Consider the following 50,282-nt stretch of genomic DNA (forward strand, 5'->3'; position numbering starts at 1 on the left):
AAACCCGGGGGGGGCGGCACTCGGGCGCCGCCCCCGCTCGCTTGCTGATGCTGGGTTCGGGATGGACAACGGGTGATGAGCGAGGGGAGATCCGTGTCGCTGCCGCGCCCGGCCCACCTGGCGAGGTGAGAAGATCCTTCAGCCCTGCGATCACCCGGGCGTATGCTGGCGCCGTGTGGCCGGGCCTCAGGATGACATCGGGCAGGGGATCGGGAAAGCGTTTACGTACTTTCGCACTTCGCACTTCGCACTTCGCACTTCGCACTTTCGCACTCACGCACCCTCAGCTCATCGACACCGCCTGGTCGAAGAAGCACACCGGCGCCGCCGCGGCGTCGCGCTGGGCGCGGCGCAGCGCCATGGTGGCCCGCACCAGCAGCTCCACCGGCTCCAGCGCCGCGTCGGAGAAGTCGTCCACCGCGAAGCACCCCACCCGGATCCCGAAGCGCGGCCCCACGCCGCCCTCCTCGCCCTCGCCCTCCAGCGCGGCGGCGTCGTGCACCAGGCGCCGCGCCAGGAGCAGCACCCCCCGCGGGTCCGTCTGCGGGGCGAGCACCGCGAACTCGGTCTGGCTGATGCGGCCCACCACGTCGCTCCTGCGCCCCGAGCGCGTCATCAGGCGCACCATCTGCCGGGTGAGGGCGTCATCGCCCGGCGCCGGCGCGCGCTCCTCGCCATGGGCCTCGTCGGGCGCCAGCACCGCGCACGCCAGGAGGGCGGGGTGGCGCACCGCCTCCAGCCCCATCTCGCGCACCCGCCGCAGCAGGCCGTGCACGCTGTAGAGCCCGGTGGAGAGGTCCAGCAGCCCCTCCTCGCGGGCGCGGTCGGCCTCCAGCTTGGCCTGCACCATCACTCCCAGCTTCAGGAGCAGCTCCTCGGCGTCCAGCGGCAGCGTCAGCACGTCCCACGCGCCGGCCCGCAGCGCCTCCAGCCGCTCGTCGCGCCGCTGCGGCGCCGCGGCGGTGACGAACACGGGGGTGGCGCCCCCCACCCGCGCCTCCTCGCGCAGCAGGCGGCAGAGCGCCGCGCCGCCCAGGCCGGGGAGGTCGGCCTTCACCAGCACCACGTCGGGCGACACGGTGCGCACCTGCTCGAGCGCGGCCCACGCCGAGGCGCAGCGCAGCACCGCGAACCCCGCCGGCGCCAGCACGCTCTCGAAGGCGCGCGCCGTCCACTCCTGGTCGTCGGCGATCAGCACCAGCGGCGGGCGGCGCGGGGGAACGAGGCGTCCGGGGTCGGCGGCGGGCGGGAAGACGGCGCCTGGGTCCAGGGTCACGGGAAGGGCGGTGAAGGGTGGCCGGACCGGGGGTGAGATGGACGGGCCTTCCGCAAACCTCATGCATTACGGGCGGGCGACCGCGACGTGCGGCAAGGGCGCCCGCGCGGCGGGGATCGCCGCGGGCGCGCCGGCGGCGGAGTGGCCGGGGCGCATCACCCGCGCGCCGCCGGGCGCGTCGGCTGTGGCGGCCCCGCAACAGGGCGGGTGCCTCGCGGGCTCGCCGGACGGCGCTTCCCGCGCGGCACCGATCTTTCCCTGCGGAGACGGCGACCCGCACGGAGGTGTGCCGATGCTCTGTTCCGCGTGCCGCGAGCTCCCGCCCGAGATCCGGCGCCACCCCGGCCCCGGCTCCCAGGCCGTTCCCCCGGGGCGGCTGCGCGCGCTGGTGTGCGAGCGCTGCGGCCGCATGGCGGGCTTCGCCGGCGAGCCGCCCAGCCTGCTCGACACCCTGATGCGCCTGGAGCGCGCCGGGCTGGGGGTGGCCGGGCCGCTGCTGGCCGCCCGCCGGCCGCACCCCGGGCCCGCCTGACCCTACTTCTCCACGCCTGCCCAACGAGGCGAACCATGCACGCTCTTTCCGCGTCCCGGGTGGCCCTGCTCCGCGGCGGCCTGCTGGCGGGGGCGCTCGCCCTCGGCCTGGCCGCCGTTCCCGCGCGCGCGCAGGAAGGGTCGCGGCTGCAGCCCACCCGCGCCGAGCTGCAGGCCCTGCTGGCTCGCTTCGAGGCGGCGGCCGCCGCGCCCTCCACGGCGGCCGAGGAGCGCGAGCACGCCCGCGGCGAGGCCGAGCTGATCCGCGCCCGCCTGCAGGGCGGCGACTTCCACCCGGGCGACCAGGTGGCGCTGGAGGTGGAGGGCGAGACGCAGCTCACCGACACCTTCACCGTGGCGCCCGGCCCCGTGCTGGAGCTTCCCACGGTGGGCGACGTGCCGCTGGCGGGCGTGCTGCGCTCCGAGCTGCAGCAGCACGTGCGCGCCCACCTGGCCCGCTACATCCGCGAGCCGGTGGTGCGTGCCCGGCCGCTGGTGCGCATCGCGGTGACGGGGCAGGTGCGCACCCCCGGCTACTTCACCGTCCCCGCCGGGTCGCTGATCTCCGACGTGCTGATGGCCGCCGGGGGGCCGCTCCCCACCGCCAGGCTGGCCGCCGCGCGCGTGGAGCGGGGCGACCGCCGCATCTGGGAGGGGAAGGCCATGCGCGACGCGCTGGCGCAGGGCTTCACCCTGGACCAGATGAGCCTGCGCGCCGGCGACCAGGTGCACGTCCCCGCCGAGAACGGGGGCCGCGCGGGAACGCTGCTGCGCGCCGCCACCGCCGTCCCCGCCGCGCTGCTCGCCGTCGTCGGCCTGCTCGGGGCGCTGTAGCGCGCGCTACGACCACGGGCGTGCCCGACGCACACGAAAAACGGAGAGGCAGAGCGACTTCTGCTTCTCCGTTCTAGTGTGCCGGTGATGGGAAGATCTGAAAAAGCCTCACACAGAGACACGGAGACACAGAGAACTGCAGGGATCGCCCGGTTTTCTCTGTGTCTCCGTGCCTCTGTGTGACTCAAATCTGTTCGCGATCCAGCATCATGCACGAAAGCAGCAGATTCGGCAGAGGAGTTTGGTGTCCTCTGCTGACTCTGCTGCTCTGCGTGAGACATTCAGCCGATCCAGGCGGACCCGGGTCAGTCCGTCGATGCGATCCGCTCGGCGCAGAAGTGCCCGCCGACCCCCTGGGCTTCCACGCCGCTCTCCCACCGCCCGGCGAAGCCCCGCTCCGAGAGCGCGGCCACCGAGAGCGCCAGGTGCGCCCCGTCGAAGCGCTGCGGCCCGCCCCCGTTCGCGTCGGCGCCGAAGCGCAGCGTGATCTCCCGCTGGCCCTCGGCGCCGCCGCGCCGCCACTCCACCACGAGCACCCCCGGGCGGGCCGGCGCGGCGGACGCGAGGTCGCCCGGCGCCACCGCCCCCACGCTGTCCAGCTCCAGCCGTGCGCTCCCGTACAGCGGGTAGCGCGCCCCCGGCGCCGCGGGCGCCGCCGCGGCATCGCCGCCGAACGGCTGCAGGCGCAGCCGCCCCGACACCGAGCTCCCGGCGCGCGCGCCCCGGGTGGCCGCCAGCGTGAGCCGGAACTCGCCCGCCAGCGCCTCGGCGCTCGCGCCGGCGGCGAGCGGGCCCTCCACGGGGTCGCAGGGGGGCGCCGCCGCGGCGGAGGGCCGGCAGGTGGCCGCGCCCCACGCCACCAGCGGGAGCACGGCCACGAAGGCGAGGCCGCCGAGCCGCCGCGTCGCCAGAGCCCGCTTCATCCCGGGCCCGTCAGCGGAGCCGGGTGAGCCGGGTGATGCGGCCGCGGCGGTCCAGCGAGTACCGCGGGCCCGTGTACTCGTCGTTGAGCAGGAGCAGCCCGCCCGAAGTGCCCTCGCGGTTGGCGCGGACCGACAGCGTGAGCGAGAACGGCTCCGCCGCGGCCACGTTCACGCTGTACCCCAGGTCCGCCAGCGAGCGCACCGTGAGCTGGCTCATCGGGTTGGCCACGCCCGAGTTGAGGAAGCCGGTCATCAGCTCGTTCGCGAGCACCGACTCGCGCCAGTGCGAGTTGGCCGTTCCCGCGCCGCCGGTGTTCTCCACCGGCACCTTCTGCCCGCCGGTGTACGTCGAGCCGCCGATGGCGTCGAACCCGGCGATCGCCTGCGGGCCGCTGAAGTAGGTGTCCGACGGGGCGCTGCCGGACGGGTTCTGCAGCAGGCCCAGCGGGGTCCAGAGCGACGAGCTGATCCCCAGCACGTGCCCCATCTCGTGGAGGATGACCGACCCGAACTGGCCCCCCGACTCCAGGCGGTCCATGTCCGCCGCGTCGAAGCGCATGAGGCCGATCACCGGCAGGCCGCCCGAGCGGCGGAAGCACCACCCGGCCGAGCCCAGCACCGCGCCGGGCCCGTCGATGTCCTGGATCCCGGCGAAGATGAGCAGGTCGTCGATGTCCAGGTTGAGGCTGGGCGAGGGGCCGCACGTGCCGGCCGCGACGTTCGCGGTCGCGTTCGGCAGGTCGCCGGTGATGACGGTGGCCCAGCGCGCGGCGGCGTTCTCGAAGGTGGCCCGCTGCGACGGGGTGAGCGGGGTGGTGATGCACAGCGTGATGGCGTAGCCGGCCCCGCCGCCGCCCGAGCACCCCACCGCGGTGAACACCACCGGGTTGGGGGTGACGCCCGCGGCGGTCACGCTGGCGCTCAGCAGGTTCGGCCCCGCCAGCGTGCCGAGCGTCCACGAGCCGACGGTGGCCACGCCGCTCGCGTCGGTGGTGGCCGTCGCGCCGGTGACGCTCCCGCCGCCCCCGGTGACGGTGAAGGTGACCGTGAGGCCGGCGACCGGGTTGCCGCCGCCGTCGCGCACCAGCAGCGCGGGGCGGACGGGCACGGCCGTGCCCGCCATGCCGGCCTGGTTGGTCCCCGCCGCCGCGGTGGCGGTGCCGCTCACCGGCGGCAGGCCGGTGGCCGCGAACGCCAGGGCGCCGATCGCGGTGCCGGGGAAGGTCACCGTGAGCGTGTTGGCGCCGGGGGTGGCGCCCAGCGTCCAGCTCCCCACCGTGGCCACCCCGTCGGGGCCGGTGCTGACGGTGGCCGCGGTCACGCTGCCGCCGCCCGTGGTCACCGTGAAGGTCACCGTGGCGCCCGCCACCGGGTTGCCGAACGCGTCGACCACGCGCACCGAGGGGCGGGTCGGCACCGCCGCGCCGGCCGCCCCCGTCTGGTTGTTGCCGGCGAAGATGGTGGCGCCGGCGGGCGGGCCGGCCACCGCGGTGGCGCTGAACTGCGCCTGGGCGGCGCTGTTCCCCGCCACGCTGGCGACCACCTGCTGCAGCGCGCTGGCGTCGGTCCCCATCGTCCAGGCGGCCGCCGCGGTCCCGTCGGCGCCCGTGGTCACCGTGGCCGGCGACACCGAGCCGCCGCCCGAGAACACCGTGAAGGTCACCTGCCGCCCCGCCACCGCGCCGCCCAGGCGGTCGAACACCCGCACGCGGGGCTGGATCGCCACCGGGGTGCCCACCGTCGCGGTCTGCCCGTTGCCGGCCACGACCTGGATGCCGGCCACCGTCTGCGACACCTGCACCGTGGTGCTGCCCTCGGCCGAGCCCGCCCGGGCGGTGACCTGCGCGTCGCCGCCGGCCGCGGCGGTCACCAGGGCGCTGTCGCCGCCGAGCGAGGTCACGGTGGCGGCGGCGGAGCCCGACGACCAGCTGAGGCTGGCGTTCGTCATAGGACGCCCCTTCTGGTCGAGCACCGCGGCCTTCACCACCCGGGTGGCGCCAATGGCGTCCAGCGTGAACGAGGGCGGCGTGACGTTCACCGTGGTCGGAGTGGGGGCGTCGCCGGGACCGTCTCCCGAGCACCCCCACAGGGCGAGTACGGCGGCGGCGTAAAGGACGGCTCTGCGCATGGGAGAGGGATTCCTCCTGGGGCGGCGGGCGCCCCGCAGGGAAAGATGGAAAGGCAGCCGTGGGCTGCCGGAGAGCACGAGGTGGGGCCGGGTGCCGGAACGAGCTTTCAGGTGGTGTGGACCGCGGTGTGGCCTGCCGAACGGGGTGATGCCGGAGAAAGCCGGGCTGGCGGCGAAGCCGCGCGGGCCCGGACGCGCGCGGCACCGGAAGGCCTGGTGCCGGAGACGTCGGGGCAACGCCCTAAGATGCTGGGAAAAATAGACGTTCCGGCGAAGTGGCGCAAGGTGTCCCCCCACCTCTGGGACACATTTGTTTCACGAGCGTTGCCGCCTCCGTCCCGGCGCCGTTGCTGCCCCCGCCGCGCCGCCGCTATTCTGTCGTGCGATTTCCGGCGAGCGGCATCGATCCGTGAGATCGGCCGTGCGGGTCTGCATGAAGGCGGACTTCGCGCGGATTCCTTCGCCGGCCCCGGCCGCTCCACCCGCGACTCCCACCGCCCACACCAGATGCGCATCGGCCACGGGTACGATTCCCACCGCTTCGCCGCGGGGCGCAGGCTCGTGCTGGGCGGCGTGGAGATCCCGGCGGAGCGGGGGCTGGAGGGGCACTCCGACGCCGACGCCGTGGCCCACGCCGTCACCGACGCGCTGCTGGGCGCGGCGGGGCTGGGCGACATCGGCCGGCACTTTCCGCCCACCGACGAGCAGTGGAGGGACGCCGATTCGATGCAGCTCCTGGCGCGTGTCGTGCGGCTGCTGGAGGGCCGCAACTACCAGGTGGTCAACGTGGACGTGACGGTGGTCACCGAGGCGCCGAAGGTGGGTCCGCACGTGGCCGCCATGCAGGAGCGCCTCTCGCAGGTGCTGGGGATCTCGCCGGGGCACATCTCCATCAAGGGGAAGTCGAACGAGGGGCTCGGCTGGATCGGGCGCGGCGAGGGGCTGGCCTGCTTCGCCGTGGCGCTGATCGACTCCCTGGAGGGGATCGACGCGGTCCACGCGCGCCACCGGCGCGACACGGGGGCGTGAGGGGAGGGATCCACCCCTGAAGGCGGGCAGTCGCACGACGGCGGGGCCCTCACCCGCCGCCTTAGAGCGGCAACCCTCTCCCAACTTCGGGAGAGGGTGGACTTTACGGGTGCGGAACGGGTGGTTTCGCAGGGGCGAGGCCTGCCTCGACCGGCGGAGGCCGGCCCCCGCGCAGGAGGCGGGGACCTGTGCACGGACCACCTCTGCACGGACTCGCAGGCTCGCCCCCACGACACCGGTCGCCGCGACGAAGCCCCGCGTGAGGGATGCGCGCCCGGCGCGCGCAGCCCGGCCCGGAGCGCAGCGGAGGGACACGCCCAAAACCGCAGTTCGCAGTTGCCGTCCAGGACGGCTTTGGTTCACCGGATACGAGGAGGACGGGTGGGAGGGCTGATCGACTCGCTGCTGCAGTGGATGCAGGGGCTCCCGCCCGCGCTCGTCTACCTGGTGGTCGGCGTCTTCGCGGCGCTGGAGAACATCTTCCCGCCCGTGCCGGCCGACGTGATCGCCCTCTTCGGCGGCTTCCTGACGGGGCAGGGGGTGGGCCACCCGCTGACGGCCTTCCTGATCGTGTGGCTCGCCAACTCGGCCAGCGCCATGTTCACCTACTGGATCGGCCGGCGCTACGGGCTCGGCTTCTTCCAGGGCCGGCTGGGGCGGCTGATCCTGCGCCCCGGGCAGATGGCGCGGCTGTCGGCGTTCTACCAGAGGCACGGGCTCAAGGTGATCTTCGCCAGCCGCTACCTCCCCGGCTTCCGCGCGGTGGTGCCGGTGTTCGCCGGGACCAGCGGGATCGGCCCCGTGCGCACCGCCGTCCCGATCCTGCTGGCGTCGGGGCTCTGGTACGCGATGCTGGTGTACCTGGGCGCCACGGCCGGCGCCAACTGGGAGGCGATCCGCGACACGGTGGACGCGTCGGGCCGCTGGCTGGCGGTCGCGGCCGGCGCGCTGATGGCGGCCGTGGCCTGGTGGTGGTGGAAGACGCGGCACGAGGAGCACCCGGACCCGGACCACGCCAGCGGCGACCCTCCCCCCGACCGGACGTGACCCGGCCCGACCCCCAGCCCCAGGACGAGGACCGGACGGCGCGCCGCTTCCTGGTGGAGCCGTTCCTGGACCACCTGCGCTTCGAGCTCGGCCTCTCGGCCAACACGCTGGCCGCCTACCGCAACGACGTGGTGCGGCTGGCGAAGTACGCGCGCGACCTGGGCCGCGCCGCGCCAGGCGAGCTGACCACGGCCGACCTGCGCGGCTACCTGTTCACGCTCAAGGAGCTGGGGCTGGCGCCGGTGTCCATCGCCCGCAACCTGTCGGCGGTGCGCACCTACTTCCGCTTCCTGCTGGGCGAAGGCGAGGTGGCGGCCGACCCCAGCGGGCGGCTCGACACGCCCAGGGCGTGGAAGCGGCTCCCCGACGTGCTCACGGTGCCCGAGATCGAGGCGCTGATGGACGCGCCCGACCTGCTGCACCCGCTGGCCTGGCGCGACAGGGCCATGCTGGAGTTCGCCTACGGGAGCGGGGTGCGCGTCTCGGAGCTGATCGGGCTCAAGGTCCGCCACCTGCACCTGGACGAGGAGTTCGTCAGCGTCTTCGGCAAGGGGGCGAAGGAGCGGCTGGTGCCGCTGGGCCGGCGGGCGGTGGGCGCGCTCTCGATCTACCTGCGCGAGACGCGCCCCGCGCTGGACCGCGGGAAGGGCGACGGGCGGGTGTTCCTGAACGCGCGCGGGGGGCCGCTCACGCGCATGGGGGTGTGGAAGATCCTGCGGCAGCACGTGGAGGCGGCGGGGATCGAGAAGAAGGTGACGCCGCACACGCTCCGGCACTCCTTCGCCACGCACCTGCTGGAGGGCGGCGCCGACCTGGCGGCGGTGCAGGAGATGCTGGGCCACGCCGACATCTCCACCACGCAGATCTACACCCACGTCGACCGCACCTTCCTGGCCCAGGAGCACCGGAGCTTCCACCCGCGGGCGAAGTGAACTGAAGTGCGTGAGTGCGCGAGCGAGCGAGCGAAGGCCTTCCGCAAACACGGTACATCAGCGCAAATTCTCCGCGGCGACTCCCCCGCCCTCCGTGGAACCCGAACGACTGCCACGGATGAAGATCGAGCTTCCGCGTGACCGCATCGAGGAATTCTGCCGGAAGTGGAAGATCCGCGAGTTCACGCCGTTCGGCTCGGTGCTGCGGGAGGACTTCCGCCCGGACAGCGACGTCGACGTGCTGGTGACCTTCGAGCCCGACGCGAAGCACTCGCTGTTCGACCGGGTGGAGATGGAGGAGGAGATCTCGGGCTATTGGGCCGCAAGGTGGACCTCGTCCAGAGAGAGCTCCTCCAGAATCCGTTCATCCGCCACCACGTCCTGAGTGGAGACCGGTCGCCGCTGCGTCCGGAGGACCGCGACCCGGCGTACCTGTACGAGATGCGGGCCCACGCGCGGGACGCCTGGAAGCTCGCGGGGGAAGCGACCCGGGAGCAGCTGGAGGCGGACGAGGTGCTTCAGGACGCGCTGTGCTACGTGCTCGTGAAGCTGGGACGGTTCGCGGGCAAGGTGTCTCCATCCTTCCGCGCCGCTCATCCCGAGGTCCCGTGGGAGCGGCTCGCCCCGAGGGAAGAGTGGATCTCCCGGCCGAATATCGACGTGGACCTGCTCTGGGGCGCGCTCCGCGACGACCTTCCCGGGCTCGCGGACAAACTGGACCGGCTCGTGCCGCCGCTTCCGCGGACCGCCTCGGACGAACCGGAGGCGGCGGCCGACACAGTATAGGGTGACAACAGGTAAGTCATGATCCTGGTTATCGATAACTACGATTCGTTCACGTTCAACCTCGTCCAGTACCTGGGGGAGCTCGGGGCGGGGATGGAGGTGCGGCGGAACGACGAGCTCGGCGTGGACGAGATCGAGCGGATGGCGCCGGAGAAGATCGTGATCTCGCCGGGGCCGTGCACGCCGGGCGAGGCGGGGGTCTCGGTCGACGTCGTCCGCCGGCTGGGGCCCACCACGCCGATCCTGGGCGTGTGCCTGGGCCACCAGTCGATCGGCGCGGCGTACGGCGCCGAGGTGGTGCGCGCCCGCCGGGTGATGCACGGCAAGACGTCGCCGATCCGCCACACGGGCGAGGGGATCTTCGCCGGGGTGCCGTCGCCGCTCACGGTGGCGCGCTACCACTCGCTGGTGATCGAGCCCTCCACCCTCCCCCCGGAGCTGGAGGTGGTCGCGCGCACCGACGAGCCCGGGTGGGAGGACGAGATCCAGGCCGTGCGGCACCGCGAGCACCCCGTGTGGGGCGTGCAGTTCCACCCCGAGTCGATCGCCAGCGAGGCGGGCAGGGACATCCTCCGCAACTTCCTGGAGCTCCGATGACGCTTCGCCGGCGCTGGCTCCCCGCGCTCCTCCTCCTGGCGGCGGCGGCCGCGGCGCCGCTCGCCGCGCAGGACGTGCGCGTCTCGGGCGACGACCACTCGCCCGCGGCCGAGCTGGTGCGCCAGGTCCTGGCCCGCGGCAACTATCTCCGCATCGACCGCGACACCGTGCTCCCCGCCACCTTCCGCGCCCCCGGCGACCTGGTGATCTACGACGCCGAGGTGCGGCTGGAGGGCGCGGTCGAGGGCGCGGTGGCGGTGCTCGGCGGAGAGCTGTTCATCCGCCCGCGCGCCCGCATCGGCGGCGACATCGCCGTGGTGGGCGGCGAGGTCTACACCTCGGCGCTGGCCACCACCGGCGAGGTGCTCTACACGCGGCCGCAGACGCGGGTGGCCGTCGAGCGCGACTCGGGCGTGGTCGACACGCCGGGCGCGCTGGACGTGCAGATCACCCCGCCGCCGCCCCGGAGGCTGCTCACCTTCTTCCCCCGGCCGCTGCCGAGCTACGACCGCGTGAACGGGGTCACGGTCTCACTCGGCGCGCGGGTGCTCCCCACCCGGAACGACAGCGGCCCGCGGGTGGACGCGTGGGTGTCGTACCGGCGCGAGAACCCCGACCCGGTGGGCGGCGGCCTGCGGGTGGACCTGCCGCTGGGGACCGAGAACCTGCACCTGGTGGCCGAGGGCTCGCGCGCCACGCGCACCAACGACCTGTGGCTGCGCGGCGACCTGTCGAACTCCATCTCCGTCGCCACCACGGGGAAGGACTACCGCGACTACTACGACGCCGACCGCGCCAGCCTCTTCCTCACGCGCCCCGTGGGCAAGCCGCTGATCGCGGGGGAGAGCTGGCTGGGGCCGCGCGTGGGGGTGCAGTGGGAGCGGGCCCGCTCGCTCGCGGCGCACGACGTGTGGAGCCTCACCGAGAGCGAGCAGAAGGACCGGCCCAACCCGCCGGTGCTGGAGGGGACGATCGTGTCGGCGGTCGCCGGGGCGGAGCTGCGCTGGCAGGGGCGCATCTCGGGCTTCCGCGGCGACGTGCAGCTGGAGTACGCCGTCCCCGGCCCCTCCGACGCCGAGTTCGCGCAGGTGGTCATCGAGGGGCGCTACCAGACCACGGCGTTCCGCACGCACCGGGTGGCGCTGTACTTCCGCGGGATGGTGCCCTTCGCCGCCGACAGCGCGCCGCCGCAGCGCTACGGCATCCTGGGCGGCGGGGGGACGCTCCCCACGCTCGACGTGGGCCACTTCCGCGGCGACCACCTGGCGTTCATCGAATCGCTCTACGCCGTCCCCTTCCACCAGGTCGAGCTGCCGTACCTGGGCGTGCCCGCGCTCGAGGTGCTCTACGCCACCGGCGCCGCCTGGGTGGGCGGTGACGTGCCGCGCTGGATCCAGAACGCGGGGGTGGGGCTGGCGTTCTCGTTCTTCAGCGTCCGCGTGCTGGTGGACCCCGCCGAGCACCCGCTGGACCCCAAGTTCAGCGTCCAGCTCTCCATCCCGCAGTTCTGAGCGCGGATGCCATGAAGGCGAAGCCCCTGCCTCGCACGCGAGGCAGTTCAGGGGACTTCGCAGCCGTGGATCCGCCCCGGGCGAGCCCCGTGCCGGCCCCGGTAAACACAAGGCGCAGCCGGGGTTGTGCCGGCAGTCCCGCCCGATCGTGCAAGGTTGACTCGCCGACCGGCACCGAGTAGGATGGATCGGGGCGATTGGGGGCGCGCCGGAAGCTCGAGGTGCAGTCGTCGATCGTTTGTCGCAGTCGAGCTCGGCAGCACTGTCCGGGGGATCCCATGCGAGCCTTCGCGCAGAAGCAGAATCAGCCCCGCCGGCGCGACTCGTCGAGTCCCGCGCGCTCTTCCGCCCCATCCGCGGAGCCTCCTCTCCACGCGGATCATCTCCCGGCCTTCCAGCGCACCTCTGGGGACCAAACGGGAGGGCGAACGTCTCCGCGCTACCTCGAACGGCTCGCCTGGGGGTTGGCCGGGGCCGCCGCGCCCCCCGCCGGGCCCGGCCGGGCCCCGGTCCACGACGACGGCCCGGCGGTGCGCGAGGCGGCGGAGCACGGCATCGCGGGCGGCGGGGGGCCGCTTCCTCACCTCGCCGCGATCCAGCGCTCGTTCGGGCGCCACGAGGTGGGCCACGTCCGCGCGCACCAGGGCTCGCGCGCGGCGGCCGCCGCGCGGGCCATCGGCGCGCGCGCCTACGCGACCGGCGACCACGTGGCCTTCGCGGGCGCGCCGGACCTGCGCACGGCGGCGCACGAGGCGGCGCACGTGGTGCAGCAGCGCGCCGGGGTGCAGCCGGCGGAGGGTGTCGGCCGGGCGGGCGACCCCTACGAGCGGCACGCCGACGCGGTGGCCGACCTGGTGGCCGGCGGCCGCTCGGCCGAGGGGCTGCTGGACCGGATGGCGCCGGCGGGGTCGCGGGCGCTCGCGGTGCAGCGGCGGGTGGTGCAGCGCGCGCCGATCCCGACCGACTTCGGGGAGTTCGACACGACCAAGTACGACGCCGTCGGCCCCGCCGGCAGCGAGTACGGGGTCGACATCGTGCTGACGTTCGACCCGGACCGCACCAAGGTGGACGCCAAGAAGATCGGCCTCACCCAGAGCGTTCGCAGCCAGCTTGCCGGGAAGGCCACGGCCGGCTTCCCCGTCCACCACAACAGGCAGGTTGCGAGCGGCGCCGGCGAAGGTTCGCGGATCGACCGCATAGCCCTCGGAAAGTACGGCAACCCGCTCTACGCGACAGGCGTCCCGGGCGCGAAGGACAAGCTGGGCGACACACCGACGGTGCCCGGCTGGGGACAGCATGGGTGGAACTACAAGGATACCGCGGGCAAGCTCCAGCACGAGATCGCCAAGCTCATCGACAAACCGACGCTGCCCGGCCGCGGCAACGACGCGGGGCAGACCTTCGAGACCGCGGCGCTGGCGGTGGAAGGGACCCAGAGCGGCACCTACATGGGCTCGGTGTCGTGGGGCTGGAGCGTCGACGGCGCGGGCAAGTACACCAAGCAGCCGCTGACCCTCAAGTCGAAGGGAGATCCCAGTGCCGGGTTCATCGCGGCGGCCAAGCAGTGGAACACGACCTCCGTCGGGGGCACGGTCAAGACGACGGCCGACCCCACCAACGTCTACGACGCCAGCTTCTCGGTCGCCTTCACCGTCGCCAAGGACACCGAGGTCCAGGTGACCTCGGGGTTCTGGATTCACAAGGACGTCACCTACGACGAGGTCACGATCAAGAGCGGGTCCAAGACAGGGAGCACCGGGCGGATCAAGGTCAACGACATGAAGGAGACGGGGGGAACGCCCGTCATCAAGCTCCCCATCCCGTGAGCGGCCGGCGAGAGTCTCGAGCGTCGGGTCGAAGGGGAAGCCGCACCTGAACAGGGGGAGAGGGGAGGATGCGCGTCTTCACGCAGAAGCAGAATCAGCCCGGACCGCGCGACTCGTCGAGTCCCGCCCGCTCTTCCGCTCCATCCGCGGGGCCTCCTCTCCACGCGGATCACGCCCTGGCCGGGCAGCGCACCCCCGGGGCGCGCTACCTCGAACGGCTCGCCTGGGGGCTGGCCGGGGCCGCGGCGCCTCCCGCCGGGCCCGGCCGGGCCGCAGTCCACGACGACGGCCCGGCGGTGCGCGAGGCGGCGGAGCAGGGCATCGCGGGCGGCGGGGGGCCGCTCCCTTATCTCGCCGCAATCCAGCGCTCGTTCGGGCGCCATGACGTCGGCCACGTCCGCGCGCACCAGGGCTCGCGCGCGGCGGCCGCCGCGCGGGCCATCGGCGCGCGCGCCTACGCGACCGGCGACCAGGTGGCCTTCGCCGGCGCGCCGGACCTGCGCACGGCGGCGCACGAGGCGGCGCACGTGGTGCAGCAGCGCGCCGGGGTGCAGCTGGCGGGGGGCGTGGGCCGGGCGGGCGACCCTTACGAGCGGCACGCCGACGCGGTGGCCGACCTGGTGGCCGGCGGCCGCTCGGCCGAGGGGCTGCTGGACCGGATGGCGCCGGCGGGGTCGCGGGCGCTCGCAGTGCAGCGGCGGGTGGTGCAGCGCGCGCCGATCGCGACCGACTTCGGGGAGTTCGACACCACGAAGTACGACGCCGTCGGCCCCGCCGGGAGCGAGTACGGGGTCGACATCGAGCTGACGTTCGACCCGGACCGCACCAAGGTGGACGCCAAGAAGATCGGCCTCACCCAGGCCCTCAGCTCGAAGCTCGGAGGCGTGGACGCCGCCATCCATCCGACGATCACCAAGCGCATGGCTCCGAGCGGGGCCGGGAAGGGCTGGTACATCGATCGAAGCACCTCGGGAGCGTACGGCAATCCGCTCTACGCGGCGGGCGTCCCGGGCGCGAAGGACAAGCTGCGCGACACGCCCACGGTGGCCGGCTGGGGGCAGCACGGGTGGAACTACACGGATGCTTCGGGTACGCTGCAGCACCAGACGGCGATCCTGAAGGACACGGCGCAGCGGCCCGGCCGCGGCAACGACTCGGGACAGACGTTCGAGACGGCCGCGCTGGCGGTGGAGGGAGCGCAGAGCGGCACGTACATGGGCTCGGTCTCCTGGGGGTGGAGCGTCGACGGCACGGGCACGTACAGCAAGCTGCCGCTGACCCTGGTATCGAAGGGGAAACCGAGCCGGAAGTTCCGCGCCGCGGCGAGGCAGTGGAACACCACCCGCACCGCCGGCACGATCAAGACGAGAGCGGATCCCACCGACGTCTACGACGCGGCCTACTCCGTCGCCTTCACCGTGGCCAGGGGCACCGAGGTGCAGGTGACGGGCGCCACGATCCACAACAACGAGGTATACAGCGAAGTCACCATCAACACCGGCCCGCAGGCGGGCCAGAGCGGAAACATCAAGACCACCGACCTCCGGGACGCCGGCGGCGGCAACCGGGTCATCAAGCTACCGATCCCATGAGCGACGCAACGAACCTCGAGAGCCAGGTCGAGGCGGGCGGGCTGTTCACCCACAGCGCGCTCAGCCTGCACGCGGAGCGCATCAACCGCGTCGAGGCGTTCCTCTACGGGCTCGCCGACGCGCTCCTCGACGGCGGACAGGTCACCGAGGAGGAGCTGCGCGCGCGCGCGGCGCGCGCCGCCGAGGAGCTGAAGGAGACGGGCGAGACGCTGTCGGGGGGAGTGCTGCTGCGCGTGGACCCCGATCCGCCCGCCGCCGCGGCCACGGTCGACTGCGCGGCGCGGATGCACGTCTGCCGGGCCGTCTGCTGCCGGCTGAGCTTTCCGCTCTCGGCGCCGGAGATCGAGGGCGGCAAGATCAGGTGGGAGCTGGGCAAGCCGTACTTCGCCCGCAAGGACGCCACCGGCCGGTGCGTCCACCTCGGCGCGGACTGCGGCTGCGGCGTCTACCACGACCGGCCGCAGGTCTGCCGCGGCTACTCGTGCGAGAAGGACGAGCGCATCTGGAAGGACTTCGACGGGATGGTCCTCAACCAGGAGTGGATCGACCAGAACCTGCAGCCGGAGCGGCCGCGCCTGGTCGCGATCCGGATGGACCGCGTCCGATGACCGCTCCGCCCGTCGCCGGACCGGCTCCACGCCAGCTCACCGCGGGCACGATCCGCTACCGGATCGAGTTCGTCGCCAACCCGGCTTACCGTGGCGGGGGCGCCGACCTCTTCTCGGACGAGCTGCGCGCCGAGATCCGGCGCCGGAACGCCCCAGGGTCGCGGGTGGTCCATTTCGACGGCCGCCGCGCGCGCAGCGAGGAGATCAACGCCGACTACGGGGTGCGGAGCCGCAGCTTCGAGCTGCGGGTGGCGGGGAGCGACACGCTCACCTACTGCAAGGATTTCCCCCACTTCGGCTTCTGCGTGGAGCATCCGATCGGGCTTCCCGCGAACGGGCCGCCGCCGCACCTCGCGCCCACCGGCGAGACGGCGACCATCGCCGGGCTGCGCTGCCGCAAGGCGGAGTACCAGGGCGGGCGCCACCTGTACGTCTGGTACACCGACGAGGTCGCGGTGAACGACCCCACCGGCGCGGTCCTTCGCCTGGAGGGGGTGCCGGGGCTCGTCCTGCAGACCGAGGAGATCCCGTACTCCGACACCCTCGACGCGGTCAGGCGGGAGACGGTGGTCGAGCTGTCGTCCGACGCCCCGCCGCCGGAGACCTTCTCGGTGCCGGCGGACTATCGCCGCTTCGCCGGCGTCGACGAGGCCCGCGCCGAGGACCGGCGGATCCTCGACGCCCTGTCGGCCGAAGAGGTGCGGCGCCGTCCGCTCGGCACCCAGGAGCGCGAGATGTTCGTCGGCAGCTGGCAGCTCGACGCGCCGAAGGACCGGATCCGGGTGGACGTCGCCCGCGCGGGCGACGACGGCTTCCGGTTCCGGACCACCGTGCTCAGCGCTCCCGCCGACGCCCCGGGCCGCGTGAGCGACGAGAAGGCCTGCCTGAAAGGTCGCCTCCTGATGGTGGAAGAGCCGCCGAACTACCGGCTCTACCGGCTCGACGACGGGGGGCGCAGCCTGGTCCTGGTCGGCAACGAGCTGTTCACCTTCACCCGCCTGGAAAGCCGGCCTGAAGAGCGCGGGTGATCCACTGCCACGCGAAAAGAAGCAGCAGAGGACCGCCCGGCTTCCCCGCGTGCGTACGAAGGGTCCACGTCGTCTTGCCGGGCTTCGAACGGGTCGAGCTCTCCGTGCCGACGTCGCGTCCCGTTTCCGGATTCGCTGTGCACCGGGAAGCTGTCATTCCGAGTGGAGCCCGATGCGCCGAGCTCGCGCTCGCCACCGGAAGTCGGCCGGGCTCCCGAGGAATCTACCCGCGGCCGGCAAGAGGCCCAATCGATGCGCGGAGCCGGCATCCGGGCGGGGTGAGTAGATTCCTCGGGCGCCGCCCAGCTCAGGCGTGAAAGCCGGATCGGTCGCGCGGCGCCGCTCGGAATGACGTGGTTCGTGAGAGAACCGGATTGCACCTTGGTCCCTGAAATCCGGTATCAGACGGAAAGAAACGAAGTCAGCAGAGAACCCCTGGTGTTCTCCGCTGACCCCGTTCACTTGTGTGAGCCTATTCCTGGAGGATCACCTCACCTGCAGATGATCGTTCAGGTGTCGGCGGCGTCGCGCCGCGCGGTCCTTTCCACCGCCGACCGCCTACCCCAGCAGCTCGTCCAGCTCCACCGGCTGGGGGGTGACGGCGGCGACGTCCTCCTCGCCGGTGCGGATGCGGTAGACCTTCTCGACGGGGAGGACGAAGATCTTGCCGTCGCCCACCTCGCCGGTGCGGGCGCTGGCCAGGATGGCGCGGACGGTGGGCTCCACGAACGGCTCCGAGACGCCGATCTCCAGGCGCACCTTGTCCTGCAGCTCCATCTTCACCGTCATCCCGCGGTAGGTCTCCACGCGCTCCATCTCGCCGCCGTGGCCCCGCACGGCGGAGACGGTGAGCCCGCGCACCTCGGCGCGGTACAGCGCCTCCAGGGTCTCGCCCAGCTTCTCGGGGCGGATGATGGCGACGATCAGCTTCATGCTCCCTCCGGTGCGGGCTCCAGGGTGATCGGCAGCGGCGCCGCCGCCTCCAGGCGCAGGGGGAGCACGGCGTCGGGCGGCACCAGCACCGCGCCCTCGCCGCGGGCGTACGCCTCCTCGCCGTGCTGCACCACGTCCAGCCCGATCCCCTCCTCGCGCGTGGTGCGCCGCAGCGGCGTGAGCAGCGCCACCAGCTTCAGGATGGCGAAGGTGGCCGCCGCGCTGTAGCCGCCCGCCGCCAGCACGGCCAGGGCCTGCTTGCCCAGGAGCGCCGCGTTGCCGGCGAGGAGCCCGTCGGTGCCGCCCCACGCGGCGCGCGCGAAGACGCCGGTGAGCAGCGCGCCCACGATGCCCCCCGTGCCGTGCGCGGCGAAGACGTCGAGCGAGTCGTCGAGCCGGGTGCGCGAGCGGTGCAGGAGGGCGAAGTAGCTGGGGAAGGCGGCCACCGTCCCCAGCGCCAGCGCGCCCATCGGCCCCACGAACCCGGCCGCGGGGGTGACCGCCACCAGCCCCACCACGATCCCCGTGGCCGCGCCCACGGCGGTGGCCTTCCCGAGCCGCAGCGAGTCCAGCAGCATCCACACGACCAGCGTGGCCGCCGGCGCCAGCAGCGTGTTGACGAAGGCGAGCGCCGCGGTGGCGCTGGCCGCCAGCGCGCTGCCGGCATTGAAGCCGAACCAGCCGAACCAGAGGAGCCCCGCGCCCAGCAGCACGTAGGTGGCGTCGTGGGGGAGGAGCGCCAGGCGCCCGTAGTCCTTGCGGTTGCCCACCACCAGCGCCGCCACCACGGCCGCGGCGCCGGCGTTCACGTGCACCACCGTCCCCCCCGCGAAGTCCAGCGCGCCCAGGTCGCCCAGCCACCCCTTCCCCCACACCCAGTGCGCCACGGGGGCGTACACCAGCAGGCTCCAGAGTGCGATGAAGAGCAGGTACGCCGGGAAGCGCATCCGCTCGACCACCGCGCCGGAGATGAGCGCCGCGGTGATGATGGCGAAGGTGCCCTGGTACGCCATGAACAGCAGGTGCGGGGTGGCGCCCCAGCTTCCGCCCTCCAGCCCCACGCCGCGCAGGAAGGCGTGGTCCAGCCCGCCCACCAGCGCTCCCCCCGGCGCGAACGCCAGCGAGAACCCGAGCAGCGCCCACAGCACGCCCACCACCCCCAGCGAGGCGAAGCTCATCATCAGCGTGTTGAGGGCGTTCTTGGAGCGCACCAGGCCGCCGTAGAAGAAGCCCAGCGCGGGTGTCATCAGCAGCACCAGCGCGGTGGAGACCAGCAGCCACGCGGTGTCCGCCCCGCTGAGCTCGGCGGGGGCGGCCAGCGCGAGGATGCCGGCCTGCACGGAGACGGCCCCTGCAGCGGTCATGGCTCTCTCGTGTGGGGGGTTCGGGATCGCCGGGGGATCGGCAGGCAGAGTAGCCGTGCAAGGTAAGTTTGTCAACAGCCACGACTCTGTATCTTTAGAAAATTAAGCGCGAGCGGCGGTAGGCCTTCGGGAGATTGGACGTCACGGTCCATCATCCGCCTCCGTCGTGAGGACCGGGGACGCGGCCCGGCAGCGAAATCCGTGCTCCTCCCCGGACAGGCCGCTCGCCGCAGGAGCCCGCGGGGCGGACGGGCGGCCGGAGCCCGCGGGAGGCCGACGTGCGTCTCGACCGTCTCCGGGGTCCGCCTTTGCGTCCCCGCGCCCGGCGGCGTAATGTTGTCCGGCCGCACCCGTCGTCCGACGTCCTCCCTCTCCCTCCTGAACCGAGACGCATGCTGCTCCGCGCGAGAGCGTCCGGCGCGCTCCAGCCGCCGGCCGGCCCCGACCCCCGCCTGGACCCGGAGCGGATCATCGAGACCGTGCACGCGCTGCGCGGCCGCATCGAGGAGCGCTTCCCGGGGAGCGGGCTGGGGCGCGTGGCCGGGGAGCTGCTGCGCATCGCCAACGTCACGGTGGCGCGCGTGGAGTGGGTGAAGCGGCCGGTGGTGTGGCTGCGCGTGGCCGGGTGGCTGCTGGTGCTGCTGCTGGTCGCCGTCTTCGCCGCGGTGGCCATCCTGGTGCCGCGCGGGGGCGACCAGGGGTGGTCGGAGTTCCTGCAGGGCGTCGAGGCGGGGCTCAACGAGCTGGTGCTGATGGGCGCCGCCGTCTTCTTCCTGGTGACGGTGGAGCAGCGGATCAAGCGGCGGCGGGCGCTGGGCTTCCTGCGCGAGCTGCGGGCGCTGGCGCACATCGTCGACATGCACCAGCTCACCAAGGACCCCGACACGCTGGTGCAGAAGGGGCACGACACCCCCTCCTCGCCGCGGCGGACGCTCACGCGCTACGAGCTGTCGCGCTACCTGGACTACTGCGCCGAGATGCTGGCGCTCGACAGCAAGCTGGCCGCCCTCTACGCCCAGAACTTCGACGACCCGGTGGTGCTGGGCGCGGTGGACGAGGTGGAGACCCTCTGCACCGGCCTCTCGGGGAAGGTCTGGCAGAAGCTGCTGGTCCTGAACCAGGGCCAGCCGGGCGTTCCGCGCGGGCGGTCGGCGGAGGGGTAGGGAAGTACGAAAGTACGAGGTATGGGGTATGGGGTACGGAGAGAGAGTGGGGGCGGCTGGTCCCGCCGGCGATCTCGCGGAATCCCGTCGGCCCCTGCGTTCATGAAGCGGTATCAGTCTGATGACAAACCTTCAAACGTGGTGATCCGTGAGCATCTCCCTTGGAATCGTCCTCCTGTCCAGCCCGTCTCCCGGGTTCATTTTCATCCTTTGCGCGCTCGCCTTCGCGATCTACGAGGTGCTATATGGGAATGTCCCGGGACCACGCGAAAAGCGGCGGATCTACATCCCCGGGAGGAGCCGCCGCGAGCCGGAGGGAAAGTACGAGGAGAAGCGGCGTCAGCCTGACGACGAGACCTTGCACGGTGGGGATCCATGAGCCTCTCCGCTGGAATCGTCCTCCTGTCCGGCCGACCCCCGTACTTCCGTACTCTCGTACTTTCGTACCTCGTACCTCGTACCCCGTACCCACTCCCTCCCGTACCCCTCCCGAACCTCTCGCGCGACGCCCCCCGCCTATATTACTCTATGAAGTGCGGGGCCCGGTCACGTGGGTGTCCCCCGTCCGGCGGGGGAGAGGTCCATTTCACCCAGCGGAGGTACCATGAGGAAGCCGGTGAGCAAGCACGCGCTGCGCAGGGCCATGGAACAGGTCCAGGCCGAGGGTCGGCTCCGGTGGGACGGGCCCACCGGGAGCGTGGTCGACCGCCTCTGGCACCACATCGAGAAGCAGGCGTTCCGTGCCCCCCGCAAGAGGCCGCTCACCCGTGATACCACCGAGCGCCGGGAGGAGCCCGTTGGAGTCTGAGCACCCCCGGCGGCGGGCGTCCGACGCCCGGGAGATCCCGGGCGCGACCGAGAGCCCCGGCCGGCGCCGGGGCTCTTTGCGTAGCGAGCTCCTCTTCAACCTCTCCTTCCTGGCCGTCGCCGCCCTCCTGCTGGCGTTCACCACCGCCACCGTGCTCCGGCTCGCCCACTCCGACTCGGCCTGGGTGCTGCTGGGGCTCATGGCGGTGGACGTGGCCGTCTTCGCCCTGCTCGGCCGCTACCTGATCGACCGCATGGTGATGCGGCCCCTGGGCGAGGTGGTCACCGCCGCCGAGGCCATCGCCGACGGCGACTACGCCCGCCGCGCCGCCGAAGGCGAGTCGCGCGAGATGGCCGCCCTGGCCTCGGCGCTCAACCGCATGACCGACCAGCTCCTCACCAACCAGCGGCTCCTGGCCGAGAACGTCGAGTCGCTCGACCGCACCAACCGGCTCCTCCTCTCCACCCAGCGCGACCTGGTGCAGGCCGAGAAGATGGCCTCCATCGGCCGCCTGGCCGCCGGCGTGGCCCACGAGGTGGGCAACCCCCTGGGGGCGCTGCTGGGCTACGCCTCCGTGCTGCGCCGGCGCGGCACCGACCCCGAGCTGATGGAGGGGCTCGAGCGCGAGGCCCGGCGCATCGACGCCATCGTGCGCCGCCTCCTCGACTACTCGCGCCCCGCCCCGGCCCACCGCGAGCCCGTGGACGTGAACGAGTCCGTGCGCCGCGTGGCCGAGCTCTTCCGCCAGCAGGGGAAGCTGGAGGGGATCGAGATGAAGCTGCTGCTGACCGACCCGCTCCCCCCCGTGCTGGCCGACTCCCACCTCCTGGACCAGATCTTCGTCAACCTCTTCGACAACTCGCGCGCCGCCATGGGCGGGCCGGGGAAGATCACCGTCTCCTCGCGCGCCGAAGCGTACCGGCCCGACCGGCCGTTCCCCACCCGGCGCGCCTCCGACCCGCCGGGGGTCAGCTACGCGCACCTGCGCCGGCCGCGCTACACCTCGGCCCGCGAGAGCCCGATCGAGCCGGGGACCGAGGTGGTCCGCGTCGTCGTCGCCGACACCGGGCCCGGCATCCCCCCCGACCAGATCGACGCCGTCTTCGACCCCTTCTTCACCACCCGCGCGCCGGGCGAGGGGACGGGGCTGGGTCTTGCCATCGTCGCCAGCACGGTGGCAGACTTCTGCGGCCGCATCGAGGCCTCCTCCGCCGAGGGCGGCGGCGCCGTCTTCACCCTCATCCTCCCCACGCACGCTAACGACACGTGAGCGACCGCCGGGTCCTGGTCATCGACGACGAAGCCGGGCTGCGCCACACCCTGCTCCTGATCCTGCGCGACGAGGGGTACCAGGTGGCCGTGGCCGAGGACGGCGAGTCGGGGCTGCGCGCCGCGGCCGCCGAGCCGCCCGACCTGGTCCTCTGCGACATCCGCATGCCCCGCATGGGCGGGCTGGAGTTCCTGGAGCGCTACCAGGAAGCCGGCGGCGGCGCGCTGGTGATCATGATGAGCGCCTACGGCACCCTCGACACCGCCGTCGAGGCCATGCGGCGCGGCGCCTACGACTACATCTCCAAGCCGTTCAACGCCGACGAGGTGCTGCTCACGCTGCGCAAGGCCGAGGAGCGCGAGCAGCTCCGGCGCGAGGTGGCGCGGCTCCGGAAGGAAGTGGGCGAGGTGCAGGGCTTCGAGCGGGTGGTGGGCGCCTCGGCCGCCATGCGCGAGGTGCTCGACCTGGCCGCCCGCGTGGCGCCGTTCCCCAGCACCGTGCTGGTCACCGGCGAGAGCGGGAGCGGCAAGGAGGCCATCGCCCGCGCCATCCACAGCGCATCCCCGAGACGGGAGAAGGCGTTCGTGGCGCTCAACTGCGGCGCCATCCCCGAGAACCTGCTGGAGAGCGAGCTGTTCGGCCACGAGAAGGGCGCCTTCACCGGGGCCGACCGCGCGCGAGAGGGGGTGTTCGAGGAGGCCGACGGCGGCACGCTCTTCCTGGACGAGATCGGCGAGCTCCCCATGCCGCTGCAGGTCAAGCTCCTGCGCGCGCTGCAGGAGCGCAGCATCCGGCGCGTGGGCGGCAGCGGCGAGCGGCCGGTGGACGTGCGGGTGCTGGCCGCCACCGCGCGCGACCTGGTCGAGGAGGTCAAGGCCGGCCGCTTCCGTGACGACCTCTTCTATCGCATCAACGTGGTGCAGATCCACATCCCGCCGCTGCGCACCCGCCCGGAAGACATCCCGCTCCTGGCCGAGCACTTCCTGAAGAAGCACGCCGGCCGGCTCAAGCTCGACGCGCCGGGGCTGCCGCGGGCGCTGGTGCCGGTGCTGGCCGCGTACTCGTGGCCGGGCAACGTGCGCGAGCTGGAGAACGTGATCGAGCGGGCGCTGGTCCTCTCCGGCGGCCAGCTCGGCGAAGACCACCTCCCCCCGCACGTGCGCACGGGCAAGCACCTGTTCGAGGTGCGCGACGACGAGGGCGACCTCTCCGTCAAGCGCCGCCTCCCCGCGCTCGAGCGCACGCTGATCGCCCGCGCCCTGGAGCGCTCCGGCGGCAACCGGACGAAGGCCGCCGAGCTGCTCGACCTCTCCGTGCGCGCCCTCTCCTACAAGATCCAGGACTACGGCCTGGAGTAGAGTGCGTTAGTGCGTTAGTGCGTCGGGGCCGAAGCAGTTGCGCACTTCCGCACTCACGCACCAACGCACTTCGGTTTTGGGCATGTCCCTCCGCTGCGCTCCGGGCCGGGCTGCGCGCGCCGTAGGGCAGCAAACCACGCTGCCCAACGGCGCCGGGCCCCGGTCGCGCCAAACCCCCGGCGCGCCCGGGTCCCGGCCCTCCGGGCGCGCATCCCTCATGTAACTGCTATAAATCTCCGCCGGTGATCGCTTCACCGCGGACTGAAACACCACAGCGCTTGTGTTGCGACCCTGTTGCGCCTTAGAATGCGGAAGCGTGGCGCGCGGTCCATCGGAGCTCCGCCAGATTTCCTTGTTGGCGAACGAGTTCGCACGCTTGGCGATGCCCGCGGTGTCGACCCGGAGGTGGAGCGGACCGTATGTGAATGGTGCCGGGCGGGTTGGTCGGTGGGAGCTTGGCTCGTGGTCTTGCGCCGGGCTCACGCGAGATGCCGGTAGCATCCCCCTTCCCCAAGAGAGCAGATCATGAAGAAACTGAAGCTGGACATCGACGACCTGAAGATCGAATCGTTCGATACGATCGCCGACCGGGCTTCATCCGGGATCGGCACCGTGCACGGGCGATACACAGACGCATGGACTGCGTGCGGGAATGACGGATGCGTTACGATGGCTGAGACCGATTGCGGCACGAATTACCAGACACAGTGCCTGCCGAACTGCGGGTACGCCTCGATGCAGGCAGACCCCTGGGGGTGCACGGCCGGCGACACGTGCGACAACTGCGGCCCCACGAATATGGTGGATTGCTCGTGGGACGCGATGTGCACGATGGACGATACTTGCTACCTCAGTTGTGAGTCGTGCGACGATTGCCGAACTGTCGGAGTGTGCTGATCCAGCACCGCCCCTGGACCGCTGGAGGTTCGGAGCAGCGGATGCCTGCCCCACCAGCACTGATCGCGCGCATGTAAGCTGTCGCATCAGGACGGTTCAGGCGAGGAGCGGGTTATTGCTGGACGTTGCTGTTCGCCGTTGAAGCCTCGCGCGCACGGAGCCCGGCCCTGCACCGGCTCCGCCCGGCGAGGCTTTCTGCCGTGGTTGCCGCGGCTTCAGCCGCCTCTCCCCCCACCTCTGCCCCCGGGCCTCTGCCCCGCCTCCCACCCGGTCATTTCACCCTCTTGCTCCACCGCCCCGCAAAACGCACACTCTGGACCGCACGCTATGGACGCCTGTTTCGTGACCTGGCGTTCGCGTTCCACGTACGGAGTGCCGCGCGGGCGGCGGGGGAGAGGACGGGATGGGAGACCGACGCGGGTTCTCGCTGGTCGAGCTGCTGCTGGTGCTGCTGGTGCTGGCCATCGCCGCCGGGCTCGCCGCGCCCTCGCTGCGCGGCTTCGTGCGGCGCGAGCGGGTGCGCGGCGCCCTCAACCGCGTGGCCGCCGACCTCCACTACACGCGCATGCTGGCCGTGCGCTCCGGCCACGGCGCCGTGCTGCGCTTCACCCCCGACCCGCGCTGCGCCGCCCGCTTCAGCGGCCACGGCTGGACCGTCGCCGTGCACGGCCCCGCGGGCGGCGTGGTGAAGACCGTGCGCGCCGACGCCGCCGACGCCCACCCCCTCTGCCTGGAGATGAACTCCTCCGACACCGTGGCATTCAACTCCCGCGGCCTCCTCTCCCCCTTCGCCAACCGCACCCTGCACGCCGTCCAGGGCGAGGTGCGCGACTCGCTCACCGTCTCCGTGGTGGGGCGCATCTACCGCCGCTTCTGAGCCTTACGCGCGTCATGTCGGCCGGCGAAAACGCCTGCAAACTTTTCCGGTGCGGAACGAAAGTCACTGCTACGCACTTCCGTCGCAGAATCTAAGTCGTTGTCCTGCAACGCATTCGTCCAGGGCACGAAAGTCGCCTTCGCCGGGCGGCATGTCGAACAACGCATCCGTCCTGCGGGGGCGACGTGGCTTCACGGTCGCCGAGATGATGATCGTGGTGGTGATCATGGGCATCGCCACGGCCATCGCCGCCCCCCGAGTGCAGGGAATGATCCGCGCCTCCTCGCTCACCGGCGCCATGAACCAGGTCGCCGCCGACCTGCAGCTCGCCCGCGTGCGGGCCATCCGCGCCGGCCGCCCGGTGGTGCTCACGGTGGCCGACGGCGGCACCACCTACACCGTGGTCGAGGAAGGCCTGGCCACCCCGGTCAAGCGCGTGCGCTTCACCCGCGACTACCCCGGCGTCGTGCTGAGCCCCGCCCCCACCTCGGTGGCCTTCGACACCCGCGGGATGCTGGGCTCCAGCAGCGAGCGCACGATCACCGGCACCTACCGCGGTGCCCGCACTTCCACGCTCAAGGTTTCCGGGATCGGGAGGGTCTACCGTGAGTACTGAGCGCACCGCGCGGGCCGACGCGGGCTTCACCCTGATCGAGGTGCTCATCGCCCTGGTGATCCTGGCGGTGGGGCTGCTGGCCCTGGAGGCCATGGGGATCGGCGCCGCGCGCATGGTGGCCCGCGCCCAGAACCAGAGCGAGTACGCCGCCGCGGCCTCGGACACCCTGGAGAAGACGCTCAACCGCATCCGGGCCGGCAGCGGCGCGGTGGGGACCAGCAGCTACACCCTGTCCGACGGCGCCGGCGTGGCCCTCAACGTGGCCCGCACCGACCTCGACAACGCCAGCACGGCGCTCGACCTGTGGAGCGTCACCGTCACCGTCACCCCGCCCTCGGGCGGCGCCCTCCGCCCCTCCGACGGCGTCACGCTGCGCTCCAATGTGCTTCGCTAAGCGCGCCCGCCGGACGGCGGGCTTCACCCTGGTGGAGGTGATGGTGGCCCTCCTGATCGCGCTGATCCTCTCCGGCGTGGTCTTCCAGCTCATCCGCGGGCAGAGCCGCTTCGTGACCGTGCAGAGCGCGCGCGAGGAGGTGCAGCAGAACACCCGCGGCGCGCTGGAGCTGATGGCCAGCGAGCTGCGCTCCATCGAGCCCGGCGGGCTGGTGGAGACCGACAGCAACTCGGTCACCTTCCTGCTCCCGCGTGCCTGGGGGCTCTACTGCGGGGGCAGCGCCACCCAGATGAGCGCCGTCTTCCCCGACTTCCCCGCCGAGATGCGCGCGCTCAACAGCGCCTCGGGGGTGATCGCCGACACCGCCGCCGCGGCCCCGCGCAAGTGGGGGCCGAGCCCCGTGAACGCCGCGCGCGCCACCGTCACCGCCATCAACACCTTCGACCTGACCGCGGCCGGCAACGCGTGCGAGGGGCTGCGCCCCACCACCATCCCCTCGCCCAGCTCGCAGGGGCTGCGCCTGGACGGGACCGGCCTCCCCACGCCGCCGCGGGGCAACCTGGTCTACCTGTACCAGTACGTCCGCTACGACGTGGCCCAGAACGACGACGGCGAGTGGTGGATCCGCCGCAGCAACGGCATGTCGGGCGGCAGCACCGTGCAGCAGCCGCTCGCCGGCCCGCTCCCCTCGGGCGGGGGCCTGCGCCTGCGCTACTGGGACGGCGCCGCCGGCGGCCAGCTGGGCCCGCGCCTCACCACGCTGGCCGACCTGGGCCGCGTGGGGCGCGTGAGCATCGCCGTGCGCACCCGCAGCCGCTCCCGGAGCGGCAGCGCCGTGCAGCAACAGGCCGACTCCCTGACCGTCCTGCTCTGGAACCGCCCATGACCCGCAACGAACCCGACGCCGCCCCGCGCCATCGCCGCGCCCCGACCCCGACGCCGATCGGCACGCGGGGGATCGCGCTCCCGGTGGCCCTGCTGGGGCTGGTGGCCGTCTCGCTGATGGTGACCACGGCGCTGCTCACCTCCTCCACCGAGATCGCCGTGAGCGGCGCCCACCGCGACGCCGCCGCCGGGCTGTACAACGCCAGCGGCGCCCTGGAGCGGTACGTGGCCGACCGCGCCGTCTCGGGCGCCATCAACAAGCTGGTGCAGGGGAGCGCCACGGTGGCCGCCCCCGACGGGCGCACCTACACGCTCACCGTGGCCCAGCTCGCCCAGGTGATCTCGGGCGTCGAGGACGGGGCCAGGACGCAGGCCACCTCCGACGAGACCTTCTCAGTGATCGCCCGGCCGCCGCAGTCGCGGGGGAGGAGCGTGGGCGCGTTCGTCACCGCGCGGCGCACGCTGCAGAAGATCAAGCTCAACATCAACGCCGGCGCCACCTCGGGCGGCGACCTGCGGGTGGCGGGCAACGCCACCATCAGCGACGGCCGCGACGACCTCAACTGCGACTCCTCCGCCGCGCCGTACGCCGTGCAGGTGACCGCGGGCTCCAGGATCGAGATCTCCGGCCAGCCCAACATCACCGGCGCCGCCGACACGGCGAACTTCCGCAAGGAGGCGCTGGTGGACTCGGTGCTGGGCGGGATCCCGCTCGACACGCTGGTCAAGTACGCCAGCATCAAGTTCGGCCCGCAGTTCAACCGGCCCGGCTACACCGCGCCCACCTGGGACAACAACCGGCGGGTGAACTCCGGCAACACCCTGCCGGCCGACACCATGTACAACTGGGGGTGCCCCCCCGACATGGACGTGAGCTGCCCCACCGGGTCCAGCCAGCGCTTCGTGGTGGTGGCGATCGACGCCACGGGGCTGCAGGGCACCACCGTCAAGATCAACGGCGACTACGGGCAGGGGATCATCGTGGTCACCAACGGCAGCCTGGACATCCAGGGCAACTTCACCTTCCGCGGCATCATCCTGGTGGAGCAGGACCTCAAGATCGGCGGCGGCCAGGCGCAGTTCGCCGGCAAGATCGAGGGCGCGGTGGTGGCGTTCGGCCAGTCGAGCACGGTGGAGGACCGGGTGCAGGGCACGGCGGTGATCCGCTTTAACCGCTGCTCGATCATCGACGCGCAAAACGCATTGAACCGCGGCAGATTGCAAGACATGCCGCAAGTGCTTAACCAGCGCACGTTTGCGTGGTTCGAGCTGGTGCGCTAGTGCGGGAATGTGCGAGCACTCTTGACGCCCGCATTCCCAGTCGCTAGCTTGCCCGACGACTCCCCCACACACCCACGCCCAACCCAGGACCGCCGCGGCCCGTTTTGCGGCGCATGTCCCCGGACCTTTTCACGTTCCGCATCCCCGGGACGACAGGAATCCGTGTATGCCTTCGCTGCTTCGCAGGAACCGCTCGACGGTGGGTCTCGACATCGGCAGCGGCTTCGTCAAGGTGGCCGTGGTCGACCACTCCGGCGCTGAGCCCGAGCTGGTGCACGTCTCCCACACGCCGCTCATCGCCGACGCCATCGTCGAGGGCGAGGTGATGGACCCCCAGATCGTGGTGGAGACCGTCCGCTCGCTCCTGGAGACGGCCGGGATCAAGCCGAAGCGCCTGGTGGCCTCGGTGGGCGGGCGCGACGTGATGGTCAAGAAGATCCAGATGGACCGGATGAAGGAGACCGACGCCCGCGAGGTGATCCGCTGGGAGGCCGAGCAGCACGTCCCCTACGACATGGAGAGCGTGCAGCTGGACTTCCACATCCTGGACCCGCTCGACGACGGCCTGCAGATGAGTGTGCTGCTGGTGGCCGCCAAGCGGGAGCTGGTGGACCAGCGGGTGTCGCTGCTGCGCGACGCGGGGCTCGCCCCGGCGGTGGTGGACGTGGACGCCTGCGCGCTGCAGAACGCCTTCGCCTACAACTACCCCGAGGCCCTGACCGGCGTGGCCGCCCTGGTGAACGTGGGCCACGAGGTCTCGACGGTGAACGTGCTGCAGGAGGGCACGCTGATCCTCACCCGCGACATCCCCTTCGGCTCGCGGCGGCTGCGCGAGGAGCTGCGCCGCCTGCACGGGCTGGCCGCCGACGAGGCCGAGGCGGTGCTGCAGGGTCGCTCGCCGCGGGCAGGGGAGTTCCGCGAGCTGCTGGCCGAGGGGTGCGAGGAGCTGGCCATCGGCATCGAGCGCGCCGTGGCGTTCCTCTCCATGGGCGAGCACAGCGGCGGGCTGCAGCGCGTGTACCTCTCCGGCGGCGGCGCCCGCATCCCGGGCCTGGCCGACGTGGTGGCGGCGCGACTCCGCGCCCGCACCGACCTGGCCACCCCGCTGCAGCGCCTGAAGGTGCGCGGCGCCGTGGGGGCCGCCTTCCCGCTCGACGAGCTGGCGCCGATGCTGATGCTCCCGGTGGGGCTGGCGCTGCGCAGCGCGGCCTGACGGGCCGCTTCCCTAGACCGAAACGTTGGAACCGAGGTCCCGGACCTTGATCGAGATCAACCTCCTCCCCAGCGGACCCCAGCGGCGCCCGGCCGGCCGCTCGCTCCGCTCCGCCTCGCTCCCGAGCGCGGGGGCCGACCCGCGCGTGGTGGCGCTCGGGCTCGCCGGCCTGCTCGTGCTGGGGCTCCTCGCCTTCGGCTTCTGGCGCACGGGCGCCCAGGCCGCCGAGCTGGGGGCCCGCCTCGAGCGCGAGCGGGCCGACTCGGTGCGGCTGGCGCGCACCATCGCGCTCATGCAGACGATCCAGGCGCGGCGCGACACCATCGAGCAGAAGATCGCGGTGATCCGCGCCGTGGACGGCCGCCGCTACGTGTGGCCGCACCTGCTGGACGAGGTGAGCCGCGCGGTGCCGCCCTTCACCTGGCTCACCAAGGTGGCCGCCGTCGAGGAGGCCCCGCCCGCCCCGGCCCCGCCGCCCGCCGCGGCCCCGGCCGGCGGCGACACCGCGAAGAAGGACTCGGCCGCCGCGGCCGCGGCCCCCGCGCCGCCGCCCGAGCCCGAGGGCCCCGGGTTCAGCATCGAGGGGAGCGCGGCCACCACGCAGTCGCTCACCCGCTTCATGAAGAACCTGGAGGCGAGCCCCATGATCCAGGGCGTGGCCCTGGTCACCAGCGAGCAGACCACGCTGGAGGGGAGGAGCTTCCTGAAGTTCACGCTGGAGGCGCGCTTCGAACGGCCCGACTCCACGCTCCTGGAACAGGTCCCCGTGATCCCGGTGCAGTAGCCATGGCCCTTCCGCCGCTCGACCCGAAGACGCGCAAGAACCTCATCTACGCCGGCGTGGCGCTGGCCCTGGTGACGTTCCTCCTCTACGACCGCGTCTACACCCCGCGCACGCAGCACGTCGCCGAGCTGGAGACCCGGCTCGCGTCGGTGCAGAACAGCAACGTCCGGGCGCGCGCCCTCACCCGGGGCGCCACCACCCCCGAGGAGGCGCTGGAGCTGTACCGGCGCCAGCTGGAGGTGGTGGAGGGGCTCATCCCCTCGGCCGAGGAGCTCCCCGACCTGCTCGACGCCATCTCGGCCGAGGCGCAGCGCACGGGGGTGGAGCTCACCTTCATCCAGCCCACCGGGGCCACCGAGGAGCCGTACTACACGCGCCGGGCGTACGACCTGGCGGTGCTCGGCCGCTACCACGACATCGGCGAGTTCCTCACCCGCGTGGCCAGCCTGCCGCGCATCGTGACCCCGGTGAACCTGTCGCTGGCGCCGCAGCAGCAGGCGCAGCCCGGCCTGCCGGCGGCCGCCGCCGCCCTGGGCGACGGTCCGCCCCGCCTGGAGGCCCGCTTCTCGATCGAGACCTACGTGATCCCCACCGCCCCGGTGAACGATGCCCCCGCGGAATAGCTTCCTCGCCGCCGCGCTCCTCTGCCTGGGCGCGGCCCCGGCGGCCGCCCAGCGGAGCGCCGCCGCCGCCCCCGCCCCGGTGGGCGCGCAGTCGACCGCGGCCTCCGCGGCCGCCCCCGCCGCCGCCGCCGCGCCGGTCGAGTACCAGCGCGAGGTGTTCCGCTACCAGCGCGGCGGGCGCCCCGACCCGTTCCAGCCGCTGCTCACCGCGGCCGAGCTGGGCTTCCGGGTGGAGGACCTGCGGCTGACCTCCATCGTCTACTCGCCCAACCCGCGCACGTCGCTGGCGATCTTCGCCGAGGGCGACAGCGCCAGGCGGCACCGGCTGCGCGTGGGGCAGCGGCTGGGGAACATGACGGTGCTGCGCATCTACCCGCAGCGGGTGGACGTGAGCGTCGACGACTTCGGCAGCAGCCGGGTGGAGACGATCCAACTCCGCCGCGCCGGGCGCCGCGCCGAGGTGCAGCAGCAGGCCGGCCCGCCGGCCGCCGCGGCCGCGCAGTCGCCCCAGATCCCCGTCACCATCGCCCCGGCGCCGCAGGAGCAGCCCCGGCGGCCCCAGCCGCTCCGGCGCGGCCCCGCCGCCGCGGCGGCCCGGGCCGGCCAGGCCGGCCAGGCGGCGCCGCCGCCCGCCCCGGCCCCGGCGCCCACGCGCGGGATCAACCCGCGCAGCCCCAACTACACCTCGCGCCCGCGCCCGTAAACCAGACCCCAGGACAACGACGATGCTGCGCAAACTCGCGATCGCGCTCCTCCTTCCCGCGCTCGCCGCCGCGGCCCCGCGCGCCGAGCCGGGGAGCGTCTCGGGGCTCAAGCTCGAGGCGCGCGAGGGACGCACCGAGCTCACGGTGGAGATCACCGGGGGCGAGGTGCGCTGGACCGACTTCTCCCTCTCGGGGCCGCCCCGGGTGGTGGTGGACCTGCAGGGCGCCACCAGCACGCTCTCGCGCCGCTACGACGGGATCGACCGCGGCGGGGTGAAGGCGGTGCGCACCAGCCAGCACACCGCCGACGTGGTGCGCGTGGTGGTGGACCTGGAGAAGGACGCCTCCTACACGGTGGAGCGCTCCCCCGACGGGATCGTGATCTCCATCGCCTCGCAGGCCACGGCGTTCCAGCCCTGGTCGAGCGGCCCCGGCGCCGAGTACGCGTCGGCCGCGGCGCCGGCCGCGGCGCCCGAGCGCCCGTTCTCATCGCCGCAGCAGCAGGGCACTCCGCGGCGCGCGCCCCAGCAGCAGCCGAGCCAGGCCCGGCGCATCACCGTGACCTTCGAGAACACGGACATGCGCGACGTGCTGGCCTCCTTCGCCGAGCTCACCGGGCGCTCCATCGTCCCGGGCGCCGACGTGGGGTCGATCCGGGTGGACTACGTGGCGTTCGAGAACCAGCCGTGGGACGAGGCGCTGCGCACCCTGCTGCAGGCGTACGGGCTGGCGGCCGAGGAGCTCCCCAGCGGGATCATCCGCGTGGACGCCATCGACAAGCTGGCCGAGCGCGAGAGCCTGGAGCCGCTGGTCACGCAGACCTTCCGCATCAACTACGTCCCCGTCGAGGAGCTGCTGGCCACCCTCGACCCGCTCAAGACCGAGCGCGGCTCGATCAGCGCCAACAAGACCACCAACACGCTGATCGCCACCGACGTGGGCAGCGTGGTGGCCGAGTTCGCCAACCTGGTGCAGCAGCTGGACGTGCGCACCCCTCAGGTGGCGATCCAGGCCAAGATCATCTTCATCAACCGCACCGACGCCGAGGCGCTGGGGATCAGCTACGACCTCAAGGACTCGCGCGGCAGCTCGCTGAACTCGCTGGTCTCGGTCCCCGACCCCTTCAACCCGGGCGAGCAGACCAACGCCGACCTGATCTCGCTGGGCGGCAACTCGATCGCGGCGCTCGGCAACGCCAACGAGCGGGTGCAGGACCCGGCGCTGCAGGTGGTGACCTCGCTGGTGCTGGGGCGCTACACGCTCATCACCTTCCTGGACGCCCTGCAGACGGCGCAGCTCTCCGACGTGCAGGCGGCGCCGGTGGTGACCACCAGCAGCAACCACGAGGCGCAGATCTGGGTGGGCGAGCGCACCCCGATCCGCGTGGTGGACCTGGGCTCGGTGAACGCCGGCGTCCCCGGCGCCACCGGCGCGCGCGCCACGGCCGAGCTGGTGGAGACCGGCATCCGGCTGATCGTCACCCCGCAGGTGACGGCCGACCGGCGGGTGCTGCTGCAGCTGCACGCCGAGCGCAGCAGCGCCGAGCCCGCCCCGGGCGAGATCGGCGTGCTCTTCCGGCAGCAGCAGGGCGACACCCGCGTGATGGTGGCCGACGGCGAGACGGCCGTGATCGGCGGCCTCACCGTCACCGAGGTCACCCAGCAGCGCTCCGGGATCCCGTTCCTGATGGACGTTCCCTTCCTGGGCTCGCTCTTCCGCACCACCCGCAACACCGAGATCAAGCGTGACCTGCTGATCATGGTCACCCCCCACATCGTCGAGGAGCGCGCCTGAGCCGCCCGGCCCAGAGCCGCCGACACACTCCGGAGGACCGCGTGACCCCGTCCCACCTGCTGCGGCGCTGCGCCGCGACGATCTTCGCCTGCGCCGCCCTGAGCCTCGCGCTCGGGGCGTGCGAGGGCAGCAACGCCTTCGGCCCCGGGCCCGACCCGGATCCCGACACCACCACCAACAGCGGCGGGAACAACCCGGCCGACGCCGTCCGCCCCGGGGTGGCGCTGGTGTGGCCCAAGCAGGACACCACCACCATCGCTCCCGGCGACTCGCTCTTCATCGAGGCGAAGGTCACCGACAACGTGGGGCTCGACTCGGTGGTCTTCGAGGCGTTCTCGCTGCGCGGCAACCCCGACCTGGGGACCCAGACGCGGGTGGACCGCTTCCAGCCGAAGGTGGTGGCGCTCAGGAGCGCCACGGGCCGGCTGGTGCGCGACACCACGCTCAGGCGCTTCCTGCTCCCGGCCGGGGCCGACTCCACCAACGAGCGCGTCTTCTCGGTGGTGACGGCCATCGACACCATGGGCAACCGCACGGCCGACACGGTGCGGATCACCGCCGGCGGCCCGCGGGTGACGATCGTGACCCCGGTGGCGGGCGCCGAGTTCATCGGCGGCACCGAGATCCCGGTGCGCATCCAGGCCAGCGATCCCGGCAGCCTGATCCGCACCATCCGGCTCTTCACCACCGGGCGGCCGATCACCTTCGACCGCACCATCACGCTGCCTACCCCGGTGGCGAGCATCGACACCACGATCATCGTGCCAATCCCGGCCGACTCGGGGAACAACGTGCTGAACGCCGAGGCGGTGTCGGGGGCCGAGATCCGCGCGGTGAGCGTGCCGGTGCCGGTGCGCATCAACCCGCCGGCGGTGGACCAGATCGCGCCGCGCACCACCCTCTCGGCGAACCCGGAGCTCCGGGTGGAGCCCGACGACTCGTTCCGCGTGATCGTCTCGGCGGTCGACGAGGTGCGCGTGGACAGCGTGGGCGTGACCGTGCTGGCCATCCGGCGCACCGCGGCCGGCGACCAGACGCTCGCCGTGTACTCGGGGCGCACCCGCGCGGCGGCCGACACCTTCACCTTCAGCTACGCGGCCCTGGGGCTCACGGGGCTCGACAGCGCCACGGTGCAGCTCGAGATCACCGGCTTCGCGGTGGACCCGGCGCGCAACTGCGGCGCGGCCACGGCGCTCAACAACCCGCAGTCGCAGCAGTGCACCGCGGCCACGCCGCGGCTGGCGGCGGGGGGTCCGGGGCGGCTGTTCACCATCTTCGTGGCGCGCGGCAGCACCATCGGCTTCCCCAACCCGGGCGACGTGATCGCCGACCTGGTGGCCGACAGCGGGCGCGTCTACCTGTCGAACTTCACCCGCAACCGCGTGGAGATCCTGCCGATCGGGGCCACCACCTACGCCGCGCCGGTGCGGGTGGGCTCGGAGCCGTGGGGGCTGGGGATCGGGCGCAACCGCGACTCGCTGTACGTGGCCAACAGCGGCGGCACCAACATCTCGGTGATCCCGCTGAAGGAGCCGGTGCTGGCCGAGGCGCAGGACAAGCGCATCTTCATCCCCAACGAGCGGCTCTTCGGGGTCACCTTCAACCCCGCCACGCTCGTGGTGAGCGCGGTGCAGCTGAACGACTACTCCGACCGGCCGCAGTTCCTGGCGCAGGCGTCGAACGGGCTGCTGGTGTACTCCACCAAGCCCACCAGCGCGGCCAACGAGGGGACGGTGCGGATCTACGACCCGCGCAAGCTGCGCTCGGAGATCTTCATCGGCTACGTGGACCGGCACACGGCCGGGCAGGCGATCGCGGTGAACGCCGACAGCGCCTTCCAGTCGGGCGGGCAGGTGATGGTGTGCCCCCGCCGCCGCTTCGGCGACGCGGCGGACCCGGGCTTCTGCATCACCGGCAACCCGCTGGAGGTGTCGGACTCGCTGACCAAGCTGCGCGCGCAGCCGGCCAACGCGGCGGGCGGCCGCTGGGACACGCGGCTCGACGTGGGCGCGTCGGTGCTGGACGTGGGCTTCGCCGACACCACCTTCGTGGCGGCCAGCGGCGACCGCAACTACATCGCGGTGGGCGAGGGCGTGCGCGAGGAAGCGCGGATCCCGCTCTTCCGCGCCGGGGGCGACTCGCTGGTGCTGGTCTCCGACGTGCGCGACCTGATCAGCAACGCGGCCGAGCGGGTGATCGGGCTGGGGCTGAACTACGACGGCTCGCTGGGCGTGGCCCGCGGCGGCCTGGCGTACTACTTCTCGAACACGGCGCGCCTGCAGGGCGTCGTCGCCAGCAGCACGCCGGCCGGCGGCGTGGCGCAGCACCCCGACAACGCGGGGTATCCCGGCGGGGTGTCGCGGCTGTCGTTCGTGTCGGGGATCGACGAGAAGGCGCCGTACATCGACGTGATCGACACCTTCAACTTCTTCCGGGTGAAGCGGATCTACACCCGCGACGCGGTGGTGGGGGCGCTGGCGGTGGGCCCGCGGGCGGCCGCCGACCCGGCCAACGTGGCGCTGCGCATCTACGCGCTCACGCCGCGCGGGGTGCTCTCGCTCAGGGTCACCAGCGCGGACCTGGTGCCGTAGGGTAGACAGTGCGAAGTGCGAGGTGCGAAGTGCGAAGTGCGGCTGCATCCGCCGACGTTCCGCACTTCGCACTTCGCACTCAGGACTTCGCACTGCAGTTCCAGCACCGGGGGTCTGGCGCGCGCCGGGCCCCCGGTGTTACTTGTTCCCGATGCCCGCCCCCTTCCGCTTCACCACTTCCGGCGAGTCGCACGGCCCCGCCCTCACGGCCATCGTCGAAGGGATCCCCGCCGGCATCGGCTTGAGCGCCGACGACGTCGACCGCGAGCTGCGGCGGCGCCAGGGCGGCTACGGCCGCGGCGGGCGCATGCGCATCGAGAGCGACCGCGCCGAGATCCTCTCCGGGGTGCGCCACGGACAGACGCTGGGCTCGCCGGTGACGCTCCTGGTGAAGAACCGCGACTGGGAGAACTGGACGCGGGCGATGTCTCCCGCGCCGGTGGAAGAGGCGGGCGACGACCAGGCGATGCGCCGGGTCTATTTCCCGCGTCCCGGGCACGCGGACCTCGCCGGGGCGCTCAAGTACGACCGCACCGACGCGCGCGACGTGCTGGAGCGCGCCAGCGCCCGCGAGACGGCGGCGCGCGTGGCCTCCGGCGCGGTGGCGAAGCGGCTCCTGGCCGAGCTGGGGATCACCGTCGGCTCGCACGTGGTGGCGCTCGGCGGCGTGGTCGCGAGCGTGCCGGACGAGCTGCCGGGGGACCTGAACGCGGCGTCGGACCCCTCGCCGGTGCGCTGCCTCGACCCCGAGGCAGAGGGGCGGATGATCGACGCCATCGACGCGGCCAGGCGCGACGGCGACACGCTGGGCGGCATCGTCGAGGTGGTCGCCCGTGGCGTCCCCGTGGGGCTCGGCTCGCACGTCTCCTGGGACCGCAAGCTGGACGGGCGGCTCGCCGGGGCGCTGATGTCGATCCAGGCGATCAAGGGGGTGGAGATCGGCATGGGCTTCCGCGGCGCCATGCTCCCGGGGTCGCAGGTGCACGACCCGATCGTGCTGGACGAGGCCTCGGGGCTCGGCGGCGGCTTCGGGCGGGTGACGAACAACGCGGGGGGGCTGGAGGGCGGGATCACCACCGGCCAGCCGGTCGTCGTCCGCGCGGCGATGAAGCCGATCTCCACGCTCATGCGCCCCCTGGCCACGGTGGACCTCAGGACGGGCGAGCGCGCGGAGGCCGTGCGCGAGCGCTCGGACGTGGCGGCCGTCCCCGCGGCGGGCGTGGTGGCCGAGGCGATGGTGGCGCTCGTGCTGGCCGGCGCGGTGCTGGAGAAGTTCGGCGGCGACTCGCTGGGCGAGGTGCGGCGGAACCTCGAGGGCTACCTGGAGCGCATCCGCGAGCGTGGGCTCTTCGTCCCCGCCTGATCCCGCGCCGGTCGAGCGCGTGGTGCTGCTCGGCTTCATGGGCGCGGGGAAGACCGTGGTCGGCGCGCTGCTGGCGGAGCGGCTCGGCTGGACTCACGTCGATCTCGACCGGGAGATCGAGCGCCGCGAGGGCCGCCGCATCGCCGAGATCTTCGCCGCGGACGGCGAGGCGCGCTTCCGCCAGCTGGAGGCGGAGGCCACGGCGCGGGTGGGGCGGAGCGCGGGGATCGTGCTCTCCCCCGGCGGCGGGTGGATCACGCGGCCGGAGCTGCTGGGCCTGCTGGGGGCGGGGACGCTCTCCGTCTGGCTGAAGGTGGGGGCGGAGGAGGCGGTGCGCCGCGCGGCCGCGGCGCCGGGGGAACGCCCCTTGCTCGCCGGTGCCGACCCGCTCGCCGCCGCGCGCCGGCTGCTGGCGGAGCGCGAGCCGCTCTACGCGCGGGCGGACCTGGTGGTGGAGACGGAGGGGCGCTCGCCGGTGGAGGTGGCGGAGGAGATCGAGCGAGAAGTGCGCAGGCGGGGGATTGCGGGGTAGGGATCGCTGCGGAATACAGGCTATCGTGCCGCCGCGGGGGGCCTCACCCGCCGCCTTAGAGCGGCAACCCTCTCCCAACTTCGGGAGAGGGTGGACTCTACGGGGCTCAGTGTGTGACGGGTGGCTCGTAGGGGCGAGGCATGCCTCGCCCGTGCCCGCCCTGCGCGGATGCGGGCCGGACGCGCGGAGGGTCGCCCCGAGTCCGCGAAGGCGGACTTCCCGTAGTTGTAGCTCCCGGTTTCAACCGGGGATGTTGCACGATGATGCCAGAGAACGCCGGCCCGGTGCGAGTGACGCGCGCGGAGGCGTTTCGATGCTGAATACCTGCCCATAGAGATGGCGTCCAAGGCGCAGAAGATCCGCCTGGTGGTGGTGGAGAGTCCCACCAAGGCGAAGACGATCCGCGGCTTCCTCCCCTCCGGCTACCGCGTGGCGGCCTCGATGGGACACGTGCGCGACCTCCCCGAGTCGGCCAGCGAGATCCCGCCCACCCTCAAGGGGCAGGAGTGGGCCCGCCTGGGTGTGAACGTGGAGCGCGACTTCGAGCCCGTCTACGTGATCCCCTCGGGGAAGAAGAAGGTGGTCAGCGAGCTGAAGGCGCTCCTCAAGGAGGCCGACGAGCTGGTGGTGGCCACCGACGAGGACCGCGAGGGCGAGAGCATCGGCTGGCACCTGGTGGAGGTGCTCAAGCCGCGCTGCCCGGTCACGCGCATCGTCTTCCACGAGATCACCCCCGAGGCGATCCGCGAGGCGCTGGAGCACCCGCGCGACATCGACGACGACCTGGTGCGCGCGCAGGAGACGCGGCGCATCCTCGACCGTCTCGTCGGCTACACCGTCAGTCCGCTGCTCTGGAAGAAGATCGCCACGGGGCTCTCGGCGGGGCGCGTGCAGTCGGTGGCCGTCCGCCTCCTCGTGCAGCGCGAGCGCGAGCGGCGGGCGTTCCGCTCGGCCACCTACTGGGACGTGAAGGCGCTGCTGGCGAAGGACGGTGAGGGCTTCTCGGCGGTGCTGCAGAGCGTCGGAGGGAAGCGGATCGCCACGGGGCGCGACTTCGACGAGTCGACGGGGCGGCTGAAGACGCAGGGCGTGATCCTCCTGGGCGAGGGCGACGCCAAGGCGCTCTGCGACCGGGTGCGCGCGGCGGAGTGGAAGGTGGCGGAGACGGAGGAGAAGCCGTCCATCCGCCGCCCCTACCCGCCGTTCACGACCTCGACGCTGCAGCAGGAGGCCAACCGCAAGCTGCGCCTCTCCTCGCGCGACACCATGCGCATCGCGCAGCGGCTGTACGAGGAGGGCTACATCACCTACATGCGCACCGACTCGGTCCACCTCTCGGACCAGGCGATCCGGGCGGCGCGCTCGCGCATCCGCGCGCTCTACGGCGAGGAGTACCTGACGCCGCAGCCGCGCCAGTACACCACGACCACCAAGGGCGCGCAGGAGGCCCACGAGGCGATCCGCCCGGCGGGAACGGAGATGCGCACCACGGAGGTGACGGGGCTCAAGGGGGTGGAGGCGGCGCTCTACGACCTGATCTGGAAGCGCACCGTGGCCAGCCAGATGGCCGACGCGCGCCAGACGCACCTCACCGCGCTGATCCAGGCGGCCGACGCCGTCTTCCGCGCCAGTGGCAAGCGCATCGACTTCCCCGGCTTCTTCCGCGCCTACGTGGAGGGCTCGGACGACCCCGAGGCGGCGCTGGAGGACCGCGAGGAGCCGCTCCCGGCGCTGCGCCGGGGCGACGCGCTCTCCCTGCGGGACCTGGAGGCGCTCTTCCACCAGACGCAGCCGCCGGCGCGCTACACCGAGGCCACGCTGGTGAAGACGCTGGAGGCGGAGGGGATCGGCCGCCCCAGCACCTACGCGTCGATCATCGGCACCATCATCGACCGCGGCTACGTGGAGCGGGTGAGCAACCAGCTCGTCCCCACCTTCACCGCCTTCGCGGTCACCTCGCTGCTGGAGAAGAACTTCCCGCACCTGGTCGACACCCGCTTCACCGCGCGGATGGAGGAGCAGCTCGACGAGATCGCGGGGGGCGACGCGGAGTGGCTCCCCTACCTGCGCGACTTCTTCCTGGGCCCGGACGGGCTGGAGGAGGCGGTGCAGAAGGGCGAGCAGCAGATCGACCCGCGCGAGGCGTCCACCGTGCGCCTGGAGGGGCTCCCCGCGCGGGTGCGCATCGGCAAGTTCGGCCCGTTCGTGGAGGCCGAGGACGGCGGGGGGACGGTGACGGCCACCATCCCCGAGGGCGTGGCCCCGGCGGACCTCTCCGGCGAGCAGGTGGAGCGCCTGGTGCGCGCCAAGACCGAGGGGCCCGACGTGCTGGGGATCGACCCCGAGACCAGGAAGCCGGTGCTGCTGCTGGAAGGCCGCTTCGGCCCCTACGTGCAGCTCGGCGAGGCGACGGAGGAGGACAAAAAGCCCAAGCGCGCTTCGCTCCCCAAGGGGATGAACCCGGCCGACGTGACGCTGGAGGCGGCGCTGCGCTGGCTGTCGCTCCCGCGCACGCTGGGCAGGCACCCGGAGACGGGCGAGGAGGTGAAGGCGGGGATCGGGCGCTTCGGCCCCTTCGTGGTGGCCGGCAACGACTTCCGCTCGCTGCAAAAGGGCGACGACGTCTACGCGATCGGCCTCGCCCGCGCGCTGGAGCTGCTGGCCGAGCCCAAGGGCGGCCGCGGCGCGCGAAAGAGCCCCGAGCCGATCCGCACCCTGGGCGCGCACCCGGCCGACGGCGAGCCGGTGACGCTGTGGGAAGGCCGCTACGGCCCCTACGTGAAGCACGGCGACGTGAACGCGTCGCTGCCGAAGGGGGTATCCCCCGACGCCTTCACCCTGGAGCAGGCGGTGCCGCTCCTGGCCGAGCGCGCCGCCAGCGGCAAGCCCGCCCGGGGCCGCGGCCGCGCTACGGCGCGGCGGGGCGCGAAGACGGCCGCGTCGAAGTCGTCCTCCGCCAGCAAGACCGCCGGCCGCAAGGCCAAGTCGAAGACCGCCAGCGCCGCCAAGGCGAAGAGCGCCAAGCCGCCGACGAAGCCTCCCTCGGCACGGAAGAAGTAGCGGCAGGTCTCTTACGAAAGGGCCTCACACGGAGGAAACGGAGGAAACGGAGGAACCCCTTTGGTGTTCTCCGTTAACTCCGTTACCTCCGTGTGAGGCATTTCTGCTGTTCCTGATGCCGTTCGCGGACGGGGAGGGAGATACACGATGGGATTCGAGGCATGGATCGGCGTGCTGGGCTTCGTGGGGACGCTGCTGCTGGTGCTGGTGGGCCTGCTCAACTTCTCGGTCTTCTGGAAGCAGCTCCACATCGCCAAGGAGCAGATCGACACGGCGGTGCGCCAGCTCGAGATCGCGCAGAAGCAGCCCGACCTGCACCTGATCCAGCGGGCCATCACCGAGACCTCCGACCACGTCCGGCTCCTGGTCGAGCGGCCCTACCTGCGGCCGTACTTCTACGACGACGCCGAGTGGAAGCCGGGCGACAGGGCCACGCGCGACGAGGTGCAGGCGATGAGCGAGCTCATCCTCGACAACTTCGCCTCGGCGCTGATGCACGCGGCCGCGTTCCCGCAGTACCCGGTGCGCGGGATCGACCGCACCATCATGTTCCACCTGCGCAAGAGCCCGGCGCTGCGCGAGTTCCTGGTCGCCAACTTCGACCGCTTCCCGTTCTCCGGCCTCACGCTCCTGGTCCTGAAGAACCACGCCCGGGAGGAGGTCGAGGCCGACCTGCGCCGGCTGATCGACGCCCCCGGCCTGGACGAGCCCGAGGCCGCGCGGCGCAGGGAGCTGCTCCGGCTCTTCCAGGAATCGGAGGTCCGCCAGCCGATCGAGTTCACGGCCATGAGCATGGAGAAGCGCCGCTGACGCATTTCGCCGTCATTCCGAGGCCCGGTCACGCGGGGCTTGCCCCTGCACGAATGACCGCAGGGCCGAAGAATCTTCTCACCTCGCCAGGTGGGTTGGGCGCGGTAGCGGCACGGATGCCTGCTCGCTTCGTCCCCCCGAGGTTTTTCGGGGATGGGGATTGGTACTCATACCGGATTCCAGGAATCAGTGTGCAATCCGGTCCCTCTCGCGAACCATGTCATTCCGAGCGGCGCCGCAGCACCAATCTGGATTTCACACCTGAGCTGGGCGGCGCCCGAGGAATCTACTCACCCCGTCCGGATGCTGGCTCCGTGCACTGATCCGGCCTCCTGCCGGCCGCGGGTAGATTCCTCGGGAGCCCGGCCGACTTCGGTGGCGGACGCGAGCTCAGCGCATCGGGCTCCACTCGGAATGACAGCTTCCAATGCGCAGCGAATCCCGAACGACGGTATCATATCGAACAACCCGCGCGGAACGGGCTTTCCGGCCACGTGGTACAGGGACCCGCGCGCGCCGCCCCTCTCCCGCACCGGGAAGAGGGGTGGTGTTGCGTTCGGGGGATGCGCGGGTGAGAATTGGTCCATGTCGATCCGGGAGATCGAGCCCGGACGGTTGTTCAATCGGAGGAGCGCGAGATGGCGGAAGTGACGGTGGTCGGCGGCGGGCTGTCGGGGTCGGAGGCCGCGTACCAGCTCGCGGAGCGGGGGCACGACGTCACCCTGTGCGAGATGCGCCCGGTGCGGGGGACGCCCGCGCACCAGACCGATCACCTGGCCGAGATCGTCTGCTCCAACACCTTCAAGAGCGAAGACCCGCACAACGCGCACGGGCTGCTGAAGCTGGAGATGGACGAGCTGGGCGCCGGCGGCAGCCTGCTGCTGGCCTGCGCCCGCGAGAGCCGCATCCCCGGCGGCGCCGCGCTCACCGTCGACCGCCGCGAGTTCAGCCAGCGGATGACGGCCGCCATCGAGGCGCACCCCCGCATCCGCGTCGTCCGCGAAGAGGTCGCCGGGCTCCCCGCCGGCCCCGCCATCGTCGCCACCGGCCCCCTCACCTCCGACGCGCTCTCCTTCGCCGTCCGCCGCGCGCTGGGCGACGAGGGGCTCGCCTTCTTCGACGCCATCGCCCCCGTCGTCAGCGACGAGTCGCTGGACCGCGAGAAGCTCTTCGCCGCCAGCCGCTGGGGGAAGGGCGGGGGAGACGACTTCCTCAACGCGCCGATGGAGAAGGAGCAGTACGAGGCCTTCGTCGAGGCGCTGAAGACGGGCGAAGAGTACGCGGGGCACGACTGGGAGAACGTCCCCTACTTCGAGGGGTGCCTGCCGATCGAGGTGATGGCGCACCGCGGCGTCGACACGCTCCGCTTCGGGCCGATGAAGCCCGTGGGCCTCCCCGTGCCGCAGTGGGGCGGCAGGCGCGCCTGGGCCGTCGTGCAGCTCCGCCGCGAAGACCGCGCGGGCCAGCTGTGGAACCTGGTGGGCTTCCAGACGCGGCTGAAGATCCCCGAGCAGAAGCGCATCTTCCGCATGATCCCGGGGCTGGAGAACGCCGAGTTCCTGCGCTGGGGCTCCATCCACCGCAACACGTACCTCAACTTCCCCGCGAAGCTCTCCGCGCACGGGTCGCTGCGCGAGCGGCCGGAGCTGATCTTCGCGGGGCAGATCACCGGCGTCGAAGGCTACACCGAGTCCACCGCGGTCGGCATCCTGGCCGCCGCCAACCTGGACCGCGTCGTCCGCGGATTGGAGCCGGTCGTCCCGCCGCCCACCACCATGCTCGGCGGGCTGCTGCGCTACCTCCGCGAGAGCGACCCGGCCCACTTCGCCCCGATGAACTCCAACTTCGGGCTGCTGGACCCGCTGGAGACCGCGGGGAAGATGAAGAAGGAGGAGAAGCGCGAGCGGCTGGTGGAGCGCGCGCGCGCCGACTTCGGCGCCTGGATGGACGCCCACGACCTGCGCGTCGCCGAGCCCGCCTCGCGATGAGCCCCGGCGAAGCCTCCGAGACCCCGCGTGGCGGCGAGCTGGAGGCCTTCCTGCGCTACGTCGAGCACGAGCGCCAGCTCTCCCCGAACACGGTGCGCGCCTATACGGACGACCTGGCCGAGTTCGAGGAGTTCCTGGGCCGCTACTACGGCTCGCCCGAGTGGACCTGGGCCGGCGTCGACCGCCTGGCGATCCGCAGCTGGATGGGCGACTGCGCCACCGTGCGCGGGCTGGCGAAGAGCTCCATCGCCCGCAAGCTCTCGGCGGTGCGCTCGTTCTACCGCTACCTGCACGTCGAGGAGCGGGTGGACGCCAACCCCGCGCGCCCCGTGCGCACGCCGAAGCGCGACCGCACGCTCCCCGGCTTCCTCACCCTCGACCAGATGAAGGAGCTGTTCGCGCTCGCCGAGGCGCGCGCGGCCGAGGGCGGCTTCCACGCCCTGCGCAACCTGGCGGTCGTCGAGCTGTTCTACGCCACGGGGATGCGCCTCTCCGAGCTGCAGGGGCTCGACGTGGCCGACTTGGACGTGGTGGCCGACCGCGCGCGGGTGCGGGGGAAGGGGCGCAAGGAGCGCATCGTGCCGCTGGGCGGCGCGGCCGCGCGCGCGCTCCGGCGCTACTACGAGGCGCGCGACCGCGTGCTGGAGCAGGCCCCGCGCGGCGACCGGCGCGCCGTCTTCGTCAGCCAGACGGGGAAGCGGCTCACCGTCCGCCAGGTCCAGAACGTCGTCGGCGCGTTCCTGAAGTGGGTGGCCGACGAGACGGGCCTCTCCACGCACTCGCTCCGCCACACCTTCGCCACGCACATGCTCGACGCCGGCGCCGACCTGGTGGCGGTCAAGGAGCTGCTCGGCCACGCGTCGCTCAGCACCACGCGGATCTACACCCACACCTCCAAGGAGCGGCTGAAGAAGGTCTACCGGCAGGCGCACCCGCGGGCGTGAGGGTACGGGGTACGCGGTACGGAGTACGGAACCGCGGTTGCGGTGTAACAGGCGACGCGCGAACTTGCCCCAGCCCCGCCGCTGGGGTAAATCGTTTGCGCGCAAATCGGAGACGCAGCCCTCCCGGACGCGTTCGAACGATGTCATCCCGAGGGGCGCGGTAGCGACCCGAAGGATCTACTCGCCCTGGCTGGTGGGCTGCCGCCGGTGCCGAAATCCGGCGAGCACCGGGTGGGGTAAAGGCCCTACTGATCGAAACGGAAGACGAAAGACGGACGATAGATGAGCATCCCGAAGTTCCACGCCACCACCATCCTGGCCGTCAAGCGCGACGGCAGGGTCGCCCTGGGCGGCGACGGGCAGGTGACCACCGGCGACGTGGTGGCCAAGTCCAGCGCCGTGAAGGTGCGCAAGCTGCGCGAGGGGAAGATCCTGGCCGGGTTCGCCGGCTCCGTGGCCGACGCCTTCACCCTCTTCGAGAAGTTCGAGGAGAAGCTGGAGCGCTACCCCGGCAACCTCTCCCGCGCCGCCGTCGAGCTGGCCAAGGACTGGCGCAGCGACCGCTACCTCCGCCGCTTGGAGGCGCTCCTGGCCGTGGCCGACCGCGACCACATCTACATGCTCTCCGGCACCGGCGACGTGATCGAGCCCGACGACGACATCGTGGCCATCGGCTCGGGCGGCGCGTACGCCCTGGCCGCCGCCCGCGCGCTCAAGGAGCACTCCACCCTCACCGCGGGCGAGATCGTGCGCCGCGGCCTGGAGATCGCGGGCGACATCTGCATCTACACCAACCGCAACGTCACCGTGCTGGAGCTGGACTGACGGAGGTCGATCCGCGCAATTTCCCCGGCAATGGGGTGGCCCGATGCTGTCATCCTGAGGGAGCGTCCGCGCCGCAGTCGCTTCCGCGCCGGGGGTTGGACGCTCCCGAAGGATCTACTCCCCCTGTCCGGTGGCTGGCTCGGCGCGCGGAACTGCCCACCCGGCGGTGTGAGTGGATCCTTCGGTCGCCGCCGGACATCCACGCCGGGGCAGGATCGGCGGGGCGGCGACCTCAGGATGACATCCATTCGGGATGAGCGGTCCGGTTCGAGACGAATTCGAGGCGGGGACCAGGACGAAGGACGCAGCGTCCCCTGATTGACCGAGACGATAGAGATGGCGACGAACGAGATCGAGACCCCCGACGCCGCGCAGCCCGGCGAGGGCGACTTCCAGCCCTGGCTCGACGAGCTGACGCCCCGCGGTATCGTGGCCGAGCTGGACAAGTACATCGTGGGCCAGGGCGAGGCCAAGAAGGCCGTGGCCATCGCCCTGCGCAACCGCTGGCGCCGCCAGCGCGTGGACGACGAGCTGCGCGAGGAGATCGTCCCCAACAACATCATCATGATCGGCCCCACCGGGGTGGGGAAGACCGAGATCGCCCGGCGCCTGGCCCGCCTGGCCGGCGCGCCGTTCGTGAAGGTCGAGGCCTCCAAGTTCACCGAGGTGGGCTACGTGGGCCGCGACGTGGAGTCGATGGTGCGCGACCTGGTGGAGGTGGCCGTCAACATGGTGCGCACCGACCGCGAGGACGAGGTGCAGGAAGTGGCCGAGCAACGCGTGGAGGAGCGCCTGCTGGACCTCCTGATCCCGCCTCTGGACGGCGCCAGGCCCGGCGGCGAGGGCGGCGCGCTGGGCGAGGCCGGCCGCCGCGTCTTCGTGGCCACCCCCACCGGCCAGGTGGAGACCCCCGACGATGCCCAGGTGCGCGAGCGGCGCGAGCGCACCCGCGAGAAGTTCCGCCAGCTCCTGCACGACGGCAAGCTGGAGGACCGCGAGGTGGAGGTGGAGGTCACCCAGAGCTCGCCGATCGAGAACATGATGGTGCCGATGGGGATGGACCCCGGCATGGACGCGGGCTTCGTGGACATGCTGCAGGACATGCTCCCCAAGCGCACCAAGCGGCGCACCGTCACCGTGGCCGAGGCGCGGCGCATCCTCCTCCAGGACGAGCTGGACAAGCTGGTCAACATGGACGAGGTGGTGAACGAGGCGCTCGACCGCGTGGAGGAGATGGGGATCATCTTCCTGGACGAGATCGACAAGATCGCCGGCGACCGCGGCGGCGTGGGCCCCGACGTCTCGCGCGAGGGCGTGCAGCGCGACCTCCTCCCGGTGGTGGAGGGCTCCACGGTGCAGACCAAGTACGGCCTGGTGCGCACCGACCACATCCTGTTCATCGCGGCGGGCGCGTTCCACGTCTCCAAGCCCAGCGACCTGATCCCCGAGCTGCAGGGGCGCTTCCCGATCCGGGTGGAGCTGAAGAGCCTGGGCGAGCTGGACTTCGTGCGCATCCTGAAGGAGCCCAAGAACGCGCTGATCACCCAGTACCGCGCCCTGGCCGCCGCCGACGGCGCCGCGCTCGACTTCACCGACGACGGCGTGGCCGAGATTGCCCGCATCGCCGCGCAGGTGAACGAGCGCATGGAGAACATCGGCGCGCGGCGGCTGCACACGGTGCTCACCACGCTGCTGGAGGACATTCTCTTCGAGCTCCCCGAGCTGGAGCCCAAGCAGATCGTGATCGACGCCCAGACCGTCCGCGACCGCCTCAAGGACATCGTCGAGGACGAGGACCTGCGCAAGTACATCCTGTAGCCCGCCCGCGGGCCGGAAGAACGTCGGAGCGGCGCATCCCCGGGGGATGCGCCGCTCCGTTCGCCTACCGCGGCCTTCGGCCGACTGGACGGGCTCCGCGTCAGCGGTCGCGCAGGTCCTCGCGCGTGCTCTCGGGCGCCGTCTCCTCCACGCGGCGGTTCTGCGCCTCCAGCGCGTCGCGGTTCTCCTCGGCCTCGTGCACGTGCTCGCGCGCCCGCGAGGCGTCTTCCGAGCCCTGGTCCTGGCCCGCGCCGCCCGCGCTCATCCCGCCCGTGCCGCCCACCGGGCCGTCGGACTGCAGGTGTGACGGCGTGGTGGCCTCCGTGCGGCGGTTCTGCGCCTCCAGCGCGTCGCGGTTCTCCTCCGCGTTCCGCACGTGCTCCCGCGCCTCCGACGCGTCCTCCGACCCGAGCCCGTCGCCGCCCGCCCGCGAGCCGCTGCCCCCGAGGTTCTGCTCCATGGATGTCTCCTTCGTCACACGTTCCCGTCCTCCTAGCGCGAGCGGGGCAGGGGCAACTTCCATTCCGACTGGACAGAGAAGAGTGTTGGGTGTAGACCAACCAGCCGTTCTCCCGCCGACGTCTTTAGCACGGGGACTTGCGTAATGTGCCGCAAGGAGTGTACAGTTTTCTAATGAGCCACTGGCAAGAGAGCCACGGAACGAGCATGCTCAGCGCTATGCCTGAGAACAGACGGACCGCTCCCCTCGTCGAACGATGAAGAAGAACCCGATCTTCGATTTCAGCCACCTGAGCGCGGTTGAGCGCATCGAGTTGGCTCAGGACCTTTGGGACAGCCTCACGCCGGAAGACGCGGGCGACGTCCCTCTCTCTGAAGCGCAACGTGCCGAGCTGGGGAGGAGGCTTGAGGCCGCTCGGCGAAACCCGAAGGAGGGCTACTCCTGGGCGGAGGTGCGCGAGCACGTGCTCGAGACCCTCGAAGGTGTGAGGGCGAAGAGCGCGTGAGCCGAGGCCTCATCATCCGGCATGAGGCCGATGCGGACATTGTCGAAGCCGCCGCGTGGTACGAGGCGCAGTCCTACGGGCTCGGTGCGGAGTTCTTCCAAGCCGTAGACGTTTGCATTGCGAACGCCGTTCGCGCTCCGCAACGCTACGCTCGTGTTCAGGGCATCGGAGAGGGAGATCTGCGCCGTGCGCTCGTAAGCCGCTTTCCCTACGCGGTGTACTTCTACTTCGACGACGAGGACGTAATGGTCATCGCCTGCATGCACCTGCGCCGCGATCCGGGCGAGCTCGCGAAGAGGCTTTAGACACTCCGTCGGGCATGACAACGAAGGCCCCGCACCGGATTCCGGTGCGGGGCCTTCGTGTGTCGGGTGGGGCGCCGAGTCAGTCGGGGAAGGTGATCCCGCCGGCGGTGTGCGGATTGCCGCCGCCGATGAGGTCCGCGATCGCCGCCATCTCGGCGCCCATGTTGTCCAGCCGGTGCAGCACGCTCCGCGAGTGGCCGTAGTCGAAGTACAGCAGGAGCGCTTCCTCGTTGCCCGGGCTGGTTTCGATAATCTTGCCGTCGAGCCGGCGATGCAGGTCGGTGACGATGTGGAACACCGCGCCCTGCACCCGCCGCTGGTCGTCCAGCGTCTCGATGCTCATGTCGCCGGTCAGGCGGGGGAGGAGCCGCTCCACCATCACCACGCCTTCCGGAGGGGCCGCCACGGCGCCCGCGCGACCGTAGGCTTCCGCCACGATCGCTTCCGAGGCCGCCGTGAGCGCCCGAAGCTCTTCGAAGTTGCAGTGAAGGATCAACTGGAGCCTCCTTTTCCCTTAGCCGCTCCGCCCTGTCGTACAGGCAAGGGGCGGGCCAGTTCCACGCACACTGGTACACCACGTGTTCCCAGAGGTTACGCCGGGAGTCCGCCAGAGGTTTCGTGGTGCCTCTGAAGCGGGAACGCGTTGCGTGGAGCGTTCCTGACGGCGCGGTGTTCGTCCCACGCGGGGGACGGATGCGCCGGAGCTGGAGGGTCGGGTGTGGCGCGAGGTTCGCTGCGGTCTTTCTACATTTGCATCATTCTCCGCGGAACGCAAGTCCCATCTGGGTCACGCCTGCCCCGTGGCCAGGCGCCAGGCCTGCAGCGCGCGCTCCAGCGCCTCGTTCACCGTCTCTCCCAGCGCGGTCAGGTGCCCCATCTTCCGCCCGGGGCGCGCCTCGGCCTTCCCGTACAGGTGGAGCGCCGCCGTGGGGACGCCGAGCGCCGCCGCCACGCCCGCGCGGCCGAGGCCCGTGCCGGCGTCCTCGCCCATCAGGTTCACCATGGCGGCGGGACGCAGCAGCCCGGTGGAGCCCAGCGGGAGCCCGCAGACGGCGCGGAGCTGCTGCTCGAACTGCGAGACGGGGCAGGCGTCCAGCGTGTAGTGCCCGGAGTTGTGGGGGCGGGGGGCGATCTCGTTCATGCGGATCACCCCGTCTTCGCCCACGAACATCTCCACCGCCAGGAGACCCACGACGCCCAGCCCCTCGGCGAGCGCGGTGGCGATGCGGCGGACCTCCTCGGCCTGGGCGGGCGGGATGCGCGCGGGGGCCACGCTGGTGTGGAGGATGCCGCGCCGGTGGACGTTCTCGGCCGCCGGGAAGCACGCCGTCTCGCCGGTCGCCGACCGCGCGACGACGACGGAGACTTCCAGGGTGAAGCGGACGAACGCCTCCAGGATCAGCTCGTCGCCGTGGGCGGCCACCTCGTTGTAGGCGGCGTCGGCGTCCGCGGGCCCTCGGATCACCGCC

Annotated in this window: 47 protein-coding genes; 39 read left to right on the forward strand and 8 right to left on the reverse strand. The window is 72.2% G+C overall.

Features of this window, described 5'->3' with window-relative positions:
- Positions 1 to 283: 283 nt before the first annotated feature.
- The gene (locus tag VF746_01095; GenBank protein HEX8691007.1) at positions 284 to 1,276 is read right to left on the reverse strand and encodes a response regulator; all 993 of its coding nucleotides are present in this window, start codon (positions 1,274 to 1,276) and stop codon (positions 284 to 286) included.
- A 292-nt stretch (positions 1,277 to 1,568) separates the two neighbouring features.
- Between VF746_01095 and VF746_01100 the strand changes: the two genes are divergently transcribed.
- Complete coding sequence (locus VF746_01100; GenBank protein HEX8691008.1) at positions 1,569 to 1,808, forward strand: hypothetical protein; 240 nt, start codon at positions 1,569 to 1,571, stop codon at positions 1,806 to 1,808.
- A gap of 35 nt (positions 1,809 to 1,843) precedes the next feature.
- Positions 1,844 to 2,641, forward strand: coding sequence for a polysaccharide biosynthesis/export family protein (locus VF746_01105; protein ID HEX8691009.1), 798 nt, complete (start codon positions 1,844 to 1,846; stop codon positions 2,639 to 2,641).
- 305 nt (positions 2,642 to 2,946) lie between these two features.
- Here the strand turns inward: VF746_01105 and VF746_01110 are convergent, their stop codons facing one another.
- The gene (locus tag VF746_01110; GenBank protein HEX8691010.1) at positions 2,947 to 3,564 is read right to left on the reverse strand and encodes a hypothetical protein; all 618 of its coding nucleotides are present in this window, start codon (positions 3,562 to 3,564) and stop codon (positions 2,947 to 2,949) included.
- A 10-nt stretch (positions 3,565 to 3,574) separates the two neighbouring features.
- Positions 3,575 to 5,692 (reverse strand): Ig-like domain-containing protein, encoded by a 2,118-nt coding sequence (locus VF746_01115; protein ID HEX8691011.1) that lies wholly within the window; start codon positions 5,690 to 5,692, stop codon positions 3,575 to 3,577.
- A 507-nt stretch (positions 5,693 to 6,199) separates the two neighbouring features.
- Between VF746_01115 and ispF the strand changes: the two genes are divergently transcribed.
- From ispF to VF746_01170, 11 genes are all read left to right on the forward strand, one after another.
- Complete coding sequence (gene ispF / locus VF746_01120; protein HEX8691012.1) at positions 6,200 to 6,721, forward strand: 2-C-methyl-D-erythritol 2,4-cyclodiphosphate synthase; 522 nt, start codon at positions 6,200 to 6,202, stop codon at positions 6,719 to 6,721.
- 381 nt (positions 6,722 to 7,102) lie between these two features.
- A complete protein-coding gene (locus tag VF746_01125) occupies positions 7,103 to 7,768 on the forward strand; it encodes a DedA family protein (GenBank protein HEX8691013.1) in 666 nt (221 codons plus the stop codon).
- Positions 7,765 to 8,700, forward strand: coding sequence for a site-specific tyrosine recombinase XerD (gene xerD / locus VF746_01130; protein HEX8691014.1), 936 nt, complete (start codon positions 7,765 to 7,767; stop codon positions 8,698 to 8,700). The genes VF746_01125 and xerD overlap by 4 nt, the downstream gene beginning before the upstream one ends.
- A 118-nt stretch (positions 8,701 to 8,818) precedes the next feature.
- Complete coding sequence (locus VF746_01135; GenBank protein ID HEX8691015.1) at positions 8,819 to 9,085, forward strand: nucleotidyltransferase domain-containing protein; 267 nt, start codon at positions 8,819 to 8,821, stop codon at positions 9,083 to 9,085.
- Entirely contained in the window at positions 9,028 to 9,486 is a 459-nt protein-coding gene (locus VF746_01140) for a hypothetical protein (GenBank protein ID HEX8691016.1), read from the forward strand. Before VF746_01135 ends, VF746_01140 begins: the two co-directional genes overlap by 58 nt.
- Before the next feature lie 18 nt (positions 9,487 to 9,504).
- Positions 9,505 to 10,083, forward strand: coding sequence for an aminodeoxychorismate/anthranilate synthase component II (locus VF746_01145; GenBank protein HEX8691017.1), 579 nt, complete (start codon positions 9,505 to 9,507; stop codon positions 10,081 to 10,083).
- A complete protein-coding gene (locus VF746_01150) occupies positions 10,080 to 11,594 on the forward strand; it encodes a hypothetical protein (GenBank protein HEX8691018.1) in 1,515 nt (504 codons plus the stop codon). The genes VF746_01145 and VF746_01150 overlap by 4 nt, the downstream gene beginning before the upstream one ends.
- 464 nt (positions 11,595 to 12,058) lie before the next feature.
- The gene (locus tag VF746_01155) at positions 12,059 to 13,420 is read left to right on the forward strand and encodes a DUF4157 domain-containing protein (protein HEX8691019.1); all 1,362 of its coding nucleotides are present in this window, start codon (positions 12,059 to 12,061) and stop codon (positions 13,418 to 13,420) included.
- 68 nt (positions 13,421 to 13,488) lie between these two features.
- A complete protein-coding gene (locus VF746_01160; protein HEX8691020.1) occupies positions 13,489 to 15,012 on the forward strand; it encodes a DUF4157 domain-containing protein in 1,524 nt (507 codons plus the stop codon).
- Positions 15,009 to 15,620 (forward strand): YkgJ family cysteine cluster protein, encoded by a 612-nt coding sequence (locus VF746_01165; protein HEX8691021.1) that lies wholly within the window; start codon positions 15,009 to 15,011, stop codon positions 15,618 to 15,620. Before VF746_01160 ends, VF746_01165 begins: the two co-directional genes overlap by 4 nt.
- The gene (locus VF746_01170; GenBank protein ID HEX8691022.1) at positions 15,617 to 16,648 is read left to right on the forward strand and encodes a hypothetical protein; all 1,032 of its coding nucleotides are present in this window, start codon (positions 15,617 to 15,619) and stop codon (positions 16,646 to 16,648) included. The genes VF746_01165 and VF746_01170 overlap by 4 nt, the downstream gene beginning before the upstream one ends.
- A 558-nt stretch (positions 16,649 to 17,206) precedes the next feature.
- Here the strand turns inward: VF746_01170 and VF746_01175 are convergent.
- A complete protein-coding gene (locus VF746_01175) occupies positions 17,207 to 17,581 on the reverse strand; it encodes a P-II family nitrogen regulator (GenBank protein ID HEX8691023.1) in 375 nt (124 codons plus the stop codon).
- Complete coding sequence (locus VF746_01180) at positions 17,578 to 18,945, reverse strand: ammonium transporter (protein HEX8691024.1); 1,368 nt, start codon at positions 18,943 to 18,945, stop codon at positions 17,578 to 17,580. Before VF746_01180 ends, VF746_01175 begins: the two co-directional genes overlap by 4 nt.
- A 392-nt stretch (positions 18,946 to 19,337) precedes the next feature.
- Between VF746_01180 and VF746_01185 the strand changes: the two genes are divergently transcribed.
- The 24 genes from VF746_01185 to hslU all read left to right on the forward strand — a co-directional run bounded on the left by VF746_01185 (position 19,338) and on the right by hslU (position 47,543).
- Positions 19,338 to 20,108: a hypothetical protein gene (locus VF746_01185; protein ID HEX8691025.1), complete on the forward strand. Its 771-nt coding sequence runs from the start codon at positions 19,338 to 19,340 to the stop codon at positions 20,106 to 20,108.
- A gap of 604 nt (positions 20,109 to 20,712) precedes the next feature.
- Positions 20,713 to 20,916, forward strand: coding sequence for a hypothetical protein (locus VF746_01190; GenBank protein ID HEX8691026.1), 204 nt, complete (start codon positions 20,713 to 20,715; stop codon positions 20,914 to 20,916).
- Positions 20,906 to 22,186, forward strand: coding sequence for an ATP-binding protein (locus VF746_01195; protein ID HEX8691027.1), 1,281 nt, complete (start codon positions 20,906 to 20,908; stop codon positions 22,184 to 22,186). The genes VF746_01190 and VF746_01195 overlap by 11 nt, the downstream gene beginning before the upstream one ends.
- The gene (locus VF746_01200) at positions 22,183 to 23,544 is read left to right on the forward strand and encodes a sigma-54 dependent transcriptional regulator (GenBank protein ID HEX8691028.1); all 1,362 of its coding nucleotides are present in this window, start codon (positions 22,183 to 22,185) and stop codon (positions 23,542 to 23,544) included. The genes VF746_01195 and VF746_01200 overlap by 4 nt, the downstream gene beginning before the upstream one ends.
- A 525-nt stretch (positions 23,545 to 24,069) precedes the next feature.
- Positions 24,070 to 24,441 (forward strand): hypothetical protein, encoded by a 372-nt coding sequence (locus tag VF746_01205; GenBank protein ID HEX8691029.1) that lies wholly within the window; start codon positions 24,070 to 24,072, stop codon positions 24,439 to 24,441.
- A 403-nt stretch (positions 24,442 to 24,844) separates the two neighbouring features.
- Positions 24,845 to 25,318 carry a GspH/FimT family pseudopilin gene (locus VF746_01210; GenBank protein HEX8691030.1) on the forward strand — a complete coding sequence of 158 codons (474 nt, stop codon included), beginning with the start codon at positions 24,845 to 24,847 and terminating at the stop codon, positions 25,316 to 25,318.
- Positions 25,319 to 25,469: 151 nt separating this feature from the next.
- Positions 25,470 to 25,934, forward strand: a complete 465-nt coding sequence (locus VF746_01215; GenBank protein ID HEX8691031.1) for a GspH/FimT family pseudopilin — start codon at positions 25,470 to 25,472, stop codon at positions 25,932 to 25,934.
- Positions 25,924 to 26,328 carry a prepilin-type N-terminal cleavage/methylation domain-containing protein gene (locus VF746_01220; protein HEX8691032.1) on the forward strand — a complete coding sequence of 135 codons (405 nt, stop codon included), beginning with the start codon at positions 25,924 to 25,926 and terminating at the stop codon, positions 26,326 to 26,328. The genes VF746_01215 and VF746_01220 overlap by 11 nt, the downstream gene beginning before the upstream one ends.
- A complete protein-coding gene (locus VF746_01225) occupies positions 26,315 to 27,214 on the forward strand; it encodes a type II secretion system protein (GenBank protein ID HEX8691033.1) in 900 nt (299 codons plus the stop codon). Before VF746_01220 ends, VF746_01225 begins: the two co-directional genes overlap by 14 nt.
- Entirely contained in the window at positions 27,211 to 28,494 is a 1,284-nt protein-coding gene (locus VF746_01230) for a pilus assembly PilX N-terminal domain-containing protein (GenBank protein HEX8691034.1), read from the forward strand. The genes VF746_01225 and VF746_01230 overlap by 4 nt, the downstream gene beginning before the upstream one ends.
- Before the next feature lie 166 nt (positions 28,495 to 28,660).
- Positions 28,661 to 29,707 carry a type IV pilus assembly protein PilM gene (gene pilM, locus VF746_01235; GenBank protein ID HEX8691035.1) on the forward strand — a complete coding sequence of 349 codons (1,047 nt, stop codon included), beginning with the start codon at positions 28,661 to 28,663 and terminating at the stop codon, positions 29,705 to 29,707.
- 46 nt (positions 29,708 to 29,753) lie between these two features.
- Positions 29,754 to 30,491, forward strand: coding sequence for a PilN domain-containing protein (locus VF746_01240; protein ID HEX8691036.1), 738 nt, complete (start codon positions 29,754 to 29,756; stop codon positions 30,489 to 30,491).
- 2 nt (positions 30,492 to 30,493) lie between these two features.
- Positions 30,494 to 31,114, forward strand: a complete 621-nt coding sequence (gene pilO, locus VF746_01245; protein HEX8691037.1) for a type 4a pilus biogenesis protein PilO — start codon at positions 30,494 to 30,496, stop codon at positions 31,112 to 31,114.
- The gene (locus VF746_01250; protein ID HEX8691038.1) at positions 31,098 to 31,817 is read left to right on the forward strand and encodes a hypothetical protein; all 720 of its coding nucleotides are present in this window, start codon (positions 31,098 to 31,100) and stop codon (positions 31,815 to 31,817) included. Before pilO ends, VF746_01250 begins: the two co-directional genes overlap by 17 nt.
- Before the next feature lie 22 nt (positions 31,818 to 31,839).
- A complete protein-coding gene (locus VF746_01255; protein HEX8691039.1) occupies positions 31,840 to 33,612 on the forward strand; it encodes an AMIN domain-containing protein in 1,773 nt (590 codons plus the stop codon).
- Between the two features lie 41 nt (positions 33,613 to 33,653).
- The gene (locus tag VF746_01260; protein HEX8691040.1) at positions 33,654 to 36,203 is read left to right on the forward strand and encodes a hypothetical protein; all 2,550 of its coding nucleotides are present in this window, start codon (positions 33,654 to 33,656) and stop codon (positions 36,201 to 36,203) included.
- 151 nt (positions 36,204 to 36,354) lie between these two features.
- Positions 36,355 to 37,566 (forward strand): chorismate synthase, encoded by a 1,212-nt coding sequence (aroC, locus tag VF746_01265; protein HEX8691041.1) that lies wholly within the window; start codon positions 36,355 to 36,357, stop codon positions 37,564 to 37,566.
- The gene (locus VF746_01270) at positions 37,544 to 38,098 is read left to right on the forward strand and encodes a shikimate kinase (protein ID HEX8691042.1); all 555 of its coding nucleotides are present in this window, start codon (positions 37,544 to 37,546) and stop codon (positions 38,096 to 38,098) included. Before aroC ends, VF746_01270 begins: the two co-directional genes overlap by 23 nt.
- A gap of 336 nt (positions 38,099 to 38,434) precedes the next feature.
- Positions 38,435 to 41,158: a type I DNA topoisomerase gene (topA, locus tag VF746_01275; protein HEX8691043.1), complete on the forward strand. Its 2,724-nt coding sequence runs from the start codon at positions 38,435 to 38,437 to the stop codon at positions 41,156 to 41,158.
- 147 nt (positions 41,159 to 41,305) lie between these two features.
- A complete protein-coding gene (locus VF746_01280; GenBank protein ID HEX8691044.1) occupies positions 41,306 to 41,968 on the forward strand; it encodes a hypothetical protein in 663 nt (220 codons plus the stop codon).
- Positions 41,969 to 42,606: 638 nt separating this feature from the next.
- Complete coding sequence (trmFO, locus tag VF746_01285) at positions 42,607 to 43,956, forward strand: methylenetetrahydrofolate--tRNA-(uracil(54)-C(5))-methyltransferase (FADH(2)-oxidizing) TrmFO (GenBank protein ID HEX8691045.1); 1,350 nt, start codon at positions 42,607 to 42,609, stop codon at positions 43,954 to 43,956.
- Entirely contained in the window at positions 43,953 to 44,900 is a 948-nt protein-coding gene (locus VF746_01290) for a tyrosine recombinase XerC (GenBank protein HEX8691046.1), read from the forward strand. The genes trmFO and VF746_01290 overlap by 4 nt, the downstream gene beginning before the upstream one ends.
- Positions 44,901 to 45,182: 282 nt before the next feature.
- The gene (hslV, locus tag VF746_01295; GenBank protein ID HEX8691047.1) at positions 45,183 to 45,725 is read left to right on the forward strand and encodes an ATP-dependent protease subunit HslV; all 543 of its coding nucleotides are present in this window, start codon (positions 45,183 to 45,185) and stop codon (positions 45,723 to 45,725) included.
- Positions 45,726 to 46,061: 336 nt separating this feature from the next.
- Complete coding sequence (gene hslU, locus VF746_01300) at positions 46,062 to 47,543, forward strand: ATP-dependent protease ATPase subunit HslU (GenBank protein ID HEX8691048.1); 1,482 nt, start codon at positions 46,062 to 46,064, stop codon at positions 47,541 to 47,543.
- A gap of 100 nt (positions 47,544 to 47,643) precedes the next feature.
- Here hslU and VF746_01305 read toward each other — a convergent pair whose 3' ends face one another.
- Positions 47,644 to 48,003 carry a hypothetical protein gene (locus VF746_01305; GenBank protein ID HEX8691049.1) on the reverse strand — a complete coding sequence of 120 codons (360 nt, stop codon included), beginning with the start codon at positions 48,001 to 48,003 and terminating at the stop codon, positions 47,644 to 47,646.
- A 256-nt stretch (positions 48,004 to 48,259) separates the two neighbouring features.
- Between VF746_01305 and VF746_01310 the strand changes: the two genes are divergently transcribed.
- Both VF746_01310 and VF746_01315 read left to right on the forward strand, forming a co-directional pair.
- Positions 48,260 to 48,508 (forward strand): addiction module protein, encoded by a 249-nt coding sequence (locus tag VF746_01310; GenBank protein ID HEX8691050.1) that lies wholly within the window; start codon positions 48,260 to 48,262, stop codon positions 48,506 to 48,508.
- Positions 48,505 to 48,813 carry a type II toxin-antitoxin system RelE/ParE family toxin gene (locus tag VF746_01315; GenBank protein ID HEX8691051.1) on the forward strand — a complete coding sequence of 103 codons (309 nt, stop codon included), beginning with the start codon at positions 48,505 to 48,507 and terminating at the stop codon, positions 48,811 to 48,813. Before VF746_01310 ends, VF746_01315 begins: the two co-directional genes overlap by 4 nt.
- A 79-nt stretch (positions 48,814 to 48,892) precedes the next feature.
- On the opposite strand, the gene VF746_01320 is transcribed toward VF746_01315, so the two are convergent.
- Entirely contained in the window at positions 48,893 to 49,309 is a 417-nt protein-coding gene (locus VF746_01320) for a hypothetical protein (protein HEX8691052.1), read from the reverse strand.
- A gap of 291 nt (positions 49,310 to 49,600) precedes the next feature.
- A partial coding sequence (locus VF746_01325; GenBank protein HEX8691053.1) for an ATP-grasp domain-containing protein occupies positions 49,601 to 50,282 on the reverse strand: 682 nt, incomplete at its 5' end.

This window comes from Longimicrobium sp. (assembly GCA_036389795.1).
Lineage (GTDB): Bacteria > Gemmatimonadota > Gemmatimonadetes > Longimicrobiales > Longimicrobiaceae > Longimicrobium.

What these genes read in the sequence shown, in the direction of transcription:
- VF746_01255 (HEX8691039.1), top strand. Translation starts at nt 31,840, where the DNA reads ATGCTGCGCAAACTCGCGATCGCGCTCCTCCTTCCCGCGCTCGCCGCC.
- VF746_01290 (HEX8691046.1), top strand. Translation starts at nt 43,953, where the DNA reads ATGAGCCCCGGCGAAGCCTCCGAGACCCCGCGTGGCGGCGAGCTGGAG.
- VF746_01230 (HEX8691034.1), top strand. Translation starts at nt 27,211, where the DNA reads ATGACCCGCAACGAACCCGACGCCGCCCCGCGCCATCGCCGCGCCCCG.
- VF746_01205 (HEX8691029.1), top strand. Translation starts at nt 24,070, where the DNA reads ATGAAGAAACTGAAGCTGGACATCGACGACCTGAAGATCGAATCGTTC.
- VF746_01170 (HEX8691022.1), top strand. Translation starts at nt 15,617, where the DNA reads ATGACCGCTCCGCCCGTCGCCGGACCGGCTCCACGCCAGCTCACCGCG.
- VF746_01160 (HEX8691020.1), top strand. Translation starts at nt 13,489, where the DNA reads ATGCGCGTCTTCACGCAGAAGCAGAATCAGCCCGGACCGCGCGACTCG.
- VF746_01115 (HEX8691011.1), bottom strand. Translation starts at nt 5,692, where the DNA reads ATGCGCAGAGCCGTCCTTTACGCCGCCGCCGTACTCGCCCTGTGGGGG.
- VF746_01105 (HEX8691009.1), top strand. Translation starts at nt 1,844, where the DNA reads ATGCACGCTCTTTCCGCGTCCCGGGTGGCCCTGCTCCGCGGCGGCCTG.
- VF746_01280 (HEX8691044.1), top strand. Translation starts at nt 41,306, where the DNA reads ATGGGATTCGAGGCATGGATCGGCGTGCTGGGCTTCGTGGGGACGCTG.
- VF746_01215 (HEX8691031.1), top strand. Translation starts at nt 25,470, where the DNA reads ATGTCGAACAACGCATCCGTCCTGCGGGGGCGACGTGGCTTCACGGTC.
- VF746_01175 (HEX8691023.1), bottom strand. Translation starts at nt 17,581, where the DNA reads ATGAAGCTGATCGTCGCCATCATCCGCCCCGAGAAGCTGGGCGAGACC.
- VF746_01150 (HEX8691018.1), top strand. Translation starts at nt 10,080, where the DNA reads ATGACGCTTCGCCGGCGCTGGCTCCCCGCGCTCCTCCTCCTGGCGGCG.
- VF746_01225 (HEX8691033.1), top strand. Translation starts at nt 26,315, where the DNA reads ATGTGCTTCGCTAAGCGCGCCCGCCGGACGGCGGGCTTCACCCTGGTG.
- VF746_01135 (HEX8691015.1), top strand. Translation starts at nt 8,819, where the DNA reads ATGAAGATCGAGCTTCCGCGTGACCGCATCGAGGAATTCTGCCGGAAG.
- VF746_01165 (HEX8691021.1), top strand. Translation starts at nt 15,009, where the DNA reads ATGAGCGACGCAACGAACCTCGAGAGCCAGGTCGAGGCGGGCGGGCTG.
- VF746_01310 (HEX8691050.1), top strand. Translation starts at nt 48,260, where the DNA reads ATGAAGAAGAACCCGATCTTCGATTTCAGCCACCTGAGCGCGGTTGAG.
- VF746_01210 (HEX8691030.1), top strand. Translation starts at nt 24,845, where the DNA reads ATGGGAGACCGACGCGGGTTCTCGCTGGTCGAGCTGCTGCTGGTGCTG.
- VF746_01250 (HEX8691038.1), top strand. Translation starts at nt 31,098, where the DNA reads ATGCCCCCGCGGAATAGCTTCCTCGCCGCCGCGCTCCTCTGCCTGGGC.
- topA (HEX8691043.1), top strand. Translation starts at nt 38,435, where the DNA reads ATGGCGTCCAAGGCGCAGAAGATCCGCCTGGTGGTGGTGGAGAGTCCC.
- VF746_01185 (HEX8691025.1), top strand. Translation starts at nt 19,338, where the DNA reads ATGCTGCTCCGCGCGAGAGCGTCCGGCGCGCTCCAGCCGCCGGCCGGC.
- pilM (HEX8691035.1), top strand. Translation starts at nt 28,661, where the DNA reads ATGCCTTCGCTGCTTCGCAGGAACCGCTCGACGGTGGGTCTCGACATC.
- VF746_01110 (HEX8691010.1), bottom strand. Translation starts at nt 3,564, where the DNA reads ATGAAGCGGGCTCTGGCGACGCGGCGGCTCGGCGGCCTCGCCTTCGTG.
- VF746_01180 (HEX8691024.1), bottom strand. Translation starts at nt 18,945, where the DNA reads ATGACCGCTGCAGGGGCCGTCTCCGTGCAGGCCGGCATCCTCGCGCTG.
- ispF (HEX8691012.1), top strand. Translation starts at nt 6,200, where the DNA reads ATGCGCATCGGCCACGGGTACGATTCCCACCGCTTCGCCGCGGGGCGC.
- trmFO (HEX8691045.1), top strand. Translation starts at nt 42,607, where the DNA reads ATGGCGGAAGTGACGGTGGTCGGCGGCGGGCTGTCGGGGTCGGAGGCC.
- VF746_01305 (HEX8691049.1), bottom strand. Translation starts at nt 48,003, where the DNA reads ATGGAGCAGAACCTCGGGGGCAGCGGCTCGCGGGCGGGCGGCGACGGG.
- VF746_01100 (HEX8691008.1), top strand. Translation starts at nt 1,569, where the DNA reads ATGCTCTGTTCCGCGTGCCGCGAGCTCCCGCCCGAGATCCGGCGCCAC.
- pilO (HEX8691037.1), top strand. Translation starts at nt 30,494, where the DNA reads ATGGCCCTTCCGCCGCTCGACCCGAAGACGCGCAAGAACCTCATCTAC.
- hslV (HEX8691047.1), top strand. Translation starts at nt 45,183, where the DNA reads ATGAGCATCCCGAAGTTCCACGCCACCACCATCCTGGCCGTCAAGCGC.
- VF746_01190 (HEX8691026.1), top strand. Translation starts at nt 20,713, where the DNA reads ATGAGGAAGCCGGTGAGCAAGCACGCGCTGCGCAGGGCCATGGAACAG.
- hslU (HEX8691048.1), top strand. Translation starts at nt 46,062, where the DNA reads ATGGCGACGAACGAGATCGAGACCCCCGACGCCGCGCAGCCCGGCGAG.
- VF746_01145 (HEX8691017.1), top strand. Translation starts at nt 9,505, where the DNA reads ATGATCCTGGTTATCGATAACTACGATTCGTTCACGTTCAACCTCGTC.
- aroC (HEX8691041.1), top strand. Translation starts at nt 36,355, where the DNA reads ATGCCCGCCCCCTTCCGCTTCACCACTTCCGGCGAGTCGCACGGCCCC.